This window comes from Cupriavidus sp. CP313 (assembly GCF_054072015.1).
Window position 1 is genome coordinate 55,517 of sequence record NZ_JBSVZB010000024.1, and the last position, 54,964, is coordinate 110,480.

Consider the following 54,964-nt stretch of genomic DNA (forward strand, 5'->3'; position numbering starts at 1 on the left):
TGGCGGCAGCAGCACCGCTTCCAGCGTGGGCGTGTTGCTGACATCCACCGGGATCAGCGGCCCCGGCATGCGCACAAAGCCCACCACGGCCAGCACGTGGACCAGCAGCACCAGGGCGATCACGATGATCCAGCGCCGCCGGCGCCAGACGCGGGGATCCGCGCCGGGCCGGGCCTGGAGACTAGGATTGGCCGGTTTCTCCGGCCGGGGTGGCTGCACCAAGGTAGCCAAGTTCCGATGAGAGCTGTTGGGCGATGTCGCGGATGCGACGATCCATCGTACCGCCCCATTCTGCATCGAATATGCTCTGCGCGCCCAGTACGATCAGCCCCATGGCCAGGTGGCCGTTGGCGTTGAACACCGGCATCGAGAATGCATTGATGCCCGGCAGCACGCCGCCGAGCGTGCGCGCCGCGCCATGCGCGCGCACCTCGGCGCAGATCGCGTCGTAATCGGCCAGCGAGCGCGGCATGTCGGGCACGCCGTCATTGCCGCGTGCGCCCAGTTCGCGCTCGATCAGCGGCAGGGTCTGCTTGCGCGGCAGATAGGCGCCGTAGAGCCGGCCGGTGGCGGAGTTCAGCATCGGCATCACATCGCCCAGGCGCAGGCTGACAGTGACGGGATGGCTGGATTCCTCCCAGTGCACCACGGTCGGACCGTGGTTGCCCCACACGGCAATGCCGGCGGTCAGGTCCAGTTCGTCGCGCAGCTGCGACAGGATCGGGCGCGCCTTCTTGACCGGATCGAGACGGTTCAGCCCGGCCAGGCCCAGTTGCAGCGCGAACGGGCCCAGGTCATAGCGCCCGCTGACGGGGTCCTGCGCCACCGCGCCCAGCCGCATGAAGCTGACCAGGTAGCGATGGGCCTTGGCCGGGTTCATGCCGGCGGCGGCGGCCAGGTCGCGCAGCATCATCGCGCGCGGCGACACCGCCAGCGCCTGCAGCAGCCTGAAGCCCACCTCGATGGACTGGATGCCGGAACGCAGCTTGGTGTCTTCTTCTTCGATCTCTGACATGCGGCGGATGGTTGGCTATACCCGGGGGGCGGGGGAAATTCGTAGGTGAATTTACTATAGCGAAATCGATTTACCAATTTTTAAGCCATCGGTAGACTTTCTTCGCAACAGACCTGGCCGGCGGCATGCCTCTCGTGCAAGCCCGCCCGAACCGGGCCCCTTTTTAACACGGAGACAACCGATGCGCCCCCTTGGCTACTTCCGCCCCGCCCTCGCCGCATTGACGGCCGCTACCCTGTTTGCCGCCCTGTTCACCGCGAGCGCCCCCGCACGCGCCGACGACTGGCCGTCGCAGCCGATCCGCTGGGTCGTACCCTATCCCGCCGGCGGCGGCACCGACGTGGTGGCGCGCACCGTGGCCCAGGCCATCACCCCGGGGCTGGGCAGGCAGGTAGTGATCGACAACCGCCCGGGCGCGGCCACCATCGTCGGCGCCGATGCCGTGGCGCATGCCAAGCCCGACGGCTACACCGTGCTGACCGCCGACACCGCCACGCTGGCCGCCAATCCGTCGCTGTACAAGAAGCTGCCGTACAACCCGGACAAGGACTTCGTCTACATCGGCCAGCTTGCGCGCTTCCCGCTGGTGCTGGTGGCCAATCCCAACTTCCCGGCGCGCACGCTCAAGGAAGTGGTCGAGTACGCGCAGAAAAACCCGGGCAAGGTCAATTTCGCCTCGCCGGGCGCGGGCAGCCCGCACCACCTGGCGATGGAACTGTTCATGGACCAGACCCGGGTCAAGATGACGCACGTGCCCTACAAGGGCGCGGCGCCGGCGGTGCAGGACCTGCTCGCGGGCCAGGTCGACCTGATGTTCCTGGACCTGGCCTCGGGCCAGCAGAACGTGCAGGCCGGCAAGCTGCGCGCGCTCGGCGTGGCCACGCCCAAGCGCCTTACCGTGCTGCCCAGCGTGCCGACCGTGGCCGAGGGCGGCGTGGCCGGCTTCGAGGCTTACGCCTGGCAAGGCATGGTGGCGCCGGCCGGCACGCCCAAGGCCGTGGTCACGCGCCTGAACGCCGAGCTGGTCAAGGCGCTGAAGACGCCCGAGGTGCAGAAGAAGCTGGAAGGCGTGGGCGTGGAAGCGGTCTACAGCACGCCTGAGGAATTCGCCAGCTACGCGCGCGCCGAGGGCGAGCGCTGGGGCAAGCTGATCAAGGCCAAGGGCATCACCGTCGACTGACTGGCGCGCGGGCGGGCCACGGTAGACTAGCGGCCACCGCGCCTGCGATGCAGGCGCCCCTGATCCCTACCCCATCGCATCCATGAAACTCGCAACCCTGAAGGACGGTTCGCGCGACGGCCAGCTGGTGGTCGTGTCGCGCGACCTGAAGACTGCCCACTACGCCACCGACATCGCCGGCAAGCTGCAGACCGTGCTGGACGACTGGCCGTTCTACGCACCGCAGCTGCAGGACCTGTATGACGCGCTCAACGCCGGCCGCGCGCGCCACCCCTTCCCGTTCGCCCCCAAGGACTGCATGGCGCCGCTGCCGCGCGCCTACCAGTGGGCCGACGGCTCGGCCTATGTCAACCACGTTGAGCTGGTGCGCAAGGCGCGCGGCGCCGAGATGCCGCCTGAGTTCTGGACCGACCCGCTGATGTACCAGGGCGGCTCGGACGATTTCGTCGGTCCGCAGGACGATATCGTCTGCGCCAGCGAGGCGTTTGGCATCGACTTTGAGGCCGAGGTGGCCGTGATCACCGGCGATGTGAGGATGGGCGCCACGCCCGAGCAGGCCGGCGAAGCCATCCGCCTGGTGATGCTGGCCAACGATGTCTCGCTGCGCAACCTGATCCCGGCCGAGCTGGGCAAGGGCTTCGGCTTCTTCCAGAGCAAGCCGGCCACGGCGTTCTCGCCGGTGGCGGTGACCCCCGACGAACTCGGCGAGGCCTGGCGCGAGCGCAAGGTGCACCTGCCGATGACCGTGCACTGGAACAGCAAGAAGGTGGGCCAGCCCGACTGCGGCACCGACATGGTGTTCGACTTCGGCCAGCTGATCGCCCATATCTGCAAGACCCGCAATGTGCGCGCCGGCAGCATCGTGGGCTCGGGCACGATCTCCAACGTCGACCGCAAGAAGGGCTACTGCTGCATCGCCGAGAAGCGCATGCTGGAAACCATCGATGAGGGCAAGCCCGTGACCGAGTTCATGAAGTTCGGCGACGCGGTCAAGATCGAGATGTTCGACGCGCAGGGCCATTCGGTATTCGGCGCGATCGACCAGCTGGTGGCAGCGGCCTGACGCACGTTGGGGCCGCGGGGTGCGGCGGCAAGCCGGATGTGCATATAATTAACCGACCGCTCGGTTGGCAAATTAACGATGCATGCGGCGCGCCGCTAACCCCGTACCTCTCAGGCCCCCAATGACTACCCCCACCGCTGACTCCACGCCCCTCTCCCCCCGCTACGAGCGCTATCGCGCACTGACGCTGCGCCGCCACGGCCCCATCCTCGAAATCATCATGGGCGCGGCCCAGTCGGCCAACCAGAAGCTGGCCACGGCGGACGCCAACATGCACCGCGAGCTGGCCGAGATCTGGCGCGACGTATCCGCCGACCCCGAAGTGCGCGTGGCGCTGATCCGCGGCGAGGGCAAGGGCTTCTCGGCCGGCGGCGACCTGGCCCTGGTCGAAGACATGGCCAACGATTTCGAGACCCGCACCCGCGTCTGGCATGAGGCGCGCGACCTGGTCTACAACGTCATCAACTGCGACAAGCCGGTGGTCTCCGCCATGCACGGCCCGGCGGTCGGCGCGGGGCTGGTGGCGGGGCTGCTGGCCGATATTTCGATCGCGGCCAGGACCGCGCGCATCGTCGACGGCCATACCCGGCTGGGCGTGGCCGCGGGCGACCATGCCGCCATCGTGTGGCCGCTGCTGTGCGGAATGGCCAAGGCCAAGTACTATCTGATGCTGTGCGAGTCGGTCAGCGGCGAGGAAGCCGAGCGGATCGGCCTGGTCTCGCTGGCGGTGGAAGAGGACGAACTGGTGGCGCGCGCGTTCGAGGTGGCCAACCGGCTGGCGGCCGGGTCGCAGACCGCGATCCGCTGGACCAAGTACGCCCTCAACAACTGGCTGCGCATGGCCGGCCCCGCCTTCGATACCTCGCTGGCGCTTGAATTCATGGGCTTTGCCGGCCCCGACGTGCACGAAGGCATGGCGAGCCTGCGCCAGAAGCGGCCGCCACAGTTCAGGTAACGACGACGCAGCCGCCGGCCCGACGGGCCCTCCTGGCCAATCCCGGGGCTGCGCCGCACACGGAGCGCTCAACCATGTTCGGACAGATTCCCGATTTCACCAACGGCTTCGACTTCATGCGCCGGCTGTGGGGCAGCGGCAGCGGCATGCCCTCCGGCCTGATGCCCGGCCTGCAGGCGATGACGCCGCCGATGGACCTCGACGACCTCGACAAGCGCATTGCCGACCTGAAGGCCGTGGAGAGCTGGCTGCAGCTGAACACCAACCTGCTGCGCACCACCATCCAGGGCCTGGAAGTGCAGCGCGCCACGCTGGTGGCGCTGCAGACCTTCGGCAACGCGCTGTCGCCCGAGTCCATGCAGTCCGCCATGGAGAACGTCGCGCGCGCGGCCAACACGCCCAGTGCCACGACGCCGGAGCGCGCCGCCGGCGCGGATGCCGGCAGCGGTGCGCAACCGGAGCCGCCTGCCGCCGAGCGCCCGCAAGCTGCGGCCAGCGACACCGATTCCGCCTTGCCGCCCAACGCCTCGCTGTGGTGGGACCTGCTGCAACAGCAGTTCAACCAGATCGCCAGCAGCGCCGCCGCGGCCAGCATCGCCCCGTTCGGCATGGGCGGCTTCGGCGCCGCGGCCGGCCCCGAAGCCGCAGCGCAAGCGGCTGCTGCAAAGCCGAAGACGGGCGCGCCTGGCAAGGCCGCCTCCGCCGGCACGGGCAAGCCTGCCGCCAAGAAGGCGCCGGCAAAGAAGGCACCGGCCAAAAAGGCGGCCAAGGCAAAGCCGGCCAAGGACGCGGGCAACGGCGATGACAATGGCAAGAACGGGGGCAAGAACGGAGGCCACAACGGCGGCGGCAGCCACGGCGCCAACGGCAGCAGCGCAGCCTGACAGCCAAGAACCCCGACAAATCGTCCACGCCAACGCAATGCACCGCGAGTCCTTCCCGGCCCCCCACCCCGCGCTGCAATCCGGACCCGATCCTGCCGCCACCGCACTGATCATGATGGGCGGCGGCGCGCGCGCCGCCTACCAGGCGGGCGTGCTGAGCGGGCTGGCACGCATTGCCGCGCGGCACGGCAAGGGCCATGGCGCGATGCCCTTCGGCATCATCGCCGGGACCTCGGCAGGCGCGATCAACGGCGCCGGGCTGGCGGTCCAGGCGGGGGACTTCCAGGCCGCCACGCAGAGCCTGGCGGCGCTGTGGCACAGCATTCATGCCGACGACGTCTACCGCACCGACGTGCTGCGCGTGGGCATGTCGGGCGCGCGCTGGCTGTCGACGCTGGCGCTGGGCTGGGCCACGCAGCGGCGCGCGCCCCGCGCCCTGTTCGACAACACCCCGCTGGGCAGCATGCTGGGCGAGCTGTTCGAGCCCGAGCGCGTGCAGGCCAGCCTGGACAGCGGTGCGCTGCAGGCATTCGCGGTCACCGCGCTGTCCTACAGCACCGGGCGCCACGTGACCTTCTACCAGTCACACCACCGCATCCATCCGTGGCACCGCAGCCAGCGCATTGCGATCCCGGCGCAGATCACGGTGGAGCACCTGCTGGCTTCCGCGTCGATCCCGTTCCTGTTCCCGGCGATGCCGCTGGAGCTGGACGGCCACCATGAGTGGTTCGGCGACGGCACCATGCGGCAGATGTCGCCGCTGTCGCCGGCGATCCACCTGGGCGCGTCGCGCGTGCTGGCGATCGGCGCGGCCTCGCGCCAGCGCTCGGGCTGGTATGACACCGTGCCGGCCGGCGGCTACCCGTCGCTGGCGCAGGTGGGCGGGCAGGCGCTGGCCAGCATTTTCCTGGACGGGCTCAACGCCGACCTGGAACGGCTGCTGCATATCAACCGCTTGCTAGCGCGCATGCCGGAGGTGGCCGGCGACCGCGAGGGCTGGCGCCCGGTGCAGGTGATGACGATCTCCCCCAGCGAGCCGATCGAAGCCATTGCCGCCGAGCACCAGAAGCAGTTGCCGCGCACAGTGCGCGCCCTGCTGGCGCCACTGGGCGGCACCGAGGCGCGCGGCGCCGCCTTTGCCAGCTACCTGCTGTTCGAACCCGCCTTCACCCAGGCCCTGATGGCGCTGGGCGAGCGCGACGCCGAGGCCCAGGCGGACGAGCTGGCAGCGTTCCTGTTCGGCATCATCCCAGGCACGCCACCGGCCGCGCAGCCGGTGGACGAACGTGCGCTTTCACCCTGAGCAGCCTGCCGCACATGGCGTCCTGCCAGGCGCCGCGGCTGGCACATTGAGGTGTCAGCGTTGCGCTGATCGCCCGCAATATGCAGCCGGCGGCGCCAAACCGCGTCAAAAAGCGTTGCATTTGCCCCGATCCGGACTAAAAAAGAGAAGAGAATAATTCGCATCTGGTAGAATCTGCCCGTAATTTCAAAGGCTTACCATGCTCTACCCCGAACTGTTCAAATCGTTGGAAGCCGTCCGCTGGCACATGGACAAGGACATCCCCTGGGAATCCTTTGACGCCAGCATGCTGACGGACGACCAGGCCAAGACCATCCGGATGAATGCGATCACGGAATGGTCCGCCCTGCCCGCGACCGAGATGTTCCTGCGCGACAACCGCCACGATTCTGATTTTTCGGCGTTCATGAGCATCTGGTTCTTTGAGGAACAGAAGCACTCGCTGGTGCTGATGGAGTACCTGCGCCGCTTCCGCCCGGACCTGGTGCCGACCGAAGAAGAACTGCACGCGGTTCGCTTCGAGTTCGACCCGGCCCCGCCGCTGGAAACCCTGATGCTGCATTTCTGCGGCGAGATCCGCCTGAACCACTGGTACCGCCGCGCCGCCGAATGGCACACGGAACCGGTGATCAAGCATATCTACCGCACCCTGTCGCAGGATGAAGCCCGCCATGGCGGCGCCTACCTGCGCTACATGAAGAAGTACCTGGCCCAGTTCGGCGACAGCGCGCGCGCCGCCTTCGCCAAGATCGGCGTGCTGATGGCCTCGGCCCGCCGCACCGAGAAGCCGCTGCACCCGACCAACCTGCACGTCAACAAGGCGCTGTTCCCCAACGACACGGTGCAGTCGCGCCTGCCGGACCCGGACTGGCTCGAGCACTGGCTGGACGAGCAGATCCGCTTCGACGAAGGCTGGGAGAAGAAGGTCATCGAACGGATCCTGCACAACATGTCGCTGCTGTTCGAACGCACCTTTGAAACGGTGCAGGACCTGAACCGCTACCGCAAGGAACTGAACGCCAGCCTGCAAGGCACGGGCGGGGCCCAGCCGGCGCAAGCCTGAGCGGCCAGTCCGACAGCACGAAAAAAAAGCCCCGCCGAAGCGGGGCTTTTTTTTGCCCTTTTTTTTCCTTTACGCATTCCCGACAAATGCGACCCGCCGCGGCGCACCGGACCTGGTCCGGCTGTGGCGGGTATTCTGCATTGCTGTTTTCCTTATCCTGGAAAATCAAGCGCTCGGCATGATAAGCGAGCCAGCTGCCATGCAGGTAGTAGCCGGTTACTACTTCATTCCATTCCCGTCCCACGCACTGCCGCGCTGTCACGCGTCGACGGCAAACCCATGCCTGGCGCCCCTTCATCGAATAAATTTATATCATAAAATAAAATATTTAAATCACGCGCCGATTATCCCGACAACCTATTCTTTGCAGATTCGACATTACGAATTCATTTAATTCGTGGTGTAATGCCTCGTAATTCCGATAACATCTGCATTACCGCCAGCCGCAGCTGGCAATTCTCCACAGGGTCATTTGCCCGGGTGGAATCGCAGCAGCCTTCACGACCAGGTTGCCCCGCCCGGAGATCCGCTCACCCGCAACGTACGGGCCAGGCGTGGTTGGCACGGCAACACTGCCGTCCGCACATTTTCATACCGGCGCGCGATAACGATCAGGCAGGGGTAAAGGATTGCGGCATATCGATTTCAAAGCACTGTCCGTCTTCATCCAGGTAATGCGCTACGGCAGCATCAGCGTGGCCGCGCAGGCTCTCGGCATCCGCCAGCCCACGGTGGCCTATGCCATCCGCAAGCTGCGCGACGTGACCGGCGACCAACTGTTCTTCGAGCGGCGCGGCACCGTGGTGCCGACTGAGTACGGGCTGCGCCTGGAGCGCGCCGCGGCCGGCATCCTGGAACGCTGGCACGGCCTGGTGACGCAGGCCGGGGAGCGGCCACAGCGCAGTGCGGGGTCGCCCCAGGTGCTGCGCATAGGCTTGTCGATGGCGCTGGGAGATCCCGCGCTGGCGCAGGTGCTGGCAAGCCTGGCGGCCGCATTGCCCGATGTGCATCTCACCTCCAGCACGATCGGCAACGGCCAGCAGACCGGGCAGGCCCTGGCCCGCGGCCAGATCGACTGCGCCGTCACGGTCGACGGACTGCCCTGCGCGGGCGGCGTCATGGCCGAGCACGTGATGATGGCCCAGCGCAGCCTGATCCGGCTGGCACCGGCGCGAGCCGCCGGCAATCTCGACGAACGCGGCGCGCCGGACCCGCGCGAGCACTGGACCCTGCTGACCGGACCGACGACGCCGATACCGAACACCCCGTGCGGCGCTACCTGGCCGGCGTGGCCGACGATGTCAGGCTGACCGTGGCGCCGTCATGGAATGCGCAGATGGCGCTGTGGCGCTCGCGCGGCGGCGTGACGCCGGTGCTGAAGTACAACGTGCCCTGGGTCGACGGCGCCAACGCGGCCTATGTGGCGGACGTACCCGAAGGCTTCCCGGCGTGGGCCAGCGTGCGCCTGCTCTACCTGGGCGGCAACGCGCAAGCCGCGCATATCGACGCCGTGCGGCAGGCGCTGCAGGGCACCTTGCGCGGCATTGCCACCGCGTCGGTGCAGCAGGCCAAGCCGGTTTCCGATCCGGCAGCCAGGGATGTCGCCAACGACGCGGCCATGAGGCTGTGCGAGACGGGGTAACCAGGACCCCACCGCCGGCGGGGATCACAAGAAGGGGTACCATCTCGGGCAAGCACGCCGGCTCCGACCAGGGGCCGGCCCCCACTTTCCGATGCCGACCCCATGTCCGTACCCGCTTTCGAATCCAAGCTGACCCTGCCTGACACCCCCGCCGCGCTGGCCGCGCGCATCGCCGCCTTGCCGCGCCCGCTGGTGTTCACCAATGGCGTCTTCGACATCCTGCACCGCGGCCATGCCACCTACCTGGCACAGGCGCGCGCACTGGGCGCGAGCCTGGTGGTCGGCGTCAACAGCGATGCTTCCGTAAAGATGCTGGGCAAGGGCGACGACCGCCCGCTGAACCATGAATCGGACCGCATGGCGCTGCTGGCCGCGCTGGAGTCGGTCGACCTGGTGGCGATGTTCCGCGAACAGACCCCGGTGGAACTGATCCGCCTGGTGCGCCCCGACATCTACGTCAAGGGCGGCGACTACGACATCGACACGCTGGAAGAAACCCGGCTGGTGCGCAGCTGGGGCGGCCAGGCCTACGCCATCCCGTTCCTGCACGACCGCTCGACCACCAAGCTGCTGACCAGGGTACGCCAGGGCAACTGAGGCAGCTCAGGGCGCTCAGGAACAGGCCAGCACGTCCTCGGCGCCGTAGCGCTGGCGCATGGCCTCGAGCCGGGCGCGCGCCGCGTGGTCGGCATCGCGCACGCGCAGCCACTGCCGCGTGAGCGGCCGCGCGGCCTCGGTCAGCATGGCGGTGCGCACGCCGTGGCCGCGCAGGGAATCGAGATATTGCTCGGCACGCTCGCGCTCGCGGAAGAGGCCCAGCGACACCGTATAGGTCGTGGCCTCAGGCGTGCCGGCGGTCACCAGCGAGTACTCCGTCACATTGCGCCGGCGCAGCTCGGCCAGCTTGCGCTCGGCATGCTCGCGCGTGGGCTGCGTGGGCAGATGAACCCACCAGCGCACCTGTTCCTGCCGCGCGAACGCTTCCACGCGCAGCGCAGCGGCAGCCAGGTCTTCAGTGGCGCGGCGCGCCGCCTGGGCGCTGAAGCCACCGATCTCGATGCAGGCTGCCGCCAGCGTGGCCGACGGCAGCGCGCTGCGCGGCGCGGCATCCGCCGCTGGTGCCGATGCCGGCGCCTGCACCCGCATCCGCTCCCCACGTACCTGCTGCTGCAGCCGCTGCGGCTCACGCGGGGTTTCAAACCAGCCGGCCAGCGGGTTCGCGCCGAACACCCCGAGCACCGCCCCCAGCAGCACGGCATTGGCGAGCAGCAGCAACAGCGGGACGATGCGCGGCGAGGGTGGCCGGGCGGGCTGGCCTGGGGCGGTCATGGGTCGGGGCGGATTGAGGCGTGTGAGAAGTTGCGCTGCGCGCTAGCCGCCGGCCGATGCCATCGCGTGCAGGCCGAGCAGCACCAGATTATCGTGCATCTCGAACGGCACTGCGAGCGCGCCTGCCAGCGCGCCGCGGGCACCGCCGGACAGCAGGCAGCGCACGGGGCAACGCGCCGGCCCGCGCTCGCCCAGCGCACGCCAGGTGCGTTCGATGGCGCCGGCCTGCGCGGCCAGGCAGCCTGCGGCAATGGCGTCGTGCGTATTGTCGGCCCAGCGCAGGTGCGCGCCCGCCACGGTGCCGGCATCGTCCACGTCCAGCGCCGGCAGCTGCGCGGTGTTGCGCGCCAGCGTGCCCAGCATCAGCGCCAGCCCGGGCAGGATCAGGCCGCCCTCGAAGCGCGCGCTGCCATCCGCCGCGGCCGTGACGATATCCAGCGTGGTGGCCGTGCCCGCGGTCACCACCAGCAGCGTGTCGTGCGGCAGCCAGCGGTGTGCGCCGATGGCGCCGACCCAGCGGTCAACGCCCAGTTGCGTGGGCTCGCGGTAGCCGTTGGCCAGGTTGCCGTGCGCGGCGGCGCTGCGCACCCATTGCACCGGCGCACAGCCCCCGAAGGCGTCGGCCAGCGCTGCATCCACAGCGGCCGCAATCACCGGCCCGGCGACGTTGCTGATCCACACCGACGGCATCGGCCCGCTGCCGCGCAGCGCGCGCAGGTCCGCGGCCAGTGTCTGCAGCGCGCCGGCGTCGGCATGGGCGACCGCGCCGCCGTGCTGCCACGGCGTGGGCAGCGCGCCGGTGGCGGGCAGCGCCGCACCGGCTTCGCACCAGGCCCACTTGAGGCGGGTATTGCCAATGTCGATCAGCAGATGCGGCGCGCTCATGCGGTGTCTCCCTGCCCCGGCGCGGGCCGCAGCGACAGCTCGCCGCTGGCGATGCGCTCAAGCCCCGCCGGCGTTTCCAGCAGCAGGTGGCCAGCCTCGTCGACGCCGCGCGCCATGCCTTCGGCGATCACCTTGCCATCGTGCAGCAGCCGCACCGGCTGGTCGCGGTAGGCATCGGCCGCAGACCAGCGCCGCGCCATCGGCCCGAAACCGTGCGCCAGGAACGCGGTGCGCATGGCCGCCAGCCGTTCCAGCAGCGCGGCCAGCAGGCGCGGGGCATCGCGCTGCGCGTCGAAGCCGGGCACGGCCTCGGCCACGCCAGCCAGCTCGCGGCCCAGTGCCGCTTCCATCTGCGCGTCGCGCACCAGGTTCAGGCCGATGCCGATCACGGCCCAGACACGCTGCGGCCCGGCGGGCACCGCCTCGATCAGGATGCCGGCCAGCTTGCGGCCATCGATCTGGAGGTCATTGGGCCATTTCAGCCCGATCCGTGCGCCGAGGCCCGCATCGACATCGCCCAAGGCCTCGGCCAGCGCCAGGCCCACGGCCAGGCTCAGGCCGCTCAACTGCGCCGGCGCCAGCGCCAGCGGCAGTGCCACCGAGAAGGTCATGCCTGCCTGCCCCTGCCACGGCCGGCCCTGGCGCCCGCGCCCCGCGGTCTGGCGGTAAGCCAGGCGCAGCACGGCGGCATCGGACCACGGCGCCTGGCGGCAGGCCGCGGTCAGGTCGGCATTGGTGGAGCCGGTTTCCTCCACCAGCTCCAGCGTCCAGTCGCTCAGCGCGGGCGACAGCATGCCGCGCAGCGCGCCGGCATCGATGCGCCAATCGGCGTTGGATGGGGCGGAAGGGTCGGATGGGGCAGGAGGAACGGCGGACATGCGCGGCAAAGGGCTGGGATCGATGGCGATCGTAGAAAACACAGGCGGGGACAGGGGTGCGGCCCGGGTGCCTGCGGCAGATGCCGCATTGTAGCCGCGCCGCCGCCTCGGCACGGCGCGGTCGCGCCAGCGGGGCGGGTGGCTTAGAATCGAGACTCGGCCATCACATCGCATGCCCTTGGAACGCCAGACGACGCCAGACTTCCATATCACGCGCGGGGACGGAACCGTCAGCGTAGAGCTGCGTGGCGACTGGACCGCGCTCGCCCTGGCCGGCTGCCACCAGGCGCGGCAGTTGCGCGCGCAGCTGCATGAGCTGGCGCAGGCGCCAGACAGCGCGCAGTGGTCGCTGGCCGGCGTCGAGCGGCTGGACCATATCGGCGGGCAACTGTTGTGGCAGGCCTGGAACGGCGCGCTGCCGCAGCGGCTCGATGCCAGCGAGGGCCAGCGCCGCGTGTTCGAGCGCATCGCCGCGGTGCAGGACGAGGGCTGGAAGAAGCACATGGTGGACCGCTTCAACCCGGTTACGCTGTTCGGCGCCAACGTGCTGTCGTTCGGCGCGCAGCTGGGCATCGGCGTCACCATGCTGGGCCAGCTGGCCTTCGACCTGCTGCGCCTTGCGCGCGTGCCGCAGCGCGGCCCCTGGCGAGAGATCTCGGCCAACATCTATAACGTCGGCTACAAGGCACTCGGCATCACCGCGCTGGTGGGCTTTTTGATCGGCATCGTGCTGTCGTACCTGTCGGCCAACCAGTTGCGCACCTTTGGCGCCAGCACCTTTATCGTCAACATCCTCGGCATGGCGGTGATCCGCGAGTTGGGCCCGGTGCTGGCGGCGATCCTGATCGCGGGGCGCTCGGGCTCGGCCATCACCGCGCAGATCGGCGTGATGCGCGTGACGGAAGAACTCGATGCCATGCGCGTGATGGGCATCTCGCACGGCTTCCGGCTGATCATGCCGCGCGTGATCGCGCTGGCCGTTGCGATGCCGCTGCTGGTGGCGTGGACGGACGTGATGGCGCTGGCCGGCGGCATGCTGGCCGCGCGCATGCAGCTGGGCATCAGCGCCGCCTTCTTCCTGCGCGAGCTGCCCGACGCCGTGCCGGTGGCCAACCTGTGGCTGGGCTTGGGCAAGGGCGTCGCCTTTGGCATCCTGATCGCGCTGACCGCGTGCCACTTCGGACTGCGCATCAAGCCCAACACGCAAAGCCTGGGCGAAGGCACTACCGCCTCGGTGGTGACCGCCATCACCATCGTGATCCTGGCCGACGCGGTCTTCGCCATCCTGTTCAAGGACGTGGGCCTGTGAGCGCGGCGCCAGCTACCGGCACCCCGGACGGGAAGGTCCGCAAGGACCGCACCCCGGTCATCGAGGTGCGCAACCTGGTCAAGCGCTTCGGCAAGGCCGTGGTGCATGACCATGTCAACCTGGACGTCTACCGCGACGAGGTGCTGTCGATCGTGGGCGGCTCGGGCAGCGGCAAGACCGTGCTGCTGCGCCAGATCGTGGGCCTGGAGCGGCCCACCTCGGGCAGCATCAAGGTGTTCGGCGAAGACCCGACCCGGCTGCGCCCGGCGCAGCTGCAGGCGCTGCGCAGCCGCTGGGGGCTGCAGTTCCAGCGCGGCGCGCTGTTCTCGGCGCTGTCGGTGATCGACAATATCGCGCTGCCCCTGCGTGAACTGCGCGCGCTGCCCGACAACCTGATCTGCCAGGCGGCGCTGCTCAAGCTGCAGCTGGTGGGCCTGTCGGCGCGCGATGCCGACAAGATGCCGTCGGACCTGTCCGGCGGCATGATCAAGCGCGTGGCGCTGGCGCGCGCGCTGGCGCTGGAGCCCGAGCTGCTGTTCCTGGACGAGCCCACCGCCGGGCTGGACCCGATGGCCTCGGACGACTACGTGGCGCTGATCCGCGAACTGCGCCGCGAACTGGGCCTGACCGTGGTGATGATCACGCACGACCTGGACACGCTGGTGGCGTTGTCCGACCGCGTCGCGGTGCTGGCCGACCACAAGGTGATCGCCGCGGCGCCGATCCCTGACGTGGTGAAGGTGGACCACCCCTTCATCCGCGAGTACTTCCTGGGCGAGCGCGCCCAGCGCGCCATGCAGGCGCTGCCACCGCACGGGCAGCCGGATGCGGCGCCCCCTGGAGAAGCATGATGGAAAACAAGTCACACGCATTCCTGGCCGGCGTGTTCACCATCGGACTGGCCGTGCTGGTGCTGTTCGCGATCTTCTGGTTCAGCAGCGACCACGCGGTGCGCGTGCCGTATGACCTGATCACGCGCTCCACCGTCAACGGCCTTGGCCCGCAGGCCGACGTCAAGTACCGCGGGCTGGCCGTGGGCAAGGTCGAGTCGATCAAGTTCGACCCGCAGGTGCCGGGCCAGATCATTGTGCGCGTCAACGTCAACAAGGACACGCCGATCACGCGCACCACCTATGGCACGCTGGGCTTCCAGGGCGTGACCGGGATCGCCTACGTGCAGCTCGACGACTCCGCCGCGCACGACCGCGCCACGGCCTCGCCGCCGTTGCCGACCTCGCCCAAGGCGGTGGCGCGCATCGCCATGCGCCCCGGCTTCTTCGAAGAGCTGGAAAAGCGCGGCGATTCGCTGCTGGCCCAGACTGAAACGCTGATGGCCTCGCTCAGCGACATGTTCCAGGGTGCCAACCGCGCCGAACTGATGGCAGCGATCCGCTCGGTGCGCAAGACCGCCGAGGACTACTCGCGGCTGTCCGATTCGCTGGCTCCGGCTGCGAGCCGGCTGCCCAGGGTGGCAGAGAACCTCAATGCCACGCTGGAATCGACCCGGCGCCTGACGCAGGAGCTGGCCAACCCCAACGGCACGGTGATGCGCACCGTCGACAGCGTCGGGCGCGACATGCAGGGCGCGGCCTCGTCGGTGCAGTCCGCGGCGGGCACCTTCAGCGAAGAGACCCTGCCGCAGCTCAATGGCCTGGCCCGCGACGCGCGCCAGACCGCGCGCACCTTCGAGCGCGCCGCCGGCCAGTTCAACGAGAGCCCGAGCAGCGTGCTGTTCGGCGCGCCCGCGCCCGCGCCGGGTCCGGGCGAGCCGGGCTTCAGCGCACCGTAGCGCGGCCCGCATGCCGCCCCTCACCCGATACCGCCAACCGCGAGATACCGCCGTGACCCCTGCGACCGAGATGCCACGCTTTCTCCGATCCGCGCGCTCCCGCCTCCGGGCCGCCCTGCTGCTGGCCGCCGCGGGGCTGGCGCTGTCAGGCTGCGCGCTGACGCGCGGCAATGATCCCACCGTCACCTACGACCTCGGCCCGCCGGCCGCCGCCACCCCCGGCAACGGGAACCCTGCGCCGGCGCGGCTGCCCAAACTGCGCTTGGCGCAGACCGACGGGCCCAACTGGCTGGATGGCAACGCCCTCTTCTACCGGCTGCAGTATGCGCAGGCGCAGCGCCTGCAGGCCTACGCCACGCAGCGCTGGGTGATGTCGCCCACGCGCCTGTTCGACGAGCGACTGCGCGAGGCCGTGGCCGCGCGCGGCACGCTGAGCTGGTTCGGCGACAGCAGCGTGCCTGCGCTGAAGGTGGACCTGATCGAGTTCGACCAGGTGTTCGACAGCGCCACCACCAGCGCAGGCGTGGTGCGGCTGCGCGCCACGGTGTTCCAGCAAGGCATGCTCGGCCAGCAGACCTTCGAGGCGCGCCGGCCCGCGGCCAGCGCCGATGGCGCCGGCGGCGTCAAGGCGCTGGCCGAGGCCAGCGACGCGGTGATCGCGGCGCTGCTCGACTGGATCGGCACGCTGCAGCTAAAGTAGACACGCAAGGAGACATGCCATGGAGCCGGCTCCCCTGCCGCCCTCCGCGCCGCCCCCGGCGGCTCAGCCAAGGCCAGAACCCACCAGCCCGCAGCACTCGCCGCTGGCCCGCGTGGGGCTGCTTTGCTTCACGCTGCTGGTCGTGTACGCCAGCCTGTACCCGTTCTCGGGCTGGGTCGACAACGGCGTTTCGCCGTTTGCCTTCCTGAGCGCGCCCAAGCCGCGCTACATCACCGACTTCGACCTGCTGACCAATGTGCTGGGGTACTTCCCGTTCGGCGCGCTGGTGGTGCTGTCGCTGCATCCGCGCATGTCGGGCGGGCGCGCCACGCTGGTGGCGCTGGTGGCCGGGGCGCTGCTGTCGGCCTGCATGGAGGCCTTCCAGACCTGGCTGCCAAGCCGCATCTCTTCCAATATCGACCTGATCACCAATGCGCTGGGCGCGCTGCTGGGCGGCGCGGTGGTGGCGCCGTTCACCCGGGCCCTGATCGACGACGGGCGCCTGACGCGCCTGCGCCATGCGTGGTTCGAGCCGCACGCCAGCTTTGCCATCATCCTGCTGCTGCTGTGGCCGTTTGCGCAGGTGTTTCCGCAAGAGCACCTGTTCGGCATGGGCGGCATCGTGCGCGAATGGCTGACCGACCCGGAGTCCTGGCCGATGCAGGTGCTGCAGATGGTGTTCCCGCAGCTGGAGGCCTGGCAGGATCATATCGGCCTGCGGCCCGAGGACATGCAGAGCCAGCAGTTGCTGGAATCGCTGGTGACCGCGAGCAGCTGGGTCGGCACGGGCCTGTTTGCCTCGATCGCAATGCGCCGCAGCGCGCCGATGCTGCGCATCCTGGCCGGCCTGCTGGCGGCGGCGCTGCTGCTCAAGGCCACCGCGGCCGAACTGCAGTTTCCGTCCGAGAGCGCCTTTGTCTGGCTGTCCGAGGGCGGGCGCTTTGCCTTGCTGACCAGCTCGCTGGTGCTGGCGCTGCTGCTGTACCTGCCGCGCTGGCTGCGCGCGGTGCTGGCGATGGTGGCGCTGATCGTGCTGGTGGTGCTGACCAATGTGCTGCCATCCAACCCCTATGCGTGGATCTCGGAGCAAGGCTGGCGCATGGGCCGCTTCATCCACTTCAACAGCCTGGCGCAATGGCTGGGCTGGCTGTGGCCGTTCCTGGCGTTCTGCTATGTGATCTGGCGCTTCGAACAGGTCAGCCTGCGCCGCCATGCCAGGAAAAAAGCCGCGGCGCGCCGTGAGGCGGCCGCGGCCGGTACGCAGGAATAGCCATAGCGCTGGCGGGCCTAGTGCAGTTGCCCGCCTTGCTCGCGCACATCGGCGCGGGTCGACAGCGCCGTCGCCACCGCCGCGCGCAATCCCTTCACCAGCGTTTCCTGCGCCAGGCTCGGCTGGCCCGGATGGCGCGCCGCCTGCTCGGGCAGGTAGGGGATATGGATAAAGCCGCCGCGCACGTCGCCATCCGGCTGCTGCGCCAGCCGGTGCATCAGCCCGTAGAAGACATGGTTGCAGACGAAGGTGCCGGCGGTCTGCGATACCGAGGCCGGCACGCCCGCCGCGCGCATGTCGCGCACCATCGCCTTGATCGGCAGCGTGGCAAAGTAGGCGGCCGGGCCGCCTGCCACGATGGCGGTATCGATCGGCTGGGCACCGGCGTTGTCGGCAATGCGCGCATCGTCGACATTGATCGCCACGCGCTCCACCGACATCTCGGTGCGCCCGCCGGCCTGGCCCACGGCAATCACCAGCGCGGGCCGCAGCACATCGACCAGCTCGCCGATGGTATCGATCGCCGCGCCGAACACGCACGGCAGCTGCCGCGCCACGATCACCGTGTCGCCCACGCGCTCGCCGTCGAGCGCGCGCACTGCCTCCCATGAGGGATTGATCGGTTCATTCTCGAACGGCTCGAAGCCGGTCAGCAGCACAGTACGCATGGCGGGGCTCCGCGGTTACATCAGGAAGTACAGCAGCGCGATATTGGCCACCAGGATCGCCAGCGCGGTGGGCACCTGCGCGCGGATCACGGCGTTCTTGTCGTCGAGTTCCAGCAGTGCCGCCGGCACGATATTGAAGTTGGCCGCCATGGGCGTCATCAGCGTACCGCAATAGCCCGAGAACATGCCGATCGCCGCCATCACCGCCGGGTTGCCGCCGAACATGCCGACCAGGATCGGCACGCCCACGCCGCCGGTCATCACCGGGAAGGCCGCGAAACCGTTGCCCATGATCACGGTGAACAGCGCCATGCCCACGCAATAGACCGCCACCGCCACCAGCTTGTAGTCCATGTTGATATAGGCGGTGGACAGGTGCGCCACGGCCTTGCCCACGCCCGCGTCGGCGAACACCAGGCCCAGCATCGCCAGCATCTGCGGCAGCACCAGTGCCCAGCCGAGCGAGTCGGTCAGCCGGCGCGACTCGCGCAGGCCCTGCGCCACGGTGTCGCGCGTGAGCCAGCACACCACCGCCAGCGAGATCAGGCAGCCGATCCCCAGCGAGACAAAGGTCACGTTCTTGGGATCGAGCAGCGGCACGCCGGCGATCTTGACGTCCTTGAACAGCATGGTGCCGATCACGGTCACCAGCGGGATCAGCAGCGCCGGGATGAACAGCTTGTTGCCCAGGCGGCGCGCGCTGGCGCGGCGTTCTTCCTCGGGCAGGCTGTGGTGCTTGCCGTGGCCGACGCCGCCGAAGCCCGCAATCAGCGCCATCACCACCGCGCCGATGCCGACCGCGGCCGGCGGCAGCCGGTCGCCAACCAGGAACACGATCGCGTACAGCAGCCAGAACAGGCCGGTGCTGAGGCGGCGCGGATGCTCGCGGTCGGCGAAGGTCATCAGCGCGGTGATCGCCAGCACCAGGCCGGCGAGCCAGTAGAGATATTCGATGGAAATGATCATGGCGCGCTCCTTACTCGGCGCTCTTAGCAGGCACGGCGGCCGGGGCGGCCTTGCCGCCCAGTTCGCGCTCAAGCCAGTGGTCCAGGCGCTTCAGGCGCACGGCGTGGATCAGGAAGGCGCAGATCGCGGTGGGGATGCCCCACACGGCAATATGCAGCGGCTCCACGTCGATGTTCGACGACAGCAGGAAGGTGTGCATCAGCGCGATCGCGCCGAAGGCCACGAAGATGTCCTCGCCAAAGAACAGGCCGACATTGTCGGTGGCGGCGCAGAACGCCAGGATGCGCTGGCGCACCGGCTCGGGCAGGTGGCCGAAGCGGTTCTCGGCCGCGCCCTCGGCCATCGGCGCCAGCAGCGGGCGCACCATCTGCGGGTGCCCGCCCAGGCTGGTCAGGCCGATCGCCGCGGTCAGCTCGCGCACGCCCAGGTAGACGATCAGCAGGCGGCCAACCGTGGCCGACGCGATGCGCGCAATCCATGCTTGCGCATGCTCGCGCAGCCCGTGCCGCTCCAGGAGGCCGATCACGGCCAGCGGCAGCAGGATGATCAGCGGCAGGTTGCGCGCCTTGACGAAGGCGGTGCCGATCGCCGAGAAGATCTGCATCAGCGGCATCGGCGCGGCCAGCCCGGTGGCCAGCGCGGCGAGCACCACCACCAGCATGGGATTGAAGCGCAGCACGAAGCCGATGATGATGACGCCGACCCCGACAAGGGGCCAGAGATTGACTGCCTGTTCCATAAGAGACACCAAACGAGTGTGATGGAGGCGAGCGGACGGCAGCCGTCTTACCGCACGACGGGGCCGGCCGCAGTGGATGCTGGCGGTTGAGACGAAACGCTCAGTCGCCGGCGCGAATCGCGATGCCTTCCGCGCCCAGCCGTTCCCGGATGCGGCGCGCAAAGGCCAGCGCGTGGGCGCCGTCGCCGTGCAGACACACGGTTTCGGCTTGAATCGGTACCCAGGTGCCGTCGATGGCGCGCACGCGTTTCTCGCGCACCATGGTCAGGGTCTGGTTCAGGGCGACTTCCTCGTCCTCATGCAGCGCACCCGGCGTGCCGCGCTTGACCAGCGTGCCGTCCGGGTTGTAGCCGCGGTCGGCAAAGACCTCCTGCTTGACGCGCAGGCCGGCCTCTTTGGCGATATCGATCATCTGGCTGCCGGCCAGGCCGAAGAACACCAGGTCGGCATCGAAGTCGCGCACCGCGCGCACGATGGCGCGGGCCAGCGCCGGATCGCGCACGGCCTGGTTGTACAGCGCGCCATGCGGCTTGACGTGATGCAGCTCGCCGCCCTGCGCGCGCACGATCGCGTCGAGCGCGCCGATCTGGTACAGCACGTCGGCGTAGACGGCTTCCGGGTCGCGCTGCATCTCGGTGCGGCCGAAGTTCTCGCGGTCGGGATAGCTCGGGTGCGCCCCGATCGCCACGCCGCGCTCCAGCGCCCACTTCACCGTCTGCACCATGGTGGCCGCGTCGCCCGCGTGCCAGCCGCACGCGATATTGGCCGAACTGATCAGCGCCAGCAGCGCCTCGTCGTTGTCACAGCCTTCGCCGAGATCAGCGTTCAAATCGATCTGCATTGCCATTCTCCTGTGCGGCGCATTGCGTCGCCCGATTACAGTTGCGCGTGCGCGCCTATGCGGCCACGCGCGTGCGTGCGCGCCGCCGTGCGGCGATGGGCATGCCATCGCCCTGCCACTGCAGCGCCTGGTCGATCAGGCGCAGGTAGCGCTCCAGCTCGGCCTGCGCCGCCTCTGCCTGCGCCAGCGTCACCTGCACGAAACGCACCGGCGCACCCAGCGGCACCTGTGCCAGCCGCCACAGGTCCGCGCCGATCACCACGCCGATCTTGGGATAGCCGCCGGTGGTCTGCGCATCGGCCATCAGCGCGATCGGCTGGCCGCCCGGCGGCACCTGCATCACGCCCGGCACCACGCCATGCGACAGCAGGTCGGCGCTGCGCTCGGCGCGCCGCGCCAGCGCGGGCCCGTTCAGGCGCAGCCCCATGCGGTTGCTGTTGGGCGTGACGGTCCAGTCGGCCTGCCACAGCGCGGCCTGCGATGCCGCGTCGAAGTCCTCATATTCAGGCCCCGGCAGCATGCGGACCGGCGTGGCCTTGCCCTCGATGCTGGCGGGCAGCGCCCACGCCGGCGCCTGTACGCCGATCCAGTCGGTCTCGGCCACCAGCCCCGGGCGCGCCGCCGCCAGGCGGTCGCCTTCCTGCAGCGCGCGCCCGCCCAGCCCGCCAAAGCCTGACTTCAGGTCGGTGCTGCGCGAACCCATCACCGGCTCGACGTCGATGCCGCCCGCCACGCACAGGTACACGCGCGTGCCGCCGCGCGTCGACGGCAGCGTCAGCGTCTCGCCCTTGTGCACGTCAAAGGCATGCCACGACCACACCGGCACGCCGTCCAGGTTGGCGCCGCATTCGGCGCCGGCCAGCGCCACGCGCATATCGGCATGGAAGCGCAGCGCGGCGCGGCCCAGCGTGAATTCAATGGCGGCGCAGCCCGGCGCATTGCCGAGCAGGCGGTTGCCGACTTCCACCGCCAGCATGTCCATGGCCCCGCAACGGCCGACGCCAAAACGGCGAAAGCCGGTACGGCCCAGATCCTGCACCGAGGCGAGCGCGCCGGGACGAATGACTTCGATCACGCGATGACTTCCTCGGCAACAAAGCGCACGGTATCGCCGGGCGCAAACAGGGACGGCGGATCCCGGTCCGCCACGAAGAGCTCGGCGTCGGTGCGCCCGATCAGCTGCCAGCCGCCCGGCAGCACCGCCGGATAGATCCCGGTCTGCTCGCCACCAATGCCGACCGACCCGGCCGGCACCGCCACGCGCGGCTCACGCCGGCGCGGCGTGGCCAGCTCCGGCGCCAGGCCGCCCATATAGGCAAATCCCGGCTGGAAGCCCAGGAAGTAGACGACGTACTCGCCGGCAGCGTGGCGGCGCACCACTTCCTGCGGCGTCAGCCCGGTATGGGCCGCCACATCGCCCAGGTCCGGGCCATGCTCGCCGCCGTAGCGAACCGGGATCTCCACCAGCTTGCCGGTCGCATTGCGCGCCTCGCCCGAGGCCCACGCGAGCTTCAGGTTGCGCTCCAGCGCGTCCACATCGGCGCTGCCGTCGAAGATCACGGTCAGGTTGTTCATGCCCGGCACCACGTCAACCACCCCGCGCCAGTCCGCTGCCCGGGCAGCCATCGCCCAGATCCGGCGCTGGACTTCCAGCGAGGCGGGGGGAGCCACGCTGTACAGCAGCGCCTGTTCGGCGAGTCGGTGGACGGTGCAGTTCATGAGATTCCCGGTAGCGCACTTGCTACCAGTTTAGACAGGCAAGCCGGAATGTGACGTGTTTGTATTTCATCGATAATTTATCGATGAATTCATCATATCGAAACGAAGCGAGGAGAAACAGTCAGGATTGACCCTAGGGGCGCAAGGGCCACTGCGACCGGCTGCACCATGGCTGGGCACCAAAGAAAAACGGCCGGGAAATCCCGGCCGTCTCGTCTCGATCAGTGTGCAGCGCTGTCGTTCAGGCAAACCCCGCCTGATGCGCCTGCTGGTCAGCATGGTACGAACTCCGCACCATCGCGCCCACCGCAGCGTGGGTGAAGCCCATCTTGTAGGCCTCTTCCTCGAACATCTTGAACGTATCGGGATGCACGTAGCGCAGCACCGGCAGGTGGTGGTTGGACGGCGCCAGGTACTGGCCGATGGTCAGCATGTCGATATCGTGGGCGCGCATGTCGCGCATGACTTCGAGGATTTCCTCGTCGGTCTCGCCCAGGCCCACCATCAGGCCGGACTTGGTCGGCACGTTGGGGTTGCGGCGCTTGAATTCCTGCAGCAGCTTGAGCGAGTGCGCATAGTCCGCGCCCGGGCGGGCCTGCTTGTACAGGCGCGGCACGGTTTCCATGTTGTGGTTCATCACGTCCGGCGGGCACGCCTGCAGGATGTCCAGCGCCTTGTCCAGGCGGCCACGGAAGTCGGGCACCAGCACTTCGATGCGGGTAATGGGCGACAGCTCGCGCGTCTGCGAAATGCAGTCGACATAGTGCTGGGCGCCGCCGTCACGCAGGTCGTCGCGGTCGACGCTGGTGATCACGACGTAGTTCAGCTTGAGCTGGGCGATGGTGCGGGCAAGGTTGCCCGGCTCGTTCACATCCAGCGGATCGGGGCGGCCGTGGCCCACGTCGCAGAACGGGCAGCGGCGCGTGCACTTGTCGCCCATGATCATGAAGGTGGCGGTGCCCTTGCCGAAGCACTCGCCGATATTGGGGCAGCTGGCTTCCTCGCACACCGTCACCAGGTTGTTGGCGCGCAGGATGTCCTTGATCTCATAGAAACGCGAATTGCCGGTGGCGGCCTTCACGCGGATCCAGTCCGGCTTCTTGAGCTTTTCGGCCGGCACGATCTTGATGGGGATGCGTGCGGTCTTGTCGGCCGACTTCTGCTTGCGGGTCGGGTCGTACTGCTCCGCGGGGGACTGCGGGGCTTCGCTGGAAGTGGCGATCAGGGCGTCGCTCATACATTTCTCCGCACGCGCTCAGCGTGCATTTCGCTTTTGACTAGGAGGCCAGGGCCGTCTCACTCGGCTGCTTCGCTTCAGCCGGGGCGGCAGTTCCTTCGGCAGCCAGCGCGCGGGCTTCGTGCGCTGCCAGCACCTCGCACAATGCTGCCGCCAGGCGCTGTGCGATTTCCGGTTGTTGTGCCGCGGTCACGGGCAAGGGGGCGCCGTTGGCATCCGCCGCCGCGAAGGTGGCGCCCGCGGTGGCCATGTCGACTGTTTCCAGCCCGGCATAGCCGCAGGGATTGATGCGCAGGAACGGCGACAGGTCCATCTGCACGTTGAGGCTGACGCCGTGGTAGCTGCAGCCGTTGCGGATCTTGAGGCCGAGCGCGGCAATCTTGGCGCCCTGGTGCGGCCCGTCGGACAGGTAGATGCCGGGGGCGCCGGGCTTGCGTTCGGCTGCGAGATTATACGCTGCGAGCGTGTCCAGCACCGCCTGCTCGATGCCGTGCACCAGTTCGCGCACCATCAGGTGGCGGCGGCGCAAATCGAGCAGCAGGTAGGCCACGACCTGGCCGGGACCGTGATATGTGATCTGTCCGCCACGGTCGATCTGCACGACCGGGATGTTGTCATCCGGCGACAGCAGGTGTGCGGGATCGCCCGCCTGGCCCAGCGTGTAGACCGGCGGATGCTCGACCAGCCAGACCTGGTCGGGCGTCTCGGGCGTGCGTGCGGCGGTGAAGGCGCGCATCGCGTCGAAACACGGCTGATAGTCCTCGCGGCCGCGTTCGATGACTTGAATCGGATGCATGGCGAGAGTGTAACGAAAAGGGCCGGCTTGCGCCGGCCCTGCCTCGGTCACTTCTGTTGCCCGCTCAGGGCGTCGTCCGGCGGGAATGGTCCGATGCGTCACGCGACCAGACCAGACGAAGTTGCCCGCGGTCGCGGTGTGATGCGGACGATGCCCCGTCGGCCTTTGCCTCAGGATGCGGTGACCTGGTCCTGGTTAGGCGTCCACTCCGTGCCTCGAACCAGGCGGCGCAGGCTGCGGTACACCAGGTGCGGCACGTCAGCCAGCGCCAGCGCCGGGCGGCGGGCCTCCGCGATCAGGGCGAGGCGCACCGGTTGCAGCGCACGCGGGTCAACGCTCAGCACCACCTCGTCACCCGAGCGCAGCAGCAGGCTGCCGCCACAACGCAGCCAGTAGTCCTCTGAATCTTTCTCGCGGGTCAGCCATACGTCGGTGCCGCGGGCCTCTTCGACATGCAGGCGCTGGGCAGCATGCACCGACAGCGTGGTGACTTCGCCAGGATTCAGGGTGAACACAGTCGTTGTGAGCACGGTTTTCATGGTGGTTCTCCGTTCAGCCGGCCTCGGCGGGGATACGCCAGGCACAGTACGAATTCGCAGCGGGGCACCGGAACTGGCCCGGCAAGGGGACCAGGCCAGTTAAATCCTATGAATATCGCCGTGAAGTAAATGACTACTGCGGGGGCCGGTGATGGAATATTAGTGATTGTCCGACCACTATCAAAACGATATATTTTCCTGGTTCTTGTTAGACAAATTCACATACACACGACCGCCTGGAGACGACCATGGCCTGGAAGAGCGCCTGGGAAAAGGACCTGCCACGCGGCTGGCACCGCGAGCTGCCGCGACTGCCGGCGCTGACCGCGCTGCGCGCCTTCGAGGCCGCGGCGCGGCATGAGAGCTTTTCGCGCGCGGCCACGGAGCTGTTTGTCACGCACGGCGCGGTCAGCCACCAGATCCGCGCGCTGGAAGAAGAGCTGGGCATGCCGCTGTTCGAGCGCCACGGCAAGCGCGTCGCGCTGACGCCGTCGGGGCGCCTCTATGCCGAGCGCGTGCGCGACGCGCTGCTGCAGATCGCCGATGCCACGCACGCGCTGCAGGCCGGCAACCGCGACAAGCGCCTGACCATCAGCACCATGCCATCGTTTGCCGCGCGCTGGCTGACGCCGCGCATCGGCAGCTTTATCGAGCGCCACCCGGAGCTGGATGTCGAACTGCTGTCCTCGAACACGCTGGTCAGCTTCGCGCATGAGGAGGTCGATATCGCGCTGCGCATGGGCAGCGGCGACTATCCCGGGCTGTACGTGGAACGGCTGCTGGACGACGTCTTCTTCCCGGTCTGCAGCCCCGCCTTCAATGGCGGACGCCTGCCCGAACGGCCACAGGACATGGCCGGGCTGCCGCTGCTGCGCGGCGAGGGCGATCCGTGGAAGCCGTGGTTCGAGGCCGCCGGGCTGGACTGGCCCGAGCCGCGCAAGGGGCTGCTGCTGGAAGACTCTTCGCTGCTGCTGCAGGCCGCGTCCGAAGGCCACGGCATTGCCCTGATCCGCTCGTCGCTGGCCTACAACGACCTGCTGGCCGGGCGCGTGGTGCGGCTCTTTGATGTCAGCATCCCCTGCCCGTGGCTGCTGTACTTCGTATGCGCGCCGGGCTCGCTGAACCTGCCCAAGGTGCAGGCGTTCCGCGGCTGGCTGCTGCCGGAGATCGAGCGCTTCCGCGGGGTGCTGGCGCAGTGGGAGTGAACTAGTCTTCCGACGCTTCGGCTGGATCGCCGGGGTCGGCGGCTGCGTCCGCCGCCGGCTTGGCGCGCGCCCGGCCCGCACGGGGATGGGCCTTGTCGTAGACCTTCGCCAGGTGCTGGAAATCGAGCGCGGTATAGACCTGCGTGGTCGAGATGCTGGCATGGCCCAGCATCTCCTGCACCGCGCGCAGGTCGCCCGACGACTGCAGCACGTGGGTGGCAAACGAATGCCGCAGCATATGCGGATGCACATCGGCCGGCACGCCGGCGCGCAGCGCCTGTTGCTTGAGCCGCAACTGCACCGTGCGCATCGACAGGCGCCGCCCGCGCGGGCCGAGAAACAGGGCGTGGGCATCTTCCGGCAAGGCGCCGGGGCGCAGCAGCGTGTCACGCACCGCCAGCCAGGCGCGCAGCGCCTCGATGGCCTTGCTGCCGACCGGCACCGAGCGCTGGCGCGAACCCTTGCCGGTCACGGTGACTTCCGCCCCGGCCAGGTCGAGCCAGCCGCTGGAGCGATAGCCGTCGGCATCGGCATAGCGCAGGTCCAGCTGCACCAGCTCGGACAGCCGCAGCCCGCTTGAATAGAACAGCTCATAGACCGCATGGTCGCGCAGTGCCTGGGCATCCGTGCCGGCAGGATGCGCGACCAGTGCCACCGCGTGCTCAACCGACAGCGCCTTGGGCAGCGCGTGGCCCGAGCGCGGCGCGCGCACGCCGTCGACCGGATTCACTGTGACGCCATGGCCATGGCGCGCCGCCCACTGGAAGAAACCGCGCCAGGCCGACAATGTGCGCGCAATACTGGTGCCGACCAGCCCGGCGCCATGCAGCCGCGCGGCAAAGTTGCGGATATGGTGGGTCTGCAGTGCCAGCAGGGCCACGCCGGGCGCATAGCGCGCCGCGTGCCCCTGCAGCACGCGCAGGTCGCGGCTGTAGCTGGTCAGCGTGTGCCCGGCCAGCTTGCGGCTGCCGCGCAGCCAGTCGAGGTAGCGCGTGACCAGCGGCTCGGGTGCCGGCGGCGGGCTGTCGCTGGCAGGCGCGATATCCGCAACCACGCTGCGGGGCGGCCGGCGTGCAGTCATGGCGTCAGGCGTGGGCCACCGCGCCTCAGTCGCGCAGCCGGTGCAGCGCTGCACCGGCGACTTCGCCGATCTGCGACAGGTAGGCGGTGCCCATGCCTTCGTGGAAACGGCGCGGATCGGGCGAGCCCAGCACCAGCAGGCCAAAGGCGGCACCGCGCACGTCGGAGGCGGCCTCGGCATCGCCGGCACGCACCGGCACGCGCAGCGTCACCATCGCCAGCGAGGTGATGTCGTCGCGCTCCAGCAGCCCCGCCGCCTCGAAGCCGCCGTTGCTGCCGCAGTACGGCGCACGCAGGCCTTCGGCAAAGATGCGCAGGTCTTCGCTGGCGCCCTGCGCCACTTCCATATGGACGTATTGCTCGGCGACATCCCACAGCCTGAGCGCCACCGCCGGCACGTCGAACACCTGCTGCAGGCCGTCCTGCACCGCATAGGGCAGCGCGTGCGAATCGGCTTCGGCCAGCAGGCGCAGCTGCCAGGCATGCATGCGCTGCTGGGTGCGGTCGTTGTCATGGCCGTGGCGGACCAGGTCCGCCAGGCGCAGCTCCAGGCCCTTGTTCTTCTCGCGCAGGATTTCCATCTGGCGCTCCTGCAGCGACACGGCGCGGTGGCTGTGCGGGCTGGTCAGCTGCACCGCGGCCAGCAGCTCGGCGTGTTCTTCGAAGAATTCGGGGTGGCTCTGCAGGTAGGCGGCAACGTCTTGGGCGTTCATGGGGCGTGGACCGGTAGAGGTAAAGTGGGTGGCAGTTTAGCAAAGGGGGCCGACGGCACAGCCGCGGCCCCCTTTTTACGCAGGCTGCGCTACGTCTGGATCAGCCGCTTCTGCCGCGAAATGCTCATCAGGATGCCGATGCCCGCGCCCAGCGTCACCAGCGCGGTGCCGCCATAGCTCATCAGCGGCAGCGGCACGCCCACCACCGGCAGGATGCCGCTGACCATGCCCATGTTGACGAAGGCATAGGTGAAGAAGATCAGCGTGATCGATCCCGCCAGCAGCCGCGAGAACAGCGTCGGCGCATTGGCCGCGATAAACAGGCCGCGGAAGATCAGCAGCAGGTACAGCACCAGCAGCACCGCATTGCCGATCAGGCCGAACTCTTCCGAGTACACGGCGAAGATAAAGTCGGTGTGCTTTTCCGGGATGAACTCCAGGTGCGTCTGCGTGCCCTTGAGCCAGCCCTTGCCATCGACCCCGCCGGAGCCGATGGCGATGATCGACTGGATCGTGTGGAAGCCCTTGCCCAGCGGATCGCTGGTCGGGTCCAGCAGCGTGCAGACGCGGTGCTGCTGGTAGTCGTGCAGCACCGGCCAGTTCACGCCCGGCGCGCACATATCGTTCTGAAACGTGATCAGCAGCGTGATCGCCACCACCAGCAGCCCCAGCAGCGGCAGGATCAACCGCCACGACAGGCCCGCGAAGTAGATCACGTACACGCCCGCGGCCATCACCAGCAGCGCCGTGCCCAGGTCAGGCTGCTTGGCGATCAGGCCGACCGGGATCAGCAGCAGCAGCAGCGCCACCACGAAGTCGAACCACTTGATCACGCCCTCGCGCTTCTGGAAATACCACGCCAGCATCAGCGGCATCGAGATCTTCATGATCTCGGACGGCTGGATCACCATGCCGACATAGAGCCAGCGGCGCGCGCCCTTGCGGATCAGGCCGAACATGGCCACCGCGATCAGCAGCGCCACCCCGACCGTATAGATCGGCACCGCCACCCGCATCAGCGTCTGCGTGGGCAGGTAGGCGATCACCATCATCACCACATACGACAGCAGGATATTGCGCAGCTGGTCCTCGACCCGGCCCGGCATGTCGATGGCGGCCGAGTACAACGCCACGATGCCGGTGGCGAACAGCAGGAAGACAATCAGCGAGAGTGGTTTGTCAAAACCGGTCAGCGCGGTCTTGATCAGGGACAGGACGCGGCGTCGATCCATGCGCGTCTCCTTCAGCGAGTGGCGTCGGCACCGCTGGCTGCCTTGGCAGCCACGGGCTTGACGCGTGGTTTGGGCGCGGGCGCCTTGGCCGGCACGACCGGCGCGGAAGCCGGCGGCGGCACCTGCGGCTTGCTGTGGCCCAGCGCCTGCAGCATGCGTTCATCCAGTGTCTGCACGGCCGAGGCCGGTGCGATGGCGGCCGGGTCCAGCGCCGCCGCGATCGCGTCAGACGCCCCGGCATGCGCGCCCGACGCCGCGGCGACCGCGCTGGCGGCCGCGCCGCTGGACATCACGGTGGCGCTGGCGATGCTGGCGGTCTGGCCGGTGGTAAACACGCTCGGCGTAGCCACCGGCGGGCGGCCCGCCATGCGCTCGGCTTCCGGCGGCGCGATGGCTTCCAGCTCGGCCGGCCATTTGCCGGTCAGGTAGTAGTCCATCAGCTTGCGCGCGATCGGCGCGGCCACCGCGGCGCCGAAGCCGGCGTTCTCGACGATCAGCGCGATCGCGATCTTCGGGTTGTCCGATGGCGCAAAGGCGGTGTACAGCGAGTGGTCGCGCTTGCGCTCTTCCAGCGCGTGGTGGTTGTACTTCTCGCCCTTGCCAAGGCTGTAGGTCTGCGCCGTGCCGGTCTTGCCGGCGGATTCATAGGCCGCGCCGGCAAACACGCGCGCGGCCGTGCCGGAGTGCGTCACCGCCACCATGGCGCGCTTGATCACGTCGATATCGGCCTGCTTGAGCGGAATCCGATAGCTTTCCTTGGGCACCGTCAGCGTGCGCTTGCGCGTGACCGCGTCTTCCACGGCCTTGACCAGGTGCGGCTTCATCACGCTGCCGTTGTTGACGATCACCGAGGTGGCCTGCGCCAGCTGCAGGATGGTGAAGCTGTTGTAGCCCTGGCCGATGCCCAGCGAGATGGTCTCGCCGTCATACCACTTCTGCTGCTCGGGCTTGCGGTAGGCCTTGCGCTTCCACTCGGTCGACGGCAGGATACCCCGGCTTTCGCCCTCGACGTCGATGCCGGTGATCTGGCCGAAACCCAGCGGCTTCATGAAGTCATGGATGGCGTTGACACCCATGTCGCGCGCCAGCGCGTAGTAATAGGTATCGCACGACTGCACGATCGAGCTGTGCATGTCGACCCAGCCGTGTCCGCCCGGCTTGTCGTCGCGGAAGGTGTGGTTGCCCAGCGTGAAGAAGCCCGGATCGGACATGCCCCAGGCCGCGGTGCGCTTGCCGGTGGTCAGCGCCGCCAGTGCCATGAAGGGCTTGTAGGTCGAGCCCGGCGGGTAGGTGCCGCGCAGCGGTCGGTTCAGCAGTGGCTTGTCGGGCGAGTTGTTGAGCTCGTTCCAGGTATTGGTGTCGATGCCTTCGACGAACAGGTTGGGATCGTAGGTCGGCTTGGAGACGAAGGCCAGGATGTCGCCCGTGGACGGCTCGATCGCCACCAGCGCGCCGCGGCGGTCGCCGTAGAGCGCCTCGGCCAGCTGCTGCAGGCGGATGTCGAGCGACAGGATCAGGTTGTTGCCGGGCGTGGCGGGCGAGGTCGACAGCGTGCGGATCGGGCGCCCGCCCGCGCTCACTTCCACTTCCTCGAAGCCGGTCAGGCCGTGCAGCTCGGTCTCGTAGCTCTGCTCCAGGCCGATCTTGCCGATGTAATTGGAGCCCTTGTAGTTGTCGACGTCCTTGCGCGGGTCGTATTTGGCGCTCTCGGCATCGTTGGCCTCGTCCATGGCCTCGATGCGCTCCTGGTCGCGCTGCGAGATGCGGCCGATATAGCCAATCACGTGCGAGGCCGACTCGCCCAGCGGATACTGCCGGAACAGCCGCGCGCGCACGTCCACGCCCGGGAAGCGGAAGCGCTGCGCGGAGAAGCGCGCCACTTCCTGGTCGCTCAGCTGGCTGCGCAGCGGCAGGCTCTCGAAGCTGCGCGATTCTTCCATCAGCCGCTTGAAGCGGCGCCGGTCGCGCTGCTGGATGTCCACCAGCCCTGACAGGCTCTCGATGGTGTTGTCCAGCGTATCGGTCAGCTTGGACGGCGTGATCTCGAGCGTGTACGCCGAATAATTGCGCGCCAGCACGATCCCGTTGCGGTCCATGATGAGGCCGCGATTGGGCTCGATCGGCGCCACCGAGATGCGGTTGTCCTCGGCCTTGGCCGAGTACTGGTCATGCTTGTACCACTGCAGCCACAGGAAGCGCGTGAACAGCAGGCCAAAGCAGATCACCGTGAACAGGGCCGCGGCCGCCACGCGGATGCGGAAGCGGCCGATTTCCAGTTCGACGTTGCGGATTTCGGTCATGGTACTGCGTGGCCTGGAGGGGGCGGTGGTGGGCGGTGGCGGATGATGGCGAAAAGCGGCGTCAGATCGGCCGGGTCTCGTCGACATCGCTCGAACGGCGCTGCGGCGCCAGCAGCAGGCTGGTGGCCAGCGGCCACAGCAGCGCCTCGATCGCCGGCGCCAGCAACAGTTGCCAGCCCGGCAGCGGCGCGCCCATGGCCAGCCGGATCAGCACCGGCACCGCGTGCACGATGAACAGCAGCGGCAGCACGTGCAGCGCCTGGGTATAGACGGTGAACCACAGCACGCGGCGGTGGATGGTGATGGCAAAGTAGGCCAGCAGGGTGTAGGCCAGCGCGTGCTCGCCCAGCAGCCGTGCATCGTGCACATCCATCAGCAGGCCCAGCAGGAAGGCCACGCCCATGCCCACCTTGCGCGGCTGGTGGATGTTCCAGAACACCAGCACCAGCGCCACCATGTCGGGGACCCACAGCGTGGTGCCCCAAGGCATCAGGTTGAACAGGAACGCCAGCACGAAGCTGAAGGCGATAAAGACTGGATTGACCGGCCGCAGCAGGTATTGGGGATTGGTCACCGTGGTGCCTCCTTGGCGGGCGCGGCCTTGGCAGCTGCTGCGCTATCGGCGGCAGCGCGCGCCGCGGCGGACTTGGCGCCCCTGACCGGCGCCTCCGGCTTGGCTTCGACCGTTTCCCGCGCGGGGATGGCCGCGTCGTAGCGCACCACCAGCAGCTGGCGGTGCGCGCGCACGCCGGCCACCGGCTCGCAGTACACGCGCGAGAACGCGGTATCGGCCTTGCGCTCGATATGGACGATCTTCGCCACCGGCAGGCCCGGCGGGTAGGTGCCGTCCAGGCCCGAGGTCACCAGCAGGTCGCCCTGCTGCAGGTCGGCGGCGGCGGCCATGAAGCGCAGGTCCAGCTGGCCCGCGCGCGCGCCGCCGAAGGCCACGCTGCGCAGGCCGTTGCGCACCACCTGCACGGGGATGGCCTGGTCCTTGTCGGTCAGGAGCGTCACCTCGGACTGGAACGGCGACACGCGCGTGACCTGCCCCACCACGCCGCGCTCATCGATCACCGGGTAGCCGGCACGCAGGCCGTGCTGGCTGCCCTTGTCGATCACGATGCGCTGGCTGTACGGATCGCGCGCGTCATACAGGATCTCGGCGGCCGTCACCGGCGTGGCCGACTGCTGCGCCAGCCCGAGCAGCTTGCGCAGCTGGTTGTTCTCGGACTCAAGCTGCGCCTGGCGCACCGAGGCCTGGGCCTGCTGCACGGCGTTCTGGCGCAGTTCGCGGTTCTCGGTGGCGAGCATCGCCGACGACTGCGCGTAGTCGAACATCGTGCGCAGCGCGTCGCGCGGCGTCAGCACCAGGCGCTCGACCGGCATCAGCACGGTGGCGGCAACCTGCCGGCCCACGCTGAGCGCGTCGAAACGGGCATCGACCACCAGCAGCGCCAGCGCGATGGCCACGTAGAGGACCAGCCTGGCGACTGCCGAGGTGCCTTGCTTGAAGAGCGGCGGAGGGGAGTAATCCATTTACCCGAACAAAGGCCGGAGCCCACGCGGAAACGCCCCGCCGCCCGCCGTGCCGCGCCCGAGTCCCTTGCGGGGACGGGAGCGGCACGGTCGGGCGGCGGGAGCTGCCGGGGCCTGGCCCCGGCGGATGAGGCGCCGCGACGCCGCCCTGATCGCTGGATCCGGCAGGCCGCGCATCGCCACGTGAGCGTCCTTCTTACTCGTAGGAGAAGATGCTGCCGAGCTTGTCCATGCGTTCCAGCGCCATGCCGGAGCCGCGCACCACGCAGGTCAGCGGGTCTTCGGCCACCAGCACCGGCAGGCCGGTTTCTTCCGCCAGCAGGCGGTCCAGGTCGCGCAGCAGCGCGCCGCCGCCGGTCAGCATCATGCCGCGCTCGGCGATGTCGGCGCCCAGTTCGGGCGGGGTCTGTTCCAGCGCGATCTTCACCGCCGACACGATCTGGTTCAGCGGATCGGTCAGGGCTTCCAGGATTTCGTTGGACGACACCGTGAAGGCGCGCGGGATGCCTTCGGACAGGTTGCGGCCCTTGACTTCCATCTCGCGGACCTCGGAGCCCGGGAAGGCCGAGCCGATTTCCTTCTTGATGGCCTCGGCGGTCTGTTCGCCGATCAGCATGCCGTAGTTGCGGCGGATGTAGTTGACGATGGCCTCGTCGAACTTGTCGCCGCCCACGCGCACCGAACCCTTGTAGACCATGCCGCCCAGCGAGATGATGCCCACCTCGGTGGTGCCGCCGCCGATATCCACCACCATCGAGCCCGACGGCTCAGACACCGGCAGGCCGGCGCCGATCGCGGCCGACATCGGCTCCTCGATCAGGTAGACCTGGCTGGCGCCGGCGCCCAGCGCCGATTCGCGGATGGCGCGGCGCTCGACCTGGGTCGAGCCGCACGGCACGCAGATGATGATGCGCGGGCTCGGACGCAGCAGCTTGCTGTCGTGCACCATCTTGATGAATTGCTTGAGCATCTGCTCGGTGACGGTGAAGTCGGCGATCACGCCGTCCTTCATCGGGCGGATCGCCTCGATATTGCCCGGCACCTTGCCCAGCATCTGCTTGGCTTCCTTGCCCACTGCCGTGATGGTCTTCTTGGCGTTGGGGCCGCCTTCCTGGCGGATTGCAACGACCGAGGGCTCGTCCAGCACGATGCCCTTGTCGCGCATGTAGATCAGCGTGTTGGCGGTGCCGAGGTCGATCGCCAGGTCGTTGGAGAAGTAGCTGCGGAGAAATCCGAACATCAGGAATCCTGTCTGTGGTGGTGTTCGCGGGTAGGCGAAGCGGCCGGCACCGCGGGCGGTCCGGCCACGAAATACGTTGTGTTGAATACGGAATGGTTCCCGGCTTCCCGGTCCGCCCGCCGTCCGGCACGGGGGCTGCCCGGGCCGGGATGGGATTGGGAACGGCACCGCCGGCGCACCGTGCGCGCCGGCCCTACGGGAACCTTTGATTAGACCCCGCGGAAAAGTTCGCGGAAATGTGCAGGCACCGGCGCACAATGTCGAATGACTTGCGACATGCGGTGACCGGCTGCAGAGGCCTAATCAGAGGACCCAGGTTCGCCCTTCGGGCGCCTGTGGATGCCAGGCGCAAGCGCGCCGGCCAGCGGCCGGCTTGCGGCCATGTGGCGTAAGCGTTGCCAAGGGTCGGTAACTCGCAATGATACCTTATAATTCCTGCTGCTTCGGGCGTTTACAGCCTGAAAATACCTGTAATTCCGACGACTCCGGGGCGCCACTCCGGCGCCCCCGGTCAGGCCACGGGCCGTGCGACTCAGCCGCCCCATGAGCCAGCCGCCGGCGCAGCCCGCGCCCTCCGCATCCGAGCATCCGAACCACCACGCCATGGCCCTCGCTCTATCCGACGTCAAGCGCATCGCCCACCTGGCCCGCATCGAAACCAGCGATGACGAGGCCGCCCAGACGCTTGCGCAGCTGAACAACTTTTTCTCGCTGGTCGAGCAGATGCAGGCGGTCGACACCACCGGCATCGAGCCGCTGGCCCACCCGCTGTCGGCCGTGCGCGACATGGTCCAGCGCCTGCGCGAGGACGTGGTCACCGAATCCGACCGCCGCGCCGACTACCAGCGCCCCGCGCCGGCCACCGAAGACGGCCTGTACCTGGTGCCCAAGGTCATCGAATGACCGCCGCCCGGCCCGGACCCGACGCACCCGTGCATGCCTGTCCGCCGCCGGCCACCCGCCAGTACGCTACCCCTGATGCCAACCGACTGTCATGCCCTTTTCCGCTGATTCCGTGACCTCCCTGCGCCAGCTTGCCGATGCGCTGGCCGCGCGCTCCGTCTCCGCCGAGGAACTCGCACGCGAGTACCTGGCCCGCATCGAGCAGGCCGCCGCGCTCAACGCCTTTATCCACGTCGATGCCGAGCGGACCCTGGCGCAGGCGCGCGCCGCCGATGAACGCCGCGCCCGCGGCGAGGCCGCGCCGCTGACCGGCGTGCCGATCGCGCACAAGGACGTGTTCGTCACGCGCGGCTGGCGTGCCACCGCCGGCTCGAAGATGCTGGGCAACTATGAAAGCCCGTTCGACGCCACCGTGGTCGAGCGCATGGCCGCGGCCGGCATGGTCACGCTGGGCAAGACCAATATGGACGAGTTCGCGATGGGCTCGTCCAACGAGAACTCGCATTTCGGCCCGGTGCAGAACCCCTGGGACACCAGCCGCGTGCCCGGCGGCTCGTCGGGCGGCTCGGCCGCGGCCGTGGCCGCCGGCCTGGCCCCCGCCGCCACCGGCACCGACACCGGCGGCTCGATCCGCCAGCCGTCGTCGTTCTCGGGCATCACCGGCATCAAGCCGACCTATGGCCGCGTGTCGCGCTACGGCATGATCGCCTTCGCCTCGTCGCTGGACCAGGCCGGCCCGATGGCCCATACCGCCGAAGACTGCGCGCTGCTGCTCAACGCCATGGCCGGCTTCGACCCCAGGGACTCCACCAGCATCACGCCCGCGCAGGGCGGGGTGGACGAGGACTACACCCGCCTGCTGGGCCAGCCCCGCGCCGGCGCCACCGCCGAGCGCCCGCTGGCCGGCCTGCGCATCGGCCTGCCGAAGGAGTATTTCGGCAAGGGCCTGTCGGCCGACGTCGAGCAGGCCGTGCGCGCCGCGCTGGCCGAGTATGAAAAGCTCGGCGCCACGCTGGTCGAGGTGACGCTGCCCAAGACCGAGCTGTCGATCCCGGTGTACTACGTGATCGCGCCGGCCGAGGCCTCGTCCAACCTGTCGCGCTTTGACGGCGTGCGCTACGGCCACCGCGCGGCCGAATACCGCGACCTGCTCGACATGTACAAGAAGAGCCGCGCCGAAGGCTTCGGCGCCGAGGTCAAGCGCCGCATCATGGTCGGCACCTATGTGCTGTCGCATGGCTACTATGACGCCTACTACCTGCAGGCGCAGAAGATCCGCCGCATCATCGCCGACGACTTCCAGCGCGCCTTCGCCCAATGCGACGTGATCATGGGGCCGGTGGCGCCGACGGTGGCGTGGAAGCTGGGCGAAAAGACCTCGGACCCGGTGCAGATGTACCTGGCCGACATCTTCACGCTGTCCACCAGCCTGGCCGGCCTGCCCGGCATGAGCGTGCCGTGCGGCTTCGGCGAAGCCGGCATGCCGGTGGGCCTGCAGCTGATCGGCAACTACTTCGACGAAGCGCGCCTGCTGCAGACTGCGCACGCGTTCCAGCAGGCGACCGACTGGCACCTGCGCCGTCCGGGCAAGGCATGAACATGACCGCGCGCTCCTCGCTGACCCTGCGCCTGATGGCCGCGGCCGCGCTCGCCGCGGCGGTGGCCGGCTGCATCCCGCTGCCGGGCGGGCTGGGACGGCCTGCGCCCCCGGCTCCGATCGCCAGCCGCGACATCGATCTGGCCGGCGACTGCCGCCGCACCGAGGAAGACGGTTTCCGCGAAGACGCCCAGCTGCGCGTGTCGGACAACAGCGTGCAGCAGCTGTCGTGGAAGCTCTGGGTAGGCAAGCGCGGCTCGTGCAGCTTCAACCTGGCGGACTTCCGCCAGGTCCAGAAGAAGCCGCATATCGAGCTGCGCGCCAATGACGGCAGCGGCTGCAAGCTGATGGTCTGGCAGGACCCGCGCCGCGTTACGCTGGCGCACGCCAACTGCCAGCAGCGCTGCACCCCCGGCATCTACGAACAAGCCTGGCCCGTGATGTTCGAGCCGGGCAGCGGCGCCTGCGCCCGCACGCGCTGAAGCCACCGAAGCCGGCCATGACCCACGCACCCGCCACCCCGCAACGCTCACTGCGCACCGCCCGCCCGGCGGTGGCGGTACTGCGCGCCGCGGTGGCACTGGGGCTGGGCGCATGGCTGGCCGGCGCGGCGGCGCATACGCCGGACCTGCCCGCCCCCGCGCTGGCACAGCCGGCGCCGCTGACGCCTGCCGGCGTGCTGGCGCCGAATGCGGTGAGCCGGGCCGCGCCAGGATCTGCGGCCACGGCATCCGTGCCCGCGCAGCGCGTCGAGCTGCGCGGCGATGCGGCCACGCCCGCGCTGACCGCCTACTGGTTCCTGCCGCGCGAAGGCGCCACCCCGCGCGCGCTGCCCGTGGTGGTGGCATTGCACGGCTGCGGCGGCCTGCTGTCCGCGCGCCCCTCGCGCGCGGGCGCAGCGGGCGCCACGGGAACCGACAAGGCGGACGTTTCCGGACTGCTGCAGCAACGCTACCGCGAATACGCACACTGGCTGACCGAGCGCGGCTATGCCGTGCTGATGCCCGACAGCTTCAGCGCGCGCGGCAGGCCCCACGGCATCTGCTCCGAACCCATCGACACGCGCGGCATCGACGACCGCACGCGCCGCGCCGATGCGCTGGCCGCGCTGCGCTGGGTGGCGCAGCAGCCGGCGGTCGACACCGCGCGCATCGTGCTGCTGGGCTGGTCCAATGGCGCGCAGGCGGTGCTGGCCACCGTCGATGCCAGCCGCCCGTGGCCGGCCGGCACGCCCCAGGTGGAGCGCGCGGTGGCGTTCTACCCGGGCTGCAAGCGCGCCGTGCAGCAGCACAACTTCCGGCTGCGCGCGCCGATGCTGCTGATGATCGGCGGCGCCGACGACTGGACGCCCGCCACCCGCTGCGCCATGCTGCAGAGCGCGGTGCTGGCGCGCCAGCCGGGCGCGCGCTTCCGGCTGGAGATCTACCCGGGCGCCTATCACGGCTTTGACGGCACCAGCGAGCTGCATATGCGCCGCGACGTACCGGCGGGCATGCGCAAGACCCAGGGCGTCACCGTCGGCGGCGATGCGGTGGCCCGCGTGGCCGCGCTGGCCCAGCTCGACTCATGGCTTGCCAGCCCCGACCCCTGAAGGCCGGGGCAAGACCAAACTGAACACCGGAGCGGCGCCGCCGCTCCACCGCAACAGACAGAACCGAAAGAACCGAACAGGAATACCGCCATGCAATGGGAAGTGGTGATCGGCCTCGAAACGCACGCTCAGCTTTCGACGGCCTCCAAGATTTTTTCCGGCACCTCCACCGCCTTCGGGGCCGAGGCCAACACGCAGGCCTCGCCGGTGGACCTGGCGCTGCCGGGCGTGCTGCCGGTGCTCAACAAGGGCGCGGTCGAGCGCGCCATCCAGTTCGGCCTGGCGATCGGCGCCACCATCGCGCCGCGCAGCATCTTTGCGCGCAAGAACTACTTCTACCCCGACCTGCCCAAGGGCTACCAGATCAGCCAGTATGAGATCCCGGTGGTACAGGGCGGCACCATCACCATCCAGGTCGAAGGCAAGAAGGGCGAGTTCTACGAAAAGACCGTCAACCTGACGCGCGCCCACCTGGAAGAAGACGCGGGCAAGTCCCTGCACGAAGACTTTGCCGGCATGACCGGCATCGACCTGAACCGCGCCGGCACCCCGCTGCTGGAAATCGTCACCGAGCCCGACATGCGCAGCGCCGCCGAAGCCGTGGCCTATGCCAAGACGCTGCACTCGCTGGTGGTGTGGCTGGGCATCTGCGATGGCAACATGCAGGAAGGCAGCTTCCGCTGCGACGCCAACGTGTCGGTGCGCCCGCTCGGCCAGAAGGAATTCGGCACCCGCCGCGAGATCAAGAACCTGAACTCGTTCCGCTTCCTGCAACAGGCCATCGAGTACGAAGTGCAGTGGCAGATCGCCGAGATCGAGGACGGCCGCAAGATCCAGCAGGCCACCGTGCTGTTCGACCCGGATACCGGCGAGACCCGCGCGATGCGCACCAAGGAAGACGCGCACGACTACCGCTACTTCCCCGATCCGGACCTGATGCCGCTGGAAATCGATGCCGGCTGGGTGGACCGCGTGCGCGGCGAACTGCCCGAATTGCCGGCGGCGATGCAGGCGCGCTTTGTCTCGCAGTACGGTCTGTCGGCGTATGACGCCACCACGCTGACCGCCACCAAGGCCTTCGCCGCCTACTACGAGGCCGTGGTGGCCGACGCCGGCGCGACCAATGCCAAGCCTGCGGCCAACTGGCTGATGGGCGACGTGGCCTCGCAGCTGAACCGCGAAGGCATCGCCATCGACGCCGCACCGGTCACGCCGGCGCAACTGGCCAGCCTGCTCGCGCGCATCGCCGACGGCACCGTGTCGAACAACACCGCCAAGAAGGACGTGTTCCCGGCGATGTGGGCCGGCGAGCACGGCGGCGATGCCGACGCCATCATCGCGGCCAAGGGCCTGAAGCAGATGTCCGACACCGGCGAGCTGGAGAAGATCATCGACGACGTGCTGGCCGCCAACGCCAAGTCGGTCGAGGAATTCCGCTCGGGCAAGGAGAAGGCGTTCAATGCGCTGGTCGGGCAGGCGATGAAGGCCACCAAGGGCAAGGCCAATCCGGCGCAGGTGAATGAGCTGCTGAAGAAGAAACTGGGCTAATGGGGTAAGGGCGGGCTGACGGGACCAGCGAACCGCCAGCGGCAGGCGTATCCTACTGGCCTGCCCTAAGAGGAGATCCCCATGAGCTGGTCCGCCCACCAATACGTCGCCTTCGAAGACGAACGCACCCGCCCGGTCCGCGACCTGGTGGCTGCCATCCCCAATGAGATCGCGCGCAGCGCGGTGGATATCGGCTGCGGGCCGGGCAACTCCACCGAGGTGCTGCTGGCGCGCTATGCGGGGGCGTCGGTGACCGGGCTGGACAGCTCGCAGGACATGGTCGACGCGGCGCGCAAGCGCCTGCCCGACGTGCAGTTCCGCGTGGCCGACATCGGCGCCTGGGACGAGGCCGGGCCCTATGACGTGATCCTGGCCAATGCCGTGCTGCAGTGGCTGCCTGACCACGCCAGCCTGTTCCCGGCACTGGTATCCAGGCTCGCTCCCGGCGGCACGCTGGCCGTGCAGATGCCGGACAACCTGGAAGAACCCGCGCACCGGCTGATGCGCCAGGTGGCGGCGGAAGGCCCGTGGGCAGAAAAGCTCGCCGGCGCCAGCAAGGCCCGCGCCGAGCGCGCCCCGGCGCAGTGGTACTACGAGCTGCTGCGCCCGCTGTGCCAGCGCGTGGATGTATGGCTGACCACGTACCACCACCCGCTGGCGGGCGGCCCGGCCGCGGTGGTGGAGTGGTTCAAGGGCAGCGGCCTGCGCCCCTTCCTGCAGCCGCTGGACGAGGCCGAGCGCGCCGCCTACCTGGCGCGCTACGAAGCCGAGATTGCCAAGGCGTACCCGGCGCTGCCGGATGGGTCGGTGCTGCTGCCGTTCCCGCGCCTGTTCATCGTCGCGACGCGCTGAGGCCCTACGCAGGCTTGTGGCAGACCGCTTCGATGTTGTGCCCGTCCGGGTCCAGCACGAAGGCGCCGTAGTAGTCGGGATGGTAGTGCGCGCGGAGGCCCGGCGCGCCGTTGTCGCGCCCGCCCGCGGCCAGCGCCGCGCGATGGAAGGCATCGACGGTCTCGCGGCTGTCCACGCGGAAGGCCACGTGCAGCGGCGGCTGGTTGGGCGTGCCGCGGTGGATCCAGAAGTCGGGTTGGCCCGGCGGGCCGAAGCCGGCCACGTCGGTGCTGCCGGTGACGCTGGCCGGGAATTCCTTGTCCAGCACATAGCCGATGGCGCCCAGCGCCGCCTGGTAGAAGGCGCGGCTCTTGCCGTAGTCGCTGACGCTTACGCCGGTGTGGTCGATCATCCGTTTGCGCGAGAAACCTCGGCCTTCAGGCCGGGGAGGGATGCGCGCGACGCGAAGCGTCGCCCCTGGGGTCGCTCTCCTTTGTTGTGGGCGCTACGGTTGAATAAGCAAATCCATCGCCGCGCTGGATCACTCTGCAGTGTTTGTAGGAAATGCCCTGCACGGCACCTGCGGCGGTTTGGATGTTAAAAGAGCCGGTTGCACGGATCGCGACCCGGCCAACATGGGTGCCAGCCTTCTTCCCGGAGGGCACCACGGCCTTGACCATGTCGCCGGTCTGAAAGCCGAATGCGCGCTTGTTGCGCATGAGATAGCCCCGCGGGAAGCCGTGAGCGGTAAGTCGGGTCCGTTGATAGCGACCGCGGCCCGCGCACTTGATGCGCAGCACGGGGCGTTGCCAGTCCGAGACAGCGTGCACGTTGCCGACGCAGGCAGCGTCCAGGGCGTGCGACTTTGGCATCTCGAGCCGACGCCGGTTGTACTTCGTCTGTCCGCCTGACCCGGTCTCGACGGACAGCCTGAAGGATCTGAGTGCGTCCAACAGTGTGAGGCGGGTGGCATTTACGGCGGCGGCATCGCGCAGCGGCGCCTTTGCACGGGCCAGGATGTGTTTGGCGCGTGCCGGGTCCCGGCGCAGGAATGCCTCCAGCGCAAGCTTGCCCTTTTTCTGGTTGCAAGGCCGGCAAGCGAGCGTCAGATTGGAAACGCGATCGGATCCCCCGTTCGCCTTGGCGACGATATGCTCGGCTTCCAAAGGGCGATCCGTCGCATCGCAGTAGGAGCAGCTGCGCCCGAACTTCGCCAGCAGGTACTCCCTCACCTCGTAGCCTTGGAGGGTGCCCTGCTGGTACTCGACGCCGGATATCTCAGGATTCTCCATCGCCTGCATGTCGAAGCGCACCAGTTCCATGCTAAGGGCGGTGATGGGCGCGAGTTTGATGAAGCGACGCACCCACGCGGCGGTGGTGTCAACGCGGTGGCGCAGGCTGGGTGCCAGCCAGCCTGTCGGCTTGCGCCGGTTGTTGAACCGGGCTGCGCGATAACGGGTCTTGCGCCCGCGCCGGGCGCGCCGCATTGACCGGCGCGACGTCAGTGCTTCGCTGATCTGCCGGCCGCGGTGGATGATCTCAGCCAGCGAAAGCACAAAAGCATCAGGTTCGCCTGCCGCATCCGAGGTGGCTTCGCGGACGATGGCCACGCCGGTCTCCTTGCTGCCAGGATCCAGCTTGAGGCGTAGCGGCTGCAGAGCGCTTTGCACCAGACGTCGATCCGTCAGCCGGATTGCGAACGGCATCAGGCGATGTACACGAGCGCGGCCCCGCTCAAGCAGCAAGCGGGCCCGCTTCTCACTGCACGGCATCAGCGGCTTGCCGTGCTTGTCCAACACAAAGACTGCCATGGCAATCTCCCCAATATGGTTGCCCTTACGGGCCTGGTTACGCCTCCCCTGCGGGAGGTCTCCCTTCGGCAATGTTACGAACCGGCGATCTGCCCCGATCCGTTTCGTGCTTACCCGGTCGCTTGTCTGCAACCGGGGCTTCGAGAGGTTGGGACTAAGGAAGCATCCCAACGTCGGTCTTGCACCTGTTCGCAACGTAGCGGGTTGGTTACCGCTTTGCCTGGTCAACCCGAGCTTGTCAGTTGCCTTTCAAGCTCCGGCCTTTAGGCCGGGGTAGTTGACGGGTCGCTTCCTTTCAAGGGTGGGAGGGCGCTCAGGCCAGGTCCAGCACGCTCATGGTGGCGTTCAGGCGGCTGACCAGCACGGATTCACCGTGGACGTCGGCAAAGACATCCGCCTCCACCACGATGATCGCGCGGCCGGACTTGAGCACATCGGCACGGCAGCGCAGCCGTTCGCTGCGCACGGCCCTGAGCAGGTTGATCTTGAACTCCGCGGTGACCACGTGCTGGCCTGCCTCCAGGATGGTGGATGCCGCCGCGCCCGCGGTGTGGTCCGCCATGGTGGCCTGCACGCCCGCATGGACGATGCCGCCATGCTGCAGGTGGCGCGGCGTAATGGCCAGCGTGGATTCGCACCAGCCGGGCCCGCAGTCCGCCAGCGTGATGCCGACGTCATTGACGAAGGCGGCCTGGCGGAAGCCCGCCTCGATGGTGTCGCGCAGCAGAAGCCGTTCCTGTTCGGTGGTCATGGCTGTTCCTTGTCGGGTCACTGCATCACCGGGATGTGCGCATTGCAGCGTGAAGGCGCCCGGCTGTCAACCATCCATGCGCCTTTTACGCCGCGCCGAAGCGGGCCGGCGTGCTGTCGCCTACACTGGAAGCATCCGCGACCCGCATGCGCGCCTGAGCGCATGCAGCCCGCCATGATCGCCGACGCCCATCCCCCCACACTACGCTGCAAGACGCGGCCCGCCGCCGCCTTCGCCGCACTGACGCAGGCAAGCCTGGCGCGCATCGAAGCAAGCCTGGCCCAGTTGTTGCACCGCGACGAGCCCGAAGACCTGCACGCGCTGCGCGTGGCGGTGCGCCATGCGCGCGCGGTGCTCTGGGCCCTGGGGCCGTCGTTGCCGCGGCAGGAGCGCGCTCGCTGGAAGCATGACCTGCGCATGCTGGCGCGCGCCACCAGCGACGTGCGCGACTGGGACGTATTCCTGGCCGAAACCATTGCCCCGGCCCGCGAACGGGAACCGGACGATACCGTGCTGTCGGCCATCGCCGACACCGCCCGTGAGCGCCGCGACACCGCGCGTCAAACCATGCTGTCGGCCCTGGCCGGCTACCGTGACTGGCCCCTGCCCGCGCTGCATCGCGACCTGACGCACCTGGCCCATCTGGCCGCCGGCGCCCGCAATGACGGCGGCCGCCTTGGGTCCTTTGCGCGCAAGCGCGTGCGCCGCGGCCGCAAGCGCCTGCGCGCGCTGGCAAAGGCGGCACGCCGCGGCGATCCCCGCGCGGTGCATGAGCAGCGCATCGCCGGCAAGCGACTGCGCTATGTGATCGAGGCGTTCGCGCCGGTGCTGCCAATCCGCTACACCAGGGACCTGCATCGCAAGCTGGTCAAGCGGCAGGCGAAGCTCGGCCGTATTGTCGACGGCATCGTCGCGCGCCGGCTGCTGGCCGACTGCCTGCAGGCGCAGGCGATGCCGGACGAGGCGCCGCGGCCGCCGCCCGGCGCCAGCTGACCACCCCGCCCGCCATGGCGGCCTGCCCACCGCGTGCCACGCCAACTGCACCCGATCTGCGACAATACCGCCATGACTGCTCCCCAGGTTCCCATTGCCGCCATCGCCACCGCGCCCGGACGCGGCGGCATCGGCGTGGTGCGTGTGTCGGGCCCCGATGTCGGCCCCGTGATGCGCGCCGTCTGCGGCCAGGCGCTGAAGCCGCGCCACGCCACCTACCTGCCGTTCCTCGATGGCCATGGCAAGGTCATCGACCACGGCCTGGCGCTGTATTTCCCGGCGCCCAATTCCTATACCGGCGAGGAAGTGCTCGAGCTGCAGGGCCACGGCGGCCCGGTGGTGATGCAGATGCTGCTGACGCGCTGCCTGCAAGCAGGCGACGGCATCGGCCTGCGCCTGGCAGAGCCCGGCGAGTTCACGCGGCGCGCCTTCCTCAACGACAAGCTCGACCTGGCCCAGGCCGAGGCTGTAGCCGACCTGATCGAAGCCAGCACCGAGGCCGCGGCGCGCTCAGCGGCGCGTTCGATGGAGGGCGAATTCTCCAACGCCATCCGCCAGCTTGTGGATAAGGTCATCCACCTGCGCATGCTGGTAGAAGCCACGCTGGACTTCCCCGAAGAAGAGATCGATTTCCTGGAGCAGTCCGACGCCCGCGGCCAGCTTGCCACCATCCGCACTGAACTTGGCGGCGTGCTGGCGCAGGCGCGCCAGGGCGCGCTGCTGCGCGAGGGTCTGTCGGTGGTGCTGGCGGGTCAGCCCAACGTGGGCAAGTCGTCGCTGCTGAACGCGCTGGCCGGCGCGGAGCTGGCCATCGTCACGCCCATCGCCGGCACCACGCGCGACCGCGTGCGCGAGACCATCCAGATCGACGGCATCCCGCTGCATATCATCGACACCGCCGGCCTGCGCGAGCACGCCGCCGACGAAGTCGAGCGCATCGGCATCGAACGCACCTGGGACGCCATCCGCCGCGCCGACATCGTGCTGCATCTGGTCGACGCCACCGACTACCTGCGCCACGGCCTCTCGGAGATTGACGACGCCATCGACGACCAGCTCAGCGGCCAACTGCCGCCAGGCTCGCCGATCGTGCGCATCGTCAACAAGATCGACAAGGCGCCCGCGGTTGGCGATGTCGTCTTCGGCGGCAACCGACCGCATGTGGTCGCGGCCAATGGCCCCAATCCGACAGAGATCTGGATCTCGGCGCGCACCGGGGCCGGCATTGAACTGCTGCGTCGTGAGCTGCTGCGGCTGGTGGGCTGGCAGTCGGGCAACGAAGGCAACTTCCTGGCGCGCGAACGGCACCTGACGGCGCTGCGGAATGCGCAATCGCATCTGGATATCGCCGCGGAGCAGGCCGAGCACCAGGCGCAGGCGCTGGACTTGTTTGCCGAAGAGCTGCGGCTGGCGCAGGATTGCCTGAACAGCATTACGGGTGAGTTCACCAGTGATGATCTGCTGGGGACGATCTTTACGCGTTTCTGCATCGGAAAATAAGGCACAGCGCCGGACGATCAAGCCAGGCGCCGACGCCTGACCTCAATCCAGGCTCAGGTGCGACGTCTTGATCGTTTCGCTCCAGCGCAGGCGTTCCGCCGTGACAAAGGCGGCGAATCTCTCCAGCGTCTGTCCGCCTGGAATGCCGCCCATCCTGCTGATTTCGGCAACCATGTCGGGGGCGCGCAAGACCGCGACCAGGTGCTCATGCAGCCTGGCTGCGATCTCCGGCGGCGTGTTGGCTTTCACAAAGATGCCGATCCACGCCGTCGACAAGAGGTTGCCCACCCCGGCTTCCTCCATGGTCGGCACCTCGGGCAGGCTGGGGATTCGCCGTGCGGACGTCACGGCGAGCGGGCGCAGCTTGCCGGCCCGGATATGCGGCAAGGCCTGTGTCAGGTTGTCAAACTGGAAAGTCGTTTCACCGGCCAGCAGCGCGGTGGTCGCCGGCGTGGAACCGCGATAGGGAACGTGAATGGCATCCGTTCCCGTGCGCTGCTTGAGCAGTTCGCCGGTCAGGTGGCTGGTCTGGCCGATGCCGGAGGAGCCGAAGGACAGCTTGCCGGCCTGCGCTCTCATTTGCGTGACCAGGTCGGCGGCGCTCCGGATCGGGGACTGTGCGTTGACGACCAGGACACTGGGAAAGGAGATGACATCGGTAATCCCCACCAGGTCGTCCGGCTTGTATGGCAGGGTCTTGTAGGCGCTGTAGTTGATGGCCTGCGGCCCGACATTCCCGGCCAGGAGCGTGTAGCCGTCGGCGGGCGCGCGTAGCGCCGCCTGCGTGCCGATGATGCCCCCGCTGCCGGGCCGGTTGTCCACGATGACAGGCTGGCCAAGGCGAAGGCTCAGTTTCTGCGCGAGCAGACGGATGGGAATATCGATCGTGCCTCCCGCCGCGCCCGGCACGATGATGGTGACCGGCCGCGCAGGCCACGCCGCGCCCGTTTGCGCGGACACAGCCGGGGTCACCATCATTGCGCCCAGGGCAGCGGTAAGCGCGAGCGCCAGGCGCCTGGTACTGCGGAGTGCTTGCATGGCATTGCCTCCTTCTTCTCAGTGTTGTCCTGTTCACGCCTGCGAGCGATGGCCGGCATCGACAAACCGCCCGAGATGCGCAGAGGCATTGCCGAGCAGCGCATCGTTGGCCATCAGGCGCTTGCTGTAGTGACTGATCGGGGTTTCGTCCTGCATGCCGATCGCCCCATGCAGTTGCAGGGCGTCAAGCGCAATCGCACGGCTGGCATGGCCAACCATGTACTTGGCGGCGCTGACGCGGCGCGAGCGCTCGGCCGGCGGCACCAGGCGCCAGCCTGCAACGGCTTCGCGCACCAGGTGGCGTGCGGCATGCCAGCCACGATAGTGGTCGACCACCCGGTGCTGAAGCACTTGCTGCTCTGACAGGGTACGGCCGAACTGCTTGCGCGTGCGCATGTACTCAACCGTGAGAGCAAGCGATCGCCGCATGGCCCCGATGCTTTCCGCGCAAAGGGCGAGGGTGGCAAGTTCCAGCGCGTCGTCCAGCAACGCCGGGGCGTGGTCTGCGCCGCAGAGCAGCGCGGACGCAGGCAGTTCGACGTCGTCGAAGCGAACATCCGCCGCGCTGCGCCCGTCGTGGAGCTGATAAGCGCGCATGCCGACACCGGCCGCCTGGCTCGGCACAACGAACAGCGCCAGCCCACCTTCAGGCAGGCAAGCCGTCACGAACAGATGCTGCGCCTGGGCGGCGCCCATCACCAGCCGATTGACGCCTTGCAGGCGCCAGCGCGTGCCATCCCGGCGCGCAACGGTTTCGGGATGGTGGACGTCGCGATGGGACTGACCCTCGCGATAGGCCAGCGCGCAGCGGTCCTGGCCGCTGGCCAGCGCTACGAGCAGCGGTCCGCGTCCTTCTGCGCTCTCCGCGCCAAGCAGGAGCTGCGTGCCGAGGACCGAGCTCCAGAGCATGGGCTCCACCACCAGGGCCTCGCCGAGCGCCTCCAGCAATGGCACGAGGTCGGACAGGGTGCCGCCCAGGCCGCCGTCGCACTCGGGGACCAGCAGGCCGGTCAGGCCCAGGTCGGCAAGGGCAGCCCATGCGGCAGGGTCGAAGCCGTCCCTGGCAACCATGATCTCGCGCCTGCGCTCGAAGCCGTAGTGCTTGTCCAGCCAGCGACGCAGGGTGCCGTCCATGATCACCTGCTGCTCGTCCATCTCGTCCTGGCGGGGGCGATCGATCTCGGTCAGTCCGCCGAACACAGCCTTGGCAACGATCTGGCGTTGTATCTCCGACGAGCCCCCCGCCAGCGTGATGCCACGGTAGCGCCAGTAGTGCAGCGGAAAGTTCTCGGCATGGCCAGGGGAGAGCGGCTCCGGATCGGGCTCGCCATCGATCGCGCGAGGATCGAAGGGCAATGCTCGAGCGCCCAACGCATCCAGCTTGAACGTGTGCAGGTCCTGCAGCAGCAGGTTGCCATCGAGCTTGAGCAGCGAAGCCTCCAGTTCCGGGCTGCCGCCCTGCTCGGCAAGCCGCACTGCCGGCCACCACGCGGCTTCGAGCGCGCGCATGCGAATGTCCAGCTCGGCATGCCGGCGCGCCAGCAAGGCGTCCTCGATCTGCGCGCCGGGGCCCGGGCGCCATTTGCCGGCCAGTTTCGCGACGCTGGCCAGCTCCGCCTTGCAGTCCCCCACTCGCGCGACGAACAGGCGCTCGATCACCAGCAGTCCCTTGGCGATGGACCAGCCGGCGTGTTCCACGCCCACCAGGTTGGCCGCGGGCACCCGCACGTCGTCGAAGAACATCTGTACGTGGAAGTGCGAGCCGTTGATAAAGCGGATCGGCCGCACCGTCACGCCCGGTGCGCGCAGGTCCATCAGCAGCACCGAGATGCCCTCTTGCTTGCGTCGGGCAGACGGATCGGTGCGGACCAGCACCAGTGCCCAGTTGGCCCACTGGCCCAGGGTCTGCCAGATCTTGCTGCCATTGACGACCCATTCGTCGCCATCGCGCCGCGCAACGGTACGCAAGGACGCCAGGTCGGACCCGGCGTCGGGTTCGGAATAGCCTTGCGCCCAGAAGTCATCGAAGGACAGCATGCCTGGCAGGAAGCGCCGGCATTGCTCGGGCGTGCCGTAGCGGATCAGCGTGGGCCCGATGGTATCGATGCCGAGATTGTCATAGCGCGGCGCGTCGCTGGCCGCCAGCTCTTCCCGGAAAATTGCCTGCTCCACCAGCGACCACCCCGGGCCGCCGTGCTCCCGCGGCCAGCCAGGCGCCGCCCACCCGCGCGCATGCAGGATCCGCTGCCAGCGCGCAGCCTGCTCGCGCGTCACCAGGCAATGGGCGCGCGAAGCGGCCCGGATATCGGGCGGGACCGCCTCGCGCAGGAAACTGCGAACCTCCTGGCGGAATGCATCGAGGCGATCGGCGCGGGAATGATCTGACATCGTTGGCCCTTTGATGAAAGCGTTGCTGGGTTGCGTTCTCCTGACGGGATGACAGTCACCCTGGCGACCACGCGGGCTTGCGCTTCTCCACGAATGCCGCCACGCCTTCCTTTGCGTCGTCGGTTGCCGCGATATTCCCGAAGCTCTCCACCGCACCGGCTACGCCGCGGCGGTAGTCGGAGTCGTTGGCGCGCAGGAAGGCCGCGCGGCCCATCCGCATGATGGTGGGCGATTTCTCGCAGAAGGATCGCGCCAGCGCCCGGGCTTCGCGCATGACGTCCGGCTGCGGCACGACGCGGCTGACCAGGCCAAGCCGCCAGGCTTCGTCCGCATCGAATGCGCGCCCGGTAAACAGCAGGTCAAAGGCGCGGTGGCGCCCGACGATGCGGGGCAGGTGCGTATAGTGGATGGCAGGGATCATGCCGACGTCGATCTCGGGATAGCCAAACGTTGCCTCCTCGGCCGCCACGATCATGTCGCATGAGATGGCCAGGGTCATGCCACCGCCGCGCGCCGCGCCCTCGACCGCCGCGATCGATGGTTTCTTCAGCTGGAACTGCGCCTCGCACAACCCCACATAGAGCTTCTCCACCAGCGCATAGAGCTGGCTCGGCGAAGACTGCTGCACGGCATCGAGCCGCAGGCCGGCACAGAAGCGGCGCGGGATGGCGCTGCCGAGGATCACGGCGCGCACCGAGTCGTCTTCGGCGGCGCGCCGCATGGCGCCGATCAGGTCGTCGATCATGGCCTCGTTCAGCGCATTGACTGGCAGGCTGTCCAGCTGGATTTCCGCGACTTGGTCGCGCACGGCATAGCGGATGGAGGACATGGATTCCATTGGGTGGATATGAGACGGTCTTCAGTTGACTGGGGTGGGGCGGGGTTGCCTCGCGCTCACTACGTGACGGAGCCGGCGACCGCCACGATGCCGTCGGCCTGGTAGCGCCGGATCATGTCGGGGCCATAGCCTGCCTCGCGCAATATTTCCTCGGTGTGCTGCCCCAGCAGGGGCGGCGCGCGGTGCGCCTGCCGCTTGCCGTCGCGAAACCGCACCGGCAAACCCATGTTCCGGACCGTGCCCAGCACCGGGTGTTCCGATTCGACCACCAGCTGCCGCGCCTCCAGTTGCGGGTGGGCAAGGGCCTGGTCGAGTGTGTGGATGGGCGAGCAGGCCACGCCTGCCGCGCGCAATGCCTGCAGCCAGAATGCGACCGGCTGCGTGGCGATGCAGCGCTGCACGAGATCCACGGTGCGCGCGAAGTTCGCCACGCGCGCCGCATTGGTGGCGAACGCGGGATCATCGACATGGTCGTGCAGCCCGGCGACCGTGCAGAAGCGGCGCCACTGGGCATCGTTGCCGACGCCGATCATGAGTGGGCCATCCGCCGCATCGAAGGCCTGGTACGGGGCCATGGCGGGGTGCGCGGTCCCCATGCGCGCCGGCGCCCGGCCGGTGCGCCAGTAGTTCTGCGCCATGTAGCCCATGAAGCCGAGCGCGGTATCGAGCAGCGAGACCTCCAGGTAGACGCCGTGCCCGGTCTTTTCGCGCTCGATCAACGCGGCGAGGATGCCACTGAAGGCATGCATGCCCGTGCCCAGGTCGACCGGAGAGAAACTGGCGCGCGCCAGGTTGCCTGCCGGATCGCCCATGGTGCTGATCATGCCGCTGAATGCCTGCAGCATGACGTCATAGCCGGGCTCGTTGCCGAGCGGACCGGTGCGGCCATAGCCAGAGATCTCGCAGTAGATCAGGCGGGGATTGCGCGCGCTCAGGCTGTCGTGGTCCACGCCCAACCGGGCCGCGGTGCCTCCGCCGAAGCCCTGCAGCACGATGTCCGCGCCGGCGGCCAGGGTCTGCACGATCTGCTGTCCCTCGGGGGTCTTGAGGTCGACCGCGATGCTGCGCTTGTTGTGGTTGACCGAAAGGAAGGTTGCCGACTGGCCCTGCTCCTGCGGCAGCCAGGCGCGGGTGTCGTCCCCCACGCCGATCGGCTCGACCTTGACGACGTCGGCGCCGAGTTCCCCGAGATACTGGCCGCACAGCGGGCCGGCCAGCACCTTGCTCAGGTCCAGCACGCGAATTCCTTGTAGCGCAAACATGGGCAATGGAATGGATGTGAAGTCGGATGAGAGGACCGGGTGGCGGCTATTCCGCCCGGATGCCAATGCTGCGGGCCGCGGCAGTCCAGCGTTCAGCATCGCGGTCGACAAAGGCCTGCAGTTGCGCCGGGGCGATCAGGAGGGGCTCTGCGCCACGCGCGGCCAGGGCGCGCTGATAGGCGGGATCGGCCAGCGCCCTGGCCAGGGCCTGGCGCAGCGCGGAGACGATCTCGGGCGGGGTCTTGGCCGAAGCCTGGAGCGACAGCCAGTACTTCAGGTCCAGGCCGCCGTAGCCCGCCTCCTTCATGGTGGGGACGGCCGGCAACAGCGGCGACCGCTCAGCCGAGGTGATAGCCAGCCCCTTCAGCTTGCCGCCCTGTACCTGGCCCACGCAGGTGGTCATGCTGTCGAACAGGAAGTCCACCTGGCCCGCCATCACATCGCTGCTGGCCGGCGCGCTGCCCTTGTATGGCACGGCAATGGCGGAGAAGCCGGCCAGCCGCTGGAGCAGCGAACCGTAGATATGCGGGGAGCTGCCCGGCCCGTAGGTGGCAAAGGTAAGGTTTCCGGGCCGTTCCTTGCCAAGGCTGACCAGGTCGCTCATGGTCGTGACACCGAGCTTGCCCGGATGGACCACCAGCACGTTCGGCACGGTGGCGGCAATGCCGATGGCCACGAAATCGCGCTGCGGCAGGAAGCGCGCGGCCGGGTACATCAAGGGATTGACCGCCTGCATGCCGACCGTGTTCAGCAACAGGGTATGGCCATCGGCCTCCGTGTCCAGCACGATCTGCGCCCCCAGGTTGCCGCTGGCGCCTGGCTTGTTCTCGACCACGACCGGCTGCGCCAGCACCTGCGCGAGATGCTTCGCGGCCAGGCGCGCGACGAAGTCGCCCGGACCTCCCGCCGCGAACGGGACCACGATCTTGATCGGCCTGGAAGGCCAGCCCTGCGCAAACCCGTGCCGGGCCAGCAAGGCGGCGGCAGTGCCGAGCAGCAGGGTGCGGCGGCTGAATGTCATGGCAGTCTCCGGTGTGGCTCCCTTGCGCCCTGCCCGGGCACGCTTGCCCGGCGGGATGGGGAATCTGGTTGCCACTATGGCGCCGGCCTTGCTATAAGTAAAAGACCGTTTCACGATGCCAGGCATATATTTTTTATATACTGAGCCTCCGCCTTGTCGCGCGTTCGCTGGGAATCCCATCATGGCCATTGATATACGGGACTTGCGGTGCTTCCTGGCCGTCATGTCCGCGGGTTCGATCTCGCGGGCGGCCGAGCACATGCACCTGGCCCAGCCGGCGCTGAGCCTCCAGATCAAGCAACTCGAACAGGAACTGCGCGTCAGGCTGTTCGACCGTACCCAGAGGGGCGTGCTGCCCACGGCGGCCGGCCTGCGCTTCGTGAGTCACGCCAAGGACATCCTGACGCGCGTCGACCTGGCCTGCGAGGATGTCCGCGACTTCGTGGCCGAGCCGGCGGGCCGCGTCGCGATCGGCCTGCCCCAATCCATGGCGCAGATTCTGACCCTGGCGTTGGTGCGCGAGACGCTGGCGCGCTGGCAGAAGATCCAGCTCCAGATCATCGAACTGAGCACGGGCTATATCCCGGAGCGCCTGCTCAGCGGCCACATCGACATCGGCCTGACCTTCCAGGTGGATCCTGGCGCCGGGCTGCTGTTCGAGCATCTGCTGGACGAGGACCTGGTCCTGGTGGGTCCCCCCGGCGCACTCTATGGGGCGCCGGATGCCGGCCCCGGCAGTCCGGGCACGGTCGGCCAGGTCGCCTTCGCCGAACTCGCTGACTACGCCATGCTCCTGCCGGCCGGGCTGCATGGCCTGCGCGCGCTGATTGACCGCTACGCGAAATCCCATCACGTCAGCTTGCGCGTGCTGGCGGAAGTCAACGCCATTCCGCAGTTGATCGAGCTGGCCGCGGCGGGGGTCGGCTTCACCATCCTGTCCTATGCATCGGTCCGCCGCGAATTGCGCAGCGGCTTGCTGTCCGCGGCCCGGATCGTCGAACCCAGCATTTCGCGGCCGGTCTACCTGTGCCGCTCTGCCACCACCCCACTGTCGATGGCCGCGTCGACCGTGCAAGCGCTGATTTCCGACACCGTGCAGGCCCTGGTTGCCGATGGCCGGTGGCCGGCACACGCTTCCTGAGGCCAGGCCGGTCTGCCGCGCAAGCTACGCCCGGGTAAACTGTCGGGAACACCACAATCGAAGCTGCGATGCGGATTTTGCATTGCACGTTTCCCCTTCATGCGCCTGACCCTCATCACCTTCGGTACCCAGGGCGACTGCCGCCCCATCGTCGCGCTGGGCCTCGGCCTGCGCGCCGCCGGCCACGACGTGCTGATGCTGGGCGAACGCTTGGCAGCCACGCTCGCGGCAGAGCACGGCCTGGCCTTTGCTCCGATGGCAGGCGATATCCAGCAGACGCTGGCGCCGGGCGGCGCGCTGCACAAGCTGATGACCGAAGGCGGCAACGTCGCCGAGGCCACACGGGCATTCGCGCGCATTGCCGAGGACAACACCGAGGCGTGGATGGCGCAGTTGGCGGAGGCCGCGCGCGATGCCGATGGCATCGTGTTCTCGGGGCTGACGGCGTATGTGGCGCTGTCGGTGGGCGAGCAGTTGGGCAAGCCGGTGATCGGCGCGGGCATGTTCCCGATCTCGCCGACGCGGGCCTTTCCGTCCGCGCTGCTGCCGCCGTTCAGGATGCCGGGGTGGGCCAATCGCGCCAGCCACCACGTAATCAACTTCGTGCTGTGGCGCATGTTCCGTACCGCGACCAATGCTGCGCGCTCCAGGCTGTTCGGCGCGTCAGCGCGCAAGGCGATGTGGGCGGACTTTCCGACGCTGTACGCGATCTCGCCGCACCTGGTCCCGCGTCCGCATGACTGGCATGACGACTGGCTGGTGAGCGGCGCGTGGACCATGTCGCCGCAGCCGGACTGGCAACCGGACGCGCCGCTGCGCGACTTCCTGGCGGCCGGCGAGGCGCCGCTGTATATCGGCTTTGGCAGCATGGCGGGCTTTGACCGGCACAAGGTGGTGACGGCGCTGATGCAGGCGGTCGATGGCCGGCGCGCGCTGTTCTATCCGGGCTGGAGCGGCATCGACGTGGCGGCGTTGCCATCCAACTTCCACGTGGTGGGCGCCACCCCGCATGACTGGCTGTTGCCGCGCGTGTCGGCGGCAATCCATCATGGCGGTGCGGGCACCACACATGCGGCCGCGGCGGCGGGCGTCCCGGCGATCGTGCTGCCGTTTGCGGGCGACCAGTTCTTCTGGGCGGGCCGGCTGGCGGCGCTGGGCGTGGCGCCGCGTTATGTCGCCGGGCACAAGATCGACGCGCCGCGGCTGGCGTCGATGATCGCCTTTGCCGAGCAACCGGCCACGCGCGAACGGGCCGCCACGCTGGGCCGCGCGATGGCTGCCGAGCGCGGCGTCGACAATGCCGTGGCGGCGATTGAGCGCTTTTGCGGCAGGCAGGGCGCATAATCCCGTTCCGCCTTCCGCATTCACTGACGCAGGACCTTCCGATGTTGAACCGTACCCAGCAAATCCTTATTGCCATCGTCGCCGTGGCTGTCCTTGGCATGTTGTGGTTTGCCGGCAATGACCGCCGCGACGATGTCGGCGGTGCCGCACCCGAGGCGCAGGCCGAAGCCAGCGCGGTGCCGGCCAGCATCGTGCGCGGGGTGCCGCGCGATGGCACGCTCGACCCGATCAGCATCGACCCGGAGCGCCCCGCGGACCGCCTGCCGCAGCTCCAGGCCGACACGCTGCTGAATGACTACCGCGACAACCCCAAGGAAGCCGACACCCGCTA

Annotated in this window: 55 protein-coding genes (2 of these 55 cut by a window edge); 26 read left to right on the forward strand and 29 right to left on the reverse strand. The window is 68.6% G+C overall.

What is annotated here, in order from left to right; all coding sequences use genetic code 11:
* Both ACW4E8_RS27925 and ACW4E8_RS27930 read right to left on the reverse strand, forming a co-directional pair.
* Window positions 1-123 carry the beginning of a DUF3108 domain-containing protein gene (locus ACW4E8_RS27925; RefSeq protein ID WP_456807466.1) on the reverse strand. 864 nt of this gene lie to the left of the window's left edge, so the window shows 123 of its 987 coding nt (coding positions 1-123); the start codon lies at window positions 121-123; the stop codon falls past the left edge of the window.
* Between the two features lie 58 nt (window positions 124-181).
* A complete protein-coding gene (locus tag ACW4E8_RS27930; RefSeq protein WP_153956614.1) occupies window positions 182-1,015 on the reverse strand; it encodes an IclR family transcriptional regulator in 834 nt (277 codons plus the stop codon).
* Between the two features lie 181 nt (window positions 1,016-1,196).
* Between ACW4E8_RS27930 and ACW4E8_RS27935 the strand changes: the two genes are divergently transcribed.
* The 9 genes from ACW4E8_RS27935 to rfaE2 all read left to right on the forward strand — a co-directional run bounded on the left by ACW4E8_RS27935 (window position 1,197) and on the right by rfaE2 (window position 9,702).
* The gene (locus tag ACW4E8_RS27935; RefSeq protein WP_456807467.1) at window positions 1,197-2,195 is read left to right on the forward strand and encodes a Bug family tripartite tricarboxylate transporter substrate binding protein; all 999 of its coding nucleotides are present in this window, start codon (window positions 1,197-1,199) and stop codon (window positions 2,193-2,195) included.
* An 82-nt stretch (window positions 2,196-2,277) separates the two neighbouring features.
* Complete coding sequence (locus tag ACW4E8_RS27940) at window positions 2,278-3,258, forward strand: fumarylacetoacetate hydrolase family protein (protein ID WP_456807468.1); 981 nt, start codon at window positions 2,278-2,280, stop codon at window positions 3,256-3,258.
* A gap of 121 nt (window positions 3,259-3,379) precedes the next feature.
* Window positions 3,380-4,213: an enoyl-CoA hydratase/isomerase family protein gene (locus ACW4E8_RS27945; RefSeq protein WP_316152306.1), complete on the forward strand. Its 834-nt coding sequence runs from the start codon at window positions 3,380-3,382 to the stop codon at window positions 4,211-4,213.
* 74 nt (window positions 4,214-4,287) lie between these two features.
* Entirely contained in the window at window positions 4,288-5,097 is an 810-nt protein-coding gene (locus ACW4E8_RS27950; RefSeq protein ID WP_456807469.1) for a PhaM family polyhydroxyalkanoate granule multifunctional regulatory protein, read from the forward strand.
* A 37-nt stretch (window positions 5,098-5,134) separates the two neighbouring features.
* Entirely contained in the window at window positions 5,135-6,400 is a 1,266-nt protein-coding gene (locus ACW4E8_RS27955; RefSeq protein ID WP_456807470.1) for a patatin-like phospholipase family protein, read from the forward strand.
* Window positions 6,401-6,599: 199 nt separating this feature from the next.
* Complete coding sequence (locus tag ACW4E8_RS27960; RefSeq protein WP_078194744.1) at window positions 6,600-7,463, forward strand: ferritin family protein; 864 nt, start codon at window positions 6,600-6,602, stop codon at window positions 7,461-7,463.
* 629 nt (window positions 7,464-8,092) lie between these two features.
* Window positions 8,093-8,773 (forward strand): LysR family transcriptional regulator, encoded by a 681-nt coding sequence (locus ACW4E8_RS27965; protein WP_456807471.1) that lies wholly within the window; start codon window positions 8,093-8,095, stop codon window positions 8,771-8,773.
* The gene (locus ACW4E8_RS27970) at window positions 8,731-9,105 is read left to right on the forward strand and encodes a hypothetical protein (protein ID WP_456807472.1); all 375 of its coding nucleotides are present in this window, start codon (window positions 8,731-8,733) and stop codon (window positions 9,103-9,105) included. The genes ACW4E8_RS27965 and ACW4E8_RS27970 overlap by 43 nt, the downstream gene beginning before the upstream one ends.
* 102 nt (window positions 9,106-9,207) lie before the next feature.
* Window positions 9,208-9,702, forward strand: coding sequence for a D-glycero-beta-D-manno-heptose 1-phosphate adenylyltransferase (gene rfaE2 / locus ACW4E8_RS27975; RefSeq protein WP_456807473.1), 495 nt, complete (start codon window positions 9,208-9,210; stop codon window positions 9,700-9,702).
* Between the two features lie 15 nt (window positions 9,703-9,717).
* Here the strand turns inward: rfaE2 and ACW4E8_RS27980 are convergent, their stop codons facing one another.
* From ACW4E8_RS27980 to ACW4E8_RS27990, 3 genes are read right to left on the reverse strand one after another with little or no spacing between them, the layout of a single operon-like run.
* Complete coding sequence (locus ACW4E8_RS27980) at window positions 9,718-10,434, reverse strand: SPOR domain-containing protein (RefSeq protein ID WP_456807474.1); 717 nt, start codon at window positions 10,432-10,434, stop codon at window positions 9,718-9,720.
* Between the two features lie 42 nt (window positions 10,435-10,476).
* Complete coding sequence (locus tag ACW4E8_RS27985) at window positions 10,477-11,319, reverse strand: type III pantothenate kinase (RefSeq protein ID WP_456807475.1); 843 nt, start codon at window positions 11,317-11,319, stop codon at window positions 10,477-10,479.
* Window positions 11,316-12,197: a biotin--[acetyl-CoA-carboxylase] ligase gene (locus tag ACW4E8_RS27990; protein ID WP_456807476.1), complete on the reverse strand. Its 882-nt coding sequence runs from the start codon at window positions 12,195-12,197 to the stop codon at window positions 11,316-11,318. The genes ACW4E8_RS27985 and ACW4E8_RS27990 overlap by 4 nt, the downstream gene beginning before the upstream one ends.
* 172 nt (window positions 12,198-12,369) lie before the next feature.
* On the opposite strand from ACW4E8_RS27990, the gene ACW4E8_RS27995 reads away from it, so the two are divergent.
* From ACW4E8_RS27995 to ACW4E8_RS28015, 5 genes are read left to right on the forward strand one after another with little or no spacing between them, the layout of a single operon-like run.
* Window positions 12,370-13,506, forward strand: coding sequence for an MlaE family ABC transporter permease (locus ACW4E8_RS27995; protein WP_456807477.1), 1,137 nt, complete (start codon window positions 12,370-12,372; stop codon window positions 13,504-13,506).
* Window positions 13,503-14,357: an ABC transporter ATP-binding protein gene (locus tag ACW4E8_RS28000; RefSeq protein WP_456807478.1), complete on the forward strand. Its 855-nt coding sequence runs from the start codon at window positions 13,503-13,505 to the stop codon at window positions 14,355-14,357. The genes ACW4E8_RS27995 and ACW4E8_RS28000 overlap by 4 nt, the downstream gene beginning before the upstream one ends.
* Window positions 14,354-15,295 (forward strand): MlaD family protein, encoded by a 942-nt coding sequence (locus tag ACW4E8_RS28005; RefSeq protein ID WP_456807479.1) that lies wholly within the window; start codon window positions 14,354-14,356, stop codon window positions 15,293-15,295. Before ACW4E8_RS28000 ends, ACW4E8_RS28005 begins: the two co-directional genes overlap by 4 nt.
* 52 nt (window positions 15,296-15,347) lie before the next feature.
* Window positions 15,348-15,995: an ABC-type transport auxiliary lipoprotein family protein gene (locus tag ACW4E8_RS28010; RefSeq protein WP_456807480.1), complete on the forward strand. Its 648-nt coding sequence runs from the start codon at window positions 15,348-15,350 to the stop codon at window positions 15,993-15,995.
* Between the two features lie 19 nt (window positions 15,996-16,014).
* The gene (locus ACW4E8_RS28015; protein ID WP_456807481.1) at window positions 16,015-17,265 is read left to right on the forward strand and encodes a VanZ family protein; all 1,251 of its coding nucleotides are present in this window, start codon (window positions 16,015-16,017) and stop codon (window positions 17,263-17,265) included.
* Window positions 17,266-17,282: 17 nt separating this feature from the next.
* Here the strand turns inward: ACW4E8_RS28015 and pcp are convergent, their stop codons facing one another.
* The 9 genes from pcp to ACW4E8_RS28060 all read right to left on the reverse strand — a co-directional run bounded on the left by pcp (window position 17,283) and on the right by ACW4E8_RS28060 (window position 24,770).
* Window positions 17,283-17,933 (reverse strand): pyroglutamyl-peptidase I, encoded by a 651-nt coding sequence (pcp, locus tag ACW4E8_RS28020; protein WP_456807482.1) that lies wholly within the window; start codon window positions 17,931-17,933, stop codon window positions 17,283-17,285.
* Between the two features lie 15 nt (window positions 17,934-17,948).
* The gene (locus tag ACW4E8_RS28025; RefSeq protein WP_456807483.1) at window positions 17,949-18,899 is read right to left on the reverse strand and encodes a DUF979 domain-containing protein; all 951 of its coding nucleotides are present in this window, start codon (window positions 18,897-18,899) and stop codon (window positions 17,949-17,951) included.
* 10 nt (window positions 18,900-18,909) lie between these two features.
* Window positions 18,910-19,638 carry a DUF969 domain-containing protein gene (locus ACW4E8_RS28030; RefSeq protein ID WP_456807484.1) on the reverse strand — a complete coding sequence of 243 codons (729 nt, stop codon included), beginning with the start codon at window positions 19,636-19,638 and terminating at the stop codon, window positions 18,910-18,912.
* Window positions 19,639-19,738: 100 nt separating this feature from the next.
* Window positions 19,739-20,479, reverse strand: a complete 741-nt coding sequence (pxpA, locus tag ACW4E8_RS28035; RefSeq protein WP_456807485.1) for a 5-oxoprolinase subunit PxpA — start codon at window positions 20,477-20,479, stop codon at window positions 19,739-19,741.
* Window positions 20,480-20,534: 55 nt separating this feature from the next.
* Window positions 20,535-21,554 carry a 5-oxoprolinase subunit C family protein gene (locus ACW4E8_RS28040; RefSeq protein WP_456807486.1) on the reverse strand — a complete coding sequence of 340 codons (1,020 nt, stop codon included), beginning with the start codon at window positions 21,552-21,554 and terminating at the stop codon, window positions 20,535-20,537.
* The gene (gene pxpB / locus ACW4E8_RS28045; RefSeq protein ID WP_114133774.1) at window positions 21,551-22,198 is read right to left on the reverse strand and encodes a 5-oxoprolinase subunit PxpB; all 648 of its coding nucleotides are present in this window, start codon (window positions 22,196-22,198) and stop codon (window positions 21,551-21,553) included. The genes ACW4E8_RS28040 and pxpB overlap by 4 nt, the downstream gene beginning before the upstream one ends.
* Window positions 22,199-22,439: 241 nt before the next feature.
* On the reverse strand, window positions 22,440-23,435 hold the full coding sequence (lipA, locus tag ACW4E8_RS28050) for a lipoyl synthase (protein ID WP_456807487.1): 996 nt from the start codon (window positions 23,433-23,435) through the stop codon (window positions 22,440-22,442).
* 40 nt (window positions 23,436-23,475) lie between these two features.
* Window positions 23,476-24,231, reverse strand: a complete 756-nt coding sequence (gene lipB, locus ACW4E8_RS28055) for a lipoyl(octanoyl) transferase LipB (protein ID WP_456807488.1) — start codon at window positions 24,229-24,231, stop codon at window positions 23,476-23,478.
* Between the two features lie 170 nt (window positions 24,232-24,401).
* Window positions 24,402-24,770: a DUF2917 domain-containing protein gene (locus ACW4E8_RS28060; RefSeq protein WP_456807489.1), complete on the reverse strand. Its 369-nt coding sequence runs from the start codon at window positions 24,768-24,770 to the stop codon at window positions 24,402-24,404.
* Between the two features lie 248 nt (window positions 24,771-25,018).
* On the opposite strand from ACW4E8_RS28060, the gene ACW4E8_RS28065 reads away from it, so the two are divergent.
* Entirely contained in the window at window positions 25,019-25,975 is a 957-nt protein-coding gene (locus tag ACW4E8_RS28065; protein WP_456807490.1) for a transcriptional regulator GcvA, read from the forward strand.
* Window position 25,976: 1 nt separating this feature from the next.
* Here the strand turns inward: ACW4E8_RS28065 and ACW4E8_RS28070 are convergent, their stop codons facing one another.
* The 7 genes from ACW4E8_RS28070 to ACW4E8_RS28100 form a co-directional block, all read right to left on the reverse strand.
* Window positions 25,977-27,056 carry a tyrosine recombinase XerC gene (locus ACW4E8_RS28070; protein ID WP_456807491.1) on the reverse strand — a complete coding sequence of 360 codons (1,080 nt, stop codon included), beginning with the start codon at window positions 27,054-27,056 and terminating at the stop codon, window positions 25,977-25,979.
* A gap of 25 nt (window positions 27,057-27,081) precedes the next feature.
* Window positions 27,082-27,768 carry a DUF484 family protein gene (locus tag ACW4E8_RS28075; RefSeq protein WP_456807492.1) on the reverse strand — a complete coding sequence of 229 codons (687 nt, stop codon included), beginning with the start codon at window positions 27,766-27,768 and terminating at the stop codon, window positions 27,082-27,084.
* An 89-nt stretch (window positions 27,769-27,857) separates the two neighbouring features.
* Window positions 27,858-29,000 (reverse strand): rod shape-determining protein RodA, encoded by a 1,143-nt coding sequence (rodA, locus tag ACW4E8_RS28080; protein ID WP_456807493.1) that lies wholly within the window; start codon window positions 28,998-29,000, stop codon window positions 27,858-27,860.
* Window positions 29,001-29,011: 11 nt separating this feature from the next.
* A complete protein-coding gene (gene mrdA, locus ACW4E8_RS28085; RefSeq protein WP_456807494.1) occupies window positions 29,012-31,300 on the reverse strand; it encodes a penicillin-binding protein 2 in 2,289 nt (762 codons plus the stop codon).
* 61 nt (window positions 31,301-31,361) lie between these two features.
* Entirely contained in the window at window positions 31,362-31,874 is a 513-nt protein-coding gene (gene mreD / locus ACW4E8_RS28090; protein ID WP_035819372.1) for a rod shape-determining protein MreD, read from the reverse strand.
* Window positions 31,871-32,836: a rod shape-determining protein MreC gene (gene mreC / locus ACW4E8_RS28095; RefSeq protein WP_114136036.1), complete on the reverse strand. Its 966-nt coding sequence runs from the start codon at window positions 32,834-32,836 to the stop codon at window positions 31,871-31,873. Before mreC ends, mreD begins: the two co-directional genes overlap by 4 nt.
* 196 nt (window positions 32,837-33,032) lie before the next feature.
* Complete coding sequence (locus ACW4E8_RS28100) at window positions 33,033-34,076, reverse strand: rod shape-determining protein (RefSeq protein WP_008648066.1); 1,044 nt, start codon at window positions 34,074-34,076, stop codon at window positions 33,033-33,035.
* Between the two features lie 603 nt (window positions 34,077-34,679).
* On the opposite strand from ACW4E8_RS28100, the gene gatC reads away from it, so the two are divergent.
* From gatC to tam, 6 genes are all read left to right on the forward strand, one after another.
* Window positions 34,680-34,979 carry an Asp-tRNA(Asn)/Glu-tRNA(Gln) amidotransferase subunit GatC gene (gene gatC, locus ACW4E8_RS28105; protein ID WP_035819367.1) on the forward strand — a complete coding sequence of 100 codons (300 nt, stop codon included), beginning with the start codon at window positions 34,680-34,682 and terminating at the stop codon, window positions 34,977-34,979.
* A gap of 91 nt (window positions 34,980-35,070) precedes the next feature.
* A complete protein-coding gene (gene gatA / locus ACW4E8_RS28110; RefSeq protein WP_456807495.1) occupies window positions 35,071-36,576 on the forward strand; it encodes an Asp-tRNA(Asn)/Glu-tRNA(Gln) amidotransferase subunit GatA in 1,506 nt (501 codons plus the stop codon).
* Window positions 36,573-37,058: a hypothetical protein gene (locus ACW4E8_RS28115; RefSeq protein WP_456807496.1), complete on the forward strand. Its 486-nt coding sequence runs from the start codon at window positions 36,573-36,575 to the stop codon at window positions 37,056-37,058. The genes gatA and ACW4E8_RS28115 overlap by 4 nt, the downstream gene beginning before the upstream one ends.
* Before the next feature lie 17 nt (window positions 37,059-37,075).
* A complete protein-coding gene (locus ACW4E8_RS28120) occupies window positions 37,076-38,167 on the forward strand; it encodes a dienelactone hydrolase family protein (protein WP_456807497.1) in 1,092 nt (363 codons plus the stop codon).
* Between the two features lie 90 nt (window positions 38,168-38,257).
* The gene (gene gatB / locus ACW4E8_RS28125; protein ID WP_456807498.1) at window positions 38,258-39,715 is read left to right on the forward strand and encodes an Asp-tRNA(Asn)/Glu-tRNA(Gln) amidotransferase subunit GatB; all 1,458 of its coding nucleotides are present in this window, start codon (window positions 38,258-38,260) and stop codon (window positions 39,713-39,715) included.
* A gap of 81 nt (window positions 39,716-39,796) precedes the next feature.
* On the forward strand, window positions 39,797-40,567 hold the full coding sequence (gene tam, locus ACW4E8_RS28130) for a trans-aconitate 2-methyltransferase (RefSeq protein ID WP_456807499.1): 771 nt from the start codon (window positions 39,797-39,799) through the stop codon (window positions 40,565-40,567).
* Window positions 40,568-40,571: 4 nt separating this feature from the next.
* On the opposite strand, the gene ACW4E8_RS28135 is transcribed toward tam, so the two are convergent.
* From ACW4E8_RS28135 to ACW4E8_RS28145, 3 genes are all read right to left on the reverse strand, one after another.
* Window positions 40,572-40,958, reverse strand: coding sequence for a VOC family protein (locus ACW4E8_RS28135; RefSeq protein WP_456807500.1), 387 nt, complete (start codon window positions 40,956-40,958; stop codon window positions 40,572-40,574).
* A 25-nt stretch (window positions 40,959-40,983) separates the two neighbouring features.
* Window positions 40,984-42,357 carry an RNA-guided endonuclease IscB gene (iscB, locus tag ACW4E8_RS28140; protein WP_456807501.1) on the reverse strand — a complete coding sequence of 458 codons (1,374 nt, stop codon included), beginning with the start codon at window positions 42,355-42,357 and terminating at the stop codon, window positions 40,984-40,986.
* Between the two features lie 313 nt (window positions 42,358-42,670).
* Entirely contained in the window at window positions 42,671-43,108 is a 438-nt protein-coding gene (locus tag ACW4E8_RS28145; protein ID WP_456807502.1) for a PaaI family thioesterase, read from the reverse strand.
* A gap of 174 nt (window positions 43,109-43,282) precedes the next feature.
* On the opposite strand from ACW4E8_RS28145, the gene ACW4E8_RS28150 reads away from it, so the two are divergent.
* Both ACW4E8_RS28150 and mnmE read left to right on the forward strand, forming a co-directional pair.
* Window positions 43,283-44,101, forward strand: coding sequence for a CHAD domain-containing protein (locus ACW4E8_RS28150; protein WP_456807503.1), 819 nt, complete (start codon window positions 43,283-43,285; stop codon window positions 44,099-44,101).
* Window positions 44,102-44,173: 72 nt separating this feature from the next.
* The gene (gene mnmE / locus ACW4E8_RS28155) at window positions 44,174-45,601 is read left to right on the forward strand and encodes a tRNA uridine-5-carboxymethylaminomethyl(34) synthesis GTPase MnmE (protein ID WP_456807504.1); all 1,428 of its coding nucleotides are present in this window, start codon (window positions 44,174-44,176) and stop codon (window positions 45,599-45,601) included.
* 42 nt (window positions 45,602-45,643) lie between these two features.
* Here the strand turns inward: mnmE and ACW4E8_RS28160 are convergent, their stop codons facing one another.
* The 5 genes from ACW4E8_RS28160 to ACW4E8_RS28180 all read right to left on the reverse strand — a co-directional run bounded on the left by ACW4E8_RS28160 (window position 45,644) and on the right by ACW4E8_RS28180 (window position 52,148).
* Window positions 45,644-46,639: a Bug family tripartite tricarboxylate transporter substrate binding protein gene (locus ACW4E8_RS28160; RefSeq protein ID WP_456807505.1), complete on the reverse strand. Its 996-nt coding sequence runs from the start codon at window positions 46,637-46,639 to the stop codon at window positions 45,644-45,646.
* Window positions 46,640-46,672: 33 nt separating this feature from the next.
* The gene (locus tag ACW4E8_RS28165; RefSeq protein ID WP_456807506.1) at window positions 46,673-49,027 is read right to left on the reverse strand and encodes an acyl-CoA dehydrogenase family protein; all 2,355 of its coding nucleotides are present in this window, start codon (window positions 49,025-49,027) and stop codon (window positions 46,673-46,675) included.
* A gap of 55 nt (window positions 49,028-49,082) precedes the next feature.
* Window positions 49,083-49,856 (reverse strand): enoyl-CoA hydratase/isomerase family protein, encoded by a 774-nt coding sequence (locus tag ACW4E8_RS28170; RefSeq protein ID WP_456807507.1) that lies wholly within the window; start codon window positions 49,854-49,856, stop codon window positions 49,083-49,085.
* A gap of 68 nt (window positions 49,857-49,924) precedes the next feature.
* Window positions 49,925-51,127, reverse strand: a complete 1,203-nt coding sequence (locus tag ACW4E8_RS28175; RefSeq protein WP_456807508.1) for a CaiB/BaiF CoA transferase family protein — start codon at window positions 51,125-51,127, stop codon at window positions 49,925-49,927.
* Between the two features lie 46 nt (window positions 51,128-51,173).
* Window positions 51,174-52,148: a Bug family tripartite tricarboxylate transporter substrate binding protein gene (locus tag ACW4E8_RS28180; RefSeq protein ID WP_456807509.1), complete on the reverse strand. Its 975-nt coding sequence runs from the start codon at window positions 52,146-52,148 to the stop codon at window positions 51,174-51,176.
* Window positions 52,149-52,329: 181 nt separating this feature from the next.
* Here ACW4E8_RS28180 and ACW4E8_RS28185 point away from each other — a divergent pair, with 181 nt between their 5' ends.
* The 3 genes from ACW4E8_RS28185 to ACW4E8_RS28195 form a co-directional block, all read left to right on the forward strand.
* Window positions 52,330-53,289 carry a LysR family transcriptional regulator gene (locus ACW4E8_RS28185; protein WP_456807510.1) on the forward strand — a complete coding sequence of 320 codons (960 nt, stop codon included), beginning with the start codon at window positions 52,330-52,332 and terminating at the stop codon, window positions 53,287-53,289.
* Between the two features lie 99 nt (window positions 53,290-53,388).
* Entirely contained in the window at window positions 53,389-54,633 is a 1,245-nt protein-coding gene (locus tag ACW4E8_RS28190) for a glycosyltransferase (RefSeq protein WP_456807511.1), read from the forward strand.
* 41 nt (window positions 54,634-54,674) lie between these two features.
* Window positions 54,675-54,964 carry the 5' portion of an OB-fold putative lipoprotein gene (locus ACW4E8_RS28195; RefSeq protein ID WP_456807512.1) on the forward strand. Its footprint extends 280 nt past the window's final position, so only the first 290 of its 570 coding nucleotides appear in the window; the start codon lies at window positions 54,675-54,677; its stop codon lies off the right edge, out of view.

Coding starts and splice junctions, on each gene's coding strand:
- ACW4E8_RS27955 (WP_456807470.1), top strand. CDS start 5,135: ATGCACCGCGAGTCCTTCCCGGCCCCCCACCCCGCGCTGCAATCCGGA.
- gatA (WP_456807495.1), top strand. CDS start 35,071: ATGCCCTTTTCCGCTGATTCCGTGACCTCCCTGCGCCAGCTTGCCGAT.
- ACW4E8_RS28165 (WP_456807506.1), bottom strand. CDS start 49,027: ATGTCAGATCATTCCCGCGCCGATCGCCTCGATGCATTCCGCCAGGAG.
- ACW4E8_RS28175 (WP_456807508.1), bottom strand. CDS start 51,127: ATGTTTGCGCTACAAGGAATTCGCGTGCTGGACCTGAGCAAGGTGCTG.
- iscB (WP_456807501.1), bottom strand. CDS start 42,357: ATGGCAGTCTTTGTGTTGGACAAGCACGGCAAGCCGCTGATGCCGTGC.
- lipA (WP_456807487.1), bottom strand. CDS start 23,435: ATGAGCGACGCCCTGATCGCCACTTCCAGCGAAGCCCCGCAGTCCCCC.
- pcp (WP_456807482.1), bottom strand. CDS start 17,933: ATGCGTACTGTGCTGCTGACCGGCTTCGAGCCGTTCGAGAATGAACCG.
- ACW4E8_RS28060 (WP_456807489.1), bottom strand. CDS start 24,770: ATGAAAACCGTGCTCACAACGACTGTGTTCACCCTGAATCCTGGCGAA.
- ACW4E8_RS27940 (WP_456807468.1), top strand. CDS start 2,278: ATGAAACTCGCAACCCTGAAGGACGGTTCGCGCGACGGCCAGCTGGTG.
- rfaE2 (WP_456807473.1), top strand. CDS start 9,208: ATGTCCGTACCCGCTTTCGAATCCAAGCTGACCCTGCCTGACACCCCC.
- ACW4E8_RS28145 (WP_456807502.1), bottom strand. CDS start 43,108: ATGACCACCGAACAGGAACGGCTTCTGCTGCGCGACACCATCGAGGCG.
- ACW4E8_RS28180 (WP_456807509.1), bottom strand. CDS start 52,148: ATGACATTCAGCCGCCGCACCCTGCTGCTCGGCACTGCCGCCGCCTTG.
- pxpB (WP_114133774.1), bottom strand. CDS start 22,198: ATGAACTGCACCGTCCACCGACTCGCCGAACAGGCGCTGCTGTACAGC.
- ACW4E8_RS28030 (WP_456807484.1), bottom strand. CDS start 19,638: ATGGAACAGGCAGTCAATCTCTGGCCCCTTGTCGGGGTCGGCGTCATC.
- ACW4E8_RS28185 (WP_456807510.1), top strand. CDS start 52,330: ATGGCCATTGATATACGGGACTTGCGGTGCTTCCTGGCCGTCATGTCC.
- ACW4E8_RS27935 (WP_456807467.1), top strand. CDS start 1,197: ATGCGCCCCCTTGGCTACTTCCGCCCCGCCCTCGCCGCATTGACGGCC.
- mrdA (WP_456807494.1), bottom strand. CDS start 31,300: ATGACCGAAATCCGCAACGTCGAACTGGAAATCGGCCGCTTCCGCATC.
- gatC (WP_035819367.1), top strand. CDS start 34,680: ATGGCCCTCGCTCTATCCGACGTCAAGCGCATCGCCCACCTGGCCCGC.
- ACW4E8_RS28190 (WP_456807511.1), top strand. CDS start 53,389: ATGCGCCTGACCCTCATCACCTTCGGTACCCAGGGCGACTGCCGCCCC.
- ACW4E8_RS28070 (WP_456807491.1), bottom strand. CDS start 27,056: ATGACTGCACGCCGGCCGCCCCGCAGCGTGGTTGCGGATATCGCGCCT.
- rodA (WP_456807493.1), bottom strand. CDS start 29,000: ATGGATCGACGCCGCGTCCTGTCCCTGATCAAGACCGCGCTGACCGGT.
- mnmE (WP_456807504.1), top strand. CDS start 44,174: ATGACTGCTCCCCAGGTTCCCATTGCCGCCATCGCCACCGCGCCCGGA.
- ACW4E8_RS27990 (WP_456807476.1), bottom strand. CDS start 12,197: ATGTCCGCCGTTCCTCCTGCCCCATCCGACCCTTCCGCCCCATCCAAC.
- ACW4E8_RS28120 (WP_456807497.1), top strand. CDS start 37,076: ATGACCCACGCACCCGCCACCCCGCAACGCTCACTGCGCACCGCCCGC.
- lipB (WP_456807488.1), bottom strand. CDS start 24,231: ATGCATCCGATTCAAGTCATCGAACGCGGCCGCGAGGACTATCAGCCG.
- ACW4E8_RS27930 (WP_153956614.1), bottom strand. CDS start 1,015: ATGTCAGAGATCGAAGAAGAAGACACCAAGCTGCGTTCCGGCATCCAG.
- ACW4E8_RS28015 (WP_456807481.1), top strand. CDS start 16,015: ATGGAGCCGGCTCCCCTGCCGCCCTCCGCGCCGCCCCCGGCGGCTCAG.
- ACW4E8_RS27950 (WP_456807469.1), top strand. CDS start 4,288: ATGTTCGGACAGATTCCCGATTTCACCAACGGCTTCGACTTCATGCGC.
- ACW4E8_RS28135 (WP_456807500.1), bottom strand. CDS start 40,958: ATGATCGACCACACCGGCGTAAGCGTCAGCGACTACGGCAAGAGCCGC.
- ACW4E8_RS28150 (WP_456807503.1), top strand. CDS start 43,283: ATGATCGCCGACGCCCATCCCCCCACACTACGCTGCAAGACGCGGCCC.
- ACW4E8_RS28075 (WP_456807492.1), bottom strand. CDS start 27,768: ATGAACGCCCAAGACGTTGCCGCCTACCTGCAGAGCCACCCCGAATTC.
- ACW4E8_RS27960 (WP_078194744.1), top strand. CDS start 6,600: ATGCTCTACCCCGAACTGTTCAAATCGTTGGAAGCCGTCCGCTGGCAC.
- ACW4E8_RS27995 (WP_456807477.1), top strand. CDS start 12,370: ATGCCCTTGGAACGCCAGACGACGCCAGACTTCCATATCACGCGCGGG.
- mreC (WP_114136036.1), bottom strand. CDS start 32,836: ATGGATTACTCCCCTCCGCCGCTCTTCAAGCAAGGCACCTCGGCAGTC.
- ACW4E8_RS27980 (WP_456807474.1), bottom strand. CDS start 10,434: ATGACCGCCCCAGGCCAGCCCGCCCGGCCACCCTCGCCGCGCATCGTC.
- ACW4E8_RS28005 (WP_456807479.1), top strand. CDS start 14,354: ATGATGGAAAACAAGTCACACGCATTCCTGGCCGGCGTGTTCACCATC.
- ACW4E8_RS28170 (WP_456807507.1), bottom strand. CDS start 49,856: ATGTCCTCCATCCGCTATGCCGTGCGCGACCAAGTCGCGGAAATCCAG.
- ACW4E8_RS28115 (WP_456807496.1), top strand. CDS start 36,573: ATGAACATGACCGCGCGCTCCTCGCTGACCCTGCGCCTGATGGCCGCG.
- gatB (WP_456807498.1), top strand. CDS start 38,258: ATGCAATGGGAAGTGGTGATCGGCCTCGAAACGCACGCTCAGCTTTCG.
- ACW4E8_RS28065 (WP_456807490.1), top strand. CDS start 25,019: ATGGCCTGGAAGAGCGCCTGGGAAAAGGACCTGCCACGCGGCTGGCAC.
- ACW4E8_RS27945 (WP_316152306.1), top strand. CDS start 3,380: ATGACTACCCCCACCGCTGACTCCACGCCCCTCTCCCCCCGCTACGAG.
- pxpA (WP_456807485.1), bottom strand. CDS start 20,479: ATGCAGATCGATTTGAACGCTGATCTCGGCGAAGGCTGTGACAACGAC.
- ACW4E8_RS27985 (WP_456807475.1), bottom strand. CDS start 11,319: ATGAGCGCGCCGCATCTGCTGATCGACATTGGCAATACCCGCCTCAAG.
- ACW4E8_RS28025 (WP_456807483.1), bottom strand. CDS start 18,899: ATGATCATTTCCATCGAATATCTCTACTGGCTCGCCGGCCTGGTGCTG.
- ACW4E8_RS28100 (WP_008648066.1), bottom strand. CDS start 34,076: ATGTTCGGATTTCTCCGCAGCTACTTCTCCAACGACCTGGCGATCGAC.
- ACW4E8_RS28160 (WP_456807505.1), bottom strand. CDS start 46,639: ATGCAAGCACTCCGCAGTACCAGGCGCCTGGCGCTCGCGCTTACCGCT.
- tam (WP_456807499.1), top strand. CDS start 39,797: ATGAGCTGGTCCGCCCACCAATACGTCGCCTTCGAAGACGAACGCACC.